This is a genomic window from Rikenella microfusus DSM 15922 (genome assembly GCF_000427365.1).
In the GTDB taxonomy this organism is placed as follows: domain Bacteria; phylum Bacteroidota; class Bacteroidia; order Bacteroidales; family Rikenellaceae; genus Rikenella; species Rikenella microfusus.
Genome location: NZ_ATXW01000001.1, coordinates 1 through 57671 on the forward strand (window position 1 = coordinate 1; position 57671 = coordinate 57671).

Genomic DNA, 57671 nt, shown 5'->3' on the forward strand with positions numbered 1-57671 from the left:
CTAGCACCGGATTCGTTATCTTCGGGGCCATGATAACACAAACTGTTTTCACGCTGCGTCCCCGTTCCCGCGGTTTCCACCTGGTGACGGACGAAATTTCCGCCCGTTTGCCGGAATTGCCCGCGACCGGACTGCTGCATTTGTTTATCCGCCACACCTCGGCGGCACTGACGATCAATGAAAATGCCGATCCGGACGTTCAGAGCGACCTAGAGACGATTTTCAACCGTTTGGTACCCGAAAGGCAACCCTATTACCGCCATACGCTGGAGGGCGACGACGATATGCCCGCCCATGCCAAAACGAGCCTCGCCGGAACATCCGTGACCGTGCCGATCACCGGGGGACGGCTGAATCTGGGCGTATGGCAGGGGATTTACCTGTGCGAATTCCGCGACCGGGCTTCGGGCCGGCAGGTCGTCGCGACGATTATCGGTTGAGTACCCGTTCGTAAGTCTGCCATAAAGTCGGGAACAGAGCCTCTTCCCGGAAATTCAGGGCATATTCGGCTCCTTTCGCCGCCATTTCCCGGCGCAGGCTTTCGGAACCCAGCACCCGTTCGAGAGCGGCCCGCATTTCCGATACCGACTGCGGATCGACATACAGGGCCGCGTCGCCTCCGGTTTCCGGGAATACGCCTCCGGCGCTGGTAATGACCGGCGTACCGCAATTCAGGGCCTCCAGAATCGGAATGCCGAACCCTTCGAAAAGGGATGCGTAAACCAAAACCGAGGCCATGCGGTAGATGGCCGGCAGGTCGGAAAAACGGATGCCGTTGCGGAAATGCAACAAGTGCCCGATTCCTTTCGATGCGGCATACGCCTCGATTTCGTCTTTATAGGAAGTCCAGCGGCCGCAGGCGACCAGCGGGAGACCGAAGTTTCCTTCGGCCATCGCCTGGACGGTCAGCAACAGATTCTTGCGCGGCTCCACCGTACCGACGCTCAGAATGAAAGGCCCGGAGGGCAATGCGTACCGCCTCCGTGCCTCTTCGATCGAGGCGGCGGGTACCGCTTCGTAAAACATCGGGTTGCAGCCCTGGTAAACGATGTCGATTTTTTCAGGGTCGATGTGCCAAAAGCGTACCAGGTCGTCCCGCGTCTGGCGGCTGATAGCGATGATGCGGTCGGCCGCTTCGCAGCTGCGTTTGTATTTGCGCGTGTACAGCGTCCGGTCTGCGGGTTTGTAAAGTTCCGGATAGCGGACGAAAATCAGGTCGTGCATGGTCACCACCGACCTCACGCCGCTGCGTCCGATGTCTGTCGGCAGTTCGTGGCTCAGACCGTGATAGAGATCGCAGCCGGCTTTCCCGGCGTCGCGCCCCAGCAGACAGGTGCGCCAGAGGCTGCGCAAAGGTCCGCGGAGGAACCGGGAGGAGGGATAGTGCGTCTCGGCGTTCGGGGGCAGGACGAATCCCTGCGTATTGCCGGGTTTGGGCGAAAAGAGGGCGATGCGGATTTCGGGACGGAAACGGGCTACCATTTCCACCGTGCTGCGACTGTAATTGCCCAAACCGCTGCCGTTGAAGAACAGCCGTTTGGCATCGTATCCGATTTTCATCGATCTGAAGGGTATAATTGCGTTTGCCGCAAATGTACGCCAATAAATCCGTATTTTAGCAGCTTATGGAGATCGAACTTACACCGGTAACCGGGACGGAATATCCGCGGCTGGTCGAAATCTGGGAGGCGTCCGTGCGGGCCACGCACCATTTCCTGCGCCCCGGCGACACGGAGTTCTACAAGGCGCGGATGCCGGCCTGCCTCCGGTCCGTCCGCCTGACGGCAGCCCGGGACGAGGCAGGACGCATAACGGCTTTTCTGGGAACGTGCGACGGGAATATCGAGATGCTTTTCGTACACCCGGAAGAGCGCGGGCGGGGAATCGGGAAAACTTTAGTGCGTTATGCTGTCGGCAAACTCGGTTGCGGGCGCGTGGATATCAATGAACAGAACGGGCAAGCCGTGGGATTTTACGAAAAGCTGGGATTCCGGAAGACGGGGCGGTCGCCCGTCGATGCCGAAGGCAGACCCTATCTGATCCTGCATCTCGGACTACCGGGCGTAGTTTGCGGCGCAGCGGAATAATCCCTAAATTTGGAGCTTCAAAATCCCTGTCATGGATTTTATCACCCTGTTGCTGTTCGCCGTCGGCCTTTGTTTCGACTCTTTTGCCGTGTCGCTGTCGTGCGGCATGTCTTGTTGCGCCTGCACGCGCCGGCGGATGTTCCGTTTTGCCGCGATATTGGGATTGTGTCAGGGGCTGACGCCGTTGGCGGGATGGGCGGTGGCGACCAATTTCCGGACGGTGATCGAGGCTTACGACCATTGGATCGCTTTCGTGTTGTTGTTGTTCCTGGGCGGGAAAATGATTTGGGAGTCGTGCGGCGAAGAGGACGGAGAACATCTCAAAGGGAACCCGTTCGCGTTGGGCCGCAATGTGATGCTGGGCATCGCGACCAGTATCGACGCGCTGGTGGCGGGGATCGCCATGGCATTGCTGCCGCTGACGATCGTTCCGTCCGACTCGCAGCTGCTCAATATGCTGGCTGCGGTGTTCATCATCGCTCTGGTAACGCTCGTTTCATCTTTGACCGGACTGTACCTGGGGCGTCGGAGCCGGGGAAAATTGGGCGAGCGGGCCGAATTGATCGGGGGGATCATCCTGATCCTGATCGGAATCAAGGTGCTCGCGGAGCATTTGTCCGAAGTATAGCGATTAACCTAAACTACTGAACGATATGATGAAAAAACTGTTTATCCTGGCGGTCGGTCTGCTGTGCACGGCCTGGCAGGGTGCTGCGGCCCGGGAGATCAAAGTCCTGCAACTCAATATCTGGCAGGAAGGGACTTCGGTACCGAACGGGTACGAATCCATGATCGACGAGATCGCTTATGCCGATGCCGACTTCGTAATGCTCAGCGAAGTGCGCAATTACAGCGATACGAGACTGTGCGACCGGATGGTCGAGTCGCTCAAGGCGAAAGGCAAAACGTATTATTCCTTCAAAAGCAAGGATTCGGGGCTGCTCAGCAAATATCCGATTTCGGACAGCGTGACGATTTTCCCGGAAAAGGACGACCACGGAAGTATGTATAAATTGATCGCTACGTTGCCCGAAGGACAAAAGGCGAGCGTCTATACGGCCCATCTGGATTATACCAACTGCGCTTACTATCGGGTACGGGGGTACGACGGGAGCACGTGGGCCGAACTTCCGGAGCCGGATACCGATCTGGAGAGCATTTTAGCGGACAATGTGGCTTCGCAGCGCGACGATGCGATCCGTTTGTTCATCGCGGATGCCGCTAAGGACGCCGCGGCCGGGAATTTGATTTTTCTGGCCGGAGATTTCAACGAACCGTCGCATCTGGACTGGACGGAGGCGACCCGGGACAGCGCCGACCATCGCGGGCTGGTGGTGCCGTGGACGGTGACCACCCTGCTCGAAGAGGCGGGATATGCCGATTCGTACCGGGTGAAATACCCGAATCCCGTGACCCATCCGGGATATACTTATCCGGCGGATTGTCCGGGAGCCAAAATGAGCCAGTTGTTATGGGCGCCCGAGGCGGACGAACGCGAACGGATCGACTTTATCTTTTACCGTCCGGACAAACGGTTGAAACTGAAAGACATCACGATTTTCGGACCGAAAGGGTCGGTTCAGCGGGGCAAGCGGATGGTCGAAACTTCTCAGGATCCTTTCCTGCTGCCCTCGACCGACAACTGGCCGACGGATCACAAAGGCGTGCTGGCGACTTTCCGGGTGAAATAATTTTTGCCGGAAAAATCGCCTGCCGGTTTGCAGGTATGCGGAAAAGCCTTATATTTGCATTCGCAATTCCGGAACGAAAGAATTGCAGACCGGTATGTTGGTGCGGTAGTTCAGCTGGTTAGAATACCTGCCTGTCACGCAGGGGGTCGCGAGTTCGAGTCTCGTCCGCACCGCTTCTTTCGCGAAGGCCTCTTGAAAAAGAGGCTTTTTTTATTGGGGGGGGCCGGCTGCGGGGGGAGCGGTCGATTCTTTTTCATCCGCCGTGCGGTTGCCGCGTCTGTCGTATTTCCGGTTCCATGCACTTCTTTCCGTCGTATCCGTTTCCCGGTCGCATATTCGGAAAATTATCCATTCAATTAGATTTTTTGTCCATTTCGATTGTCTGAGCGAGTCGATACTTTTGTACGTCAGGTAAGCAGAAATATACCTTAAACGTATCGAAATCATGCTCAAATTTTCCTCCCGTTTACTCCTGTTGTCTTTGGCGGTCGGCGGTTCGTTCTCGTGTTCCCCGACCGAAAAACCGTTGACTTTCACCATCGCTTCCGATTTCCATGCCCAGGATGTGCCGGACGGCGGCGCCCGTCTCGAAGCCTTTATCGATTCGGCTGCCGCCCGAAAGGTCGATTTCGTGATCGAATTGGGCGATTTTTGCCGGCTGGACAGTGCCAGCGAACCTTTCCGCCGTATTTGGGCACGTTTCCCCGGCGACAAATACCATGTGATCGGCAATCACGATATGGATGCCTACGATGCCGAAACCTACGTCCGCGGTATGGGGATGCCGAACCGTTACTACTCGTTCGACAAAGGCGACTATCATTTCGTCGTGCTGGACGGCAACAACCTGTTCGACGGCGAAAAATACACCCATTACGCTCATGCCAATTATTACGGGAATGCCAAACAGAGGGCGTTTATCGACCCGGAACAGGTCGAATGGCTTCGGGACGATTTGGCCTCGACCGGGAAACGGTGCGTCATTTTCTCGCATCAGAGCCTCGACCGGGCGGTCGGCAATCGCGAAGAGGTTCGCAAAGTGCTGGAAGAGGAGAACGAACGGGCCGGATTCAAAAAGGTAGTCGCGGCATTCAGCGGGCACAACCACAGCAATTACACGAAGACGATCAATGGCATCACGTACATCCAGATCAACAGCGCCTCTTACGTATGGGTCGATCAGCCTTCCGGTACCGAACGGCGTTATCCTGAAGACATCAACCGAAAATACACCGTCCTGGAGTACTCGATCACTTACGATCGTCCCCTGTTCGGTATCGTCACGCTGACAGGCGACGGCCTTACGTTGGAAGGCGTCGAGGGAGCCTTCCTGCCGCCGCTGCCCAGGGAAGTCGGTCTGGGGGACAGTCTCGGGCCATTCCCGTTGGTACCCTGGATCCGCGATGTCGAACTGCGATTCTGACCGAACCGGAATTTCGGCCGCTGACCCCAACCGGCCGCCCCTGCTCGAACGGCGGCTAATCCAAACTCAAATACCTTGTTTCATATGATAAAACGAATTGCGCTCTTATGGGCAGGATTGCCTGTTTTACTGCTCCTTTTACTGGTTTCTTGCCGGAAATCCTCTCCTTATCTGTCGTTGGCCGGCGAATGGCGTTTCGCGCTCGATCCGGACGACGTCGGTACGGAACAGGAATGGCAGAAGCGGACGCTCGACGGGACAATTTTTCTGCCCGGTTCGCTCCAGGAACAAGGCTATGGAGAGAATATAGGCGTGGAAACGCCGTGGACGGGCCAGATCGTGGACAGCTCCTGGTATGCAGAGCCGCAATATGCGGCATACCGGCAACCGGGAAACATCAAAGTCCCGTTTTGGCTCAATCCCGACAAACATTATGTCGGGGTGGCCTGGTACCAGAAAACGATCCGCATACCGGCCGGATGGGAAAACCGTCCCGTCGTGCTGGAACTGGAACGAGCCCACTGGACGACGACCCTTTACCTGGACGGCGAGCAGGTCGGCGCACAGGAGGCGTTGCAGACTCCGCACCGTTATGTGCTGGATGGGCTGGAGACCGGCGAACATATGCTGACCCTGCGGGTGGACAACCGGCTCCATGTGGACGTGGGAATGAATGCGCACAGCGTGTCGGACCATACGCAGACCAACTGGAACGGCATTATCGGTCGGATCGGGTTGTCGGCCAAGCCCGCCCGGTATATCGAATCGGTACGCATCGACCCCGATATCCGGACGAAACAGGCCCGTGTAACCGTTTCTTTAGCCGGTCGGCCGGACGGGGAGGCCGAATTGATCTTGCAGGCCCTCGCTGCGGACGGGACCCGGCTCGGCGATGCAGTGCAGGTAAAAGCGGGACCGGGCGACACGCTCGCGGAAGCGACCGTCGATTTGGGACCGCAGGCAGAGCTGTGGTCGGAATACACGCCGGTCGTCTATACGATGGAGGTATCGCTGCGCTCCGCCTCGGGGAGCGACAGGTACCGTTCCGATTTCGGCCTGCGCGAATTCAAAGCGGACGGCACGCGCTTCGCGGTGAACGGAAATCCGGTGTTCCTGCGGGGCACGCTGGAGTGCTGCGTATTCCCGCAGACCGGTTACCCGGCCATGGAAGCGGACAGCTGGGCCGGAATTTACCGTAAATGCAAAGAATACGGGCTGAACCACGTGCGGTTCCATTCGTGGTGTCCTCCGGAAGCCGCATTCCGCGCAGCCGACAGCATGGGGATATACTTGCAGGTCGAATGCGGCGGCTGGGCCGAGATCGGCAGTGGCAAGCCGCAGGACGAATGGTTCCGGCGGGAGAGCGACCGCATATTGAAAGAGTACGGCAATCACCCTTCGTTTTGCCTGATGGCCTATGGCAACGAACCCTCCGGCGACGGACAGGGGCGCTACCTGTCGGAACTGATCGAATATTGGCGCGGGAAAGATCCGCGGCGCGTATATACCGGCGCGGCCGGATGGCCCTATCTGGACAATGCCGACTATTGGAACACGCCGGATCCCCGGATTCAGGCATGGGGAGCGGGGACGAACAGCGTCATCAACCGCGAAGTGCCGCGGACGGATTACGATTTTGCGGGAATCATCCGGAAAAACATGCCGACGGTCAGCCATGAAATCGGGCAATGGTGCGTCTACCCGAATTTCGGCGAAATTCCGAAGTATACCGGCGTGCTGAAAGCGAAAAACCTGGAAATTTTCAGCGAAACGCTGGCCGGAAAAAGTATGGGAGATATGGCGGAAACTTTCCTCTATGCTTCCGGTCGGTTACAGACGTTGTGTTACAAGGCTGACATCGAAGCAGCTCTGCGAACGCCGGGTTTCGCCGGTTTCCAGCTGCTCGGACTGAACGACTTCCCCGGCCAGGGAACGGCTCTGGTCGGCGTGCTCGACCCGTTCTGGGAAGAGAAAGGTTATACGGACGGAGCGGAATTCCGGATGTTCTGCAACCGGACGGTACCGCTGGTCCGTTTCCCGAAAATGGTTTGGCAGAACGACGAGGTGCTGGAGGCCCCTGTGGAAGTGGCCCATTTCGGCGAACGCGGACTGACCGGAGCGGAAATCGAGTGGCAGATTACCACGAAGGACGGCAGGGAACTGACCTCGGGGGATTCGATAAGGGATTTACCGTTGGGCAACTGCATTCCGGCCGGTACGATCCGTTGCGATCTGGCGCAACTGAAAAAACCCGCGCAATTGATCGTATCGGTCGGGATCGCCGGAACGGAGATTCGTAACCGGTGGAATATCTGGGTCTATCCGGCCGCGAAGAAGACCGTGAACGAATCTCCGTATATCGCGACCCGGCTGGACGCTGCGGCGCGGGCCGAACTCGAAAGGGGCGGTTCGGTGCTGCTTTTGCCTTACGGGACGCTTACGGCCGAACAGGGAGGCGATATCCCGGTGGGATTTTCCAGTATTTTCTGGAATACGGCCTGGACGCGGGGACAGGCGCCGCATACGCTCGGCATCAGTTGCGATTCGGAGCATCCCGCTTTGGCGGCTTTCCCGAACGAAGGGGTGAGCGACTATCAGTGGTGGGACCTGATGAACCGTTGCCAGGCCCTGGATCTGGACGGTTATCCGGATGAATTCCGGCCGATCGTCCATATTATCGACGACTGGTTTACCAACCGGAAACTGGGCTTGCTTTACGAAGCCCGTATGGGCAACGGGAAACTCGTGGTATGCGGCGCCGATTTGCAGAACGATCTGGATCGACGGCCGGCCGCGGCCCAATTCCGACAAAGTCTGCTGGAATATATGGCCTCGGATGCGTTCGACCCTGTTCAACGGCTGGAACCGGAAATGCTGGAAAGAAAAAAATAAACGTCCCTGAAAATCGTATCTTAGTGCGACGGTTTGCCGGATGCAAGCCGTAGCAGAGATCGTTTCAGTCAAAAATCAGATACGGATGAAAATCAAATTGTGGACGGCCTGTATGGTCGGTATGTTTTGTTTGTCTGCGGAGGCTCAACAGGTACTCCGCCTGTCCGAGACCGATCCGGGCAAGGCCCGGCAGACTTACGGTACGGCTACCGCAGGGCGGGCGGTTACCGGTCGGCCCGCCGCCGTAGCAGGCACGCGGTATGCCGAGGTAATCGGCGTGCATGCGCCTTCCGCGATCAAATGGGATCTGCACCGCGGTGCCGTCCGTTTCCGGGCGCGGATCGGGGTGGCCGACAACGATATCGACTATTCGGCTCCGGGGCTGACCTCCATTGCGTTGGTGGACGGAACCAAACTCTACTATACAGCTGGACAGGACAAGAAGCAATTCGTCGGACTGGAAGGCCGGGACGGAAGAGTGGCTCCCGGTTCGGTCGTTTTCGTACTGAAAGGGGACGGCAAGGAGTTGTATCGCAGCGGAACGGTACGTTCCGGCGAGGCGCCCCGGAACGTGGAGGCGGATTTGAAAGGGGTGTCGTTGCTGGAACTGGTTGTCGAACCGACGGACGACGGCCCCAGCGGCGACCATGCTTTGTGGATCGAACCGCGCATCGAGTATGACGGCGCCGAACCGGTAGCCGTCGATGCCGGTTATGCCGGCGACGGCCCCGTCCAGTCCGCCCCGGTACGGGAAAATCTGATACGTAAGATCGGCGAGCTTCCGATCATGGAATACCCGTATGCCCCCACGCCGTACGACTGGCTGATCGATCCGTCGGCCTCGCACGCCGCTCTGTATGCCACGCCGGACGGGAAAGGGTTGATTTTTGCCAACGGCATGATCGCTCGTGAATTCCGTCTCATACCGAATCTGGCGACCGTTAATATCGTCAATCGGATGACGGGAGAAAGCCTTCTCCGGGCCGTGAGCAGCGAAGGAACGGTAACGATCGACGGAAAAGAGCACCAGCTCGGGGGATTGGAGGGACAGCCCGAACGAGGCTACCTGAATCCGGAGTGGCTGGAGACGATGACCACTCTGCCCGGGTCGTTTCTGGTGGAGGATTTCTCGCTCGACCCGGTCGCCGAAATCCTGCCGTGGAACCGGAACCGCTGGGCGTTGAATACGGAGAATCCGACGGGACAGACCCTGACGTTCACGTTGCGCGGCGAAGGCGAACTGAACGATGTCACTGTCCGGATCAGCTATACGATCTACGACCGTATTCCCGTGATCCGTAAAAATTTCGCCCTGCAAAACGACTCTCCGCTGCCGGTGAATGTGGACCGTTTCCGGCTGGAGTACCTGGCGTTCGCCGAACCGGAATCTCCGGGCGGAGGCGATCCTTCGAAATTCCGCCTGCCGAACATCCATATCGAAAGCGACTATGCGTGCGGCGGCGAGTTTTTCGAGCCGCAGACCGACATCACCGAGCGTTGGGTCGAAGATCCCCGCTATACGTCGCAACGCAATTATATGCTCCAGACTCCCTGTATCCTGGAAGTCGCTCCGCCGATCGGCCCCGACCAGACCGTGCTTCCCGGCGATAGGTTCCGTTCGTTCAGCGTGCTGGAGATGCCTTTCGACAGCGACGACAGGGAACGCAAGGGACTGTTCAAACGGAGGATGTACCGCACCCTGGCGCCGTGGGCGACCCAGAACCCGATTTTCATGCACCTGACCTCGTCCGACCCGGAGGTGATCCGCCGCGCGGTCGATCAGTGCGATTCGACGGGATACGAAATGATTATCATCAGTTTCGGTTCCGGCCTGAACGCCGAGGACACGTCGGCGCAAAACATCGCCAAATGGAAATCGATGGTCGATTACGCTTCCGGCAAGGGGATAGAAATGGGATGTTATTCCCTGCTTTCGAGCCGCTGGATCAGCGACAGCGTGGATGTAATCAACCCGGTGACCGGCAAACGCGGCGGAGCGCGGTTCGGCAGCGCACCCTGTTTGGCCAGCGACTGGGGATACGGATATTTCGACAAAATACGCACGTTCTTCGAACGTACCGGAATGCGTTGTTTCGAGCACGACGGTTCCTATCCGGGCGATGTCTGCGCCTCCACGACCCATGCGCACCACAAGGGGCTGAACGATTCGCAGTGGAATCAGTTCCGTAAGATCACCGACCTTTATCACTGGATGTGCAGTCGGGGCATATACATCAATGTGCCCGACTTCTATTTCCTGAACGGATCGACCAAAACGGGCATCGGCTACCGGGAGGTGAACTGGTCGCTGCCGCGCGAAAGACAGATACTCCATGCCCGGCAGCTCAATTACGACTGCACGTGGGATCGCATGGCCTCGTCCTGTTGGAGTTTCGTACCGCTGGTCGAATACCAGGGAGGTGGCGAGGCGGCCACGCTGGAACCGCTGGGCGAACATCTGTACGAATACAAGACCCACATGATCCAGAATTACGGCGCGGGAGTGCAGGCCTGTTACCGGGGGCCGAGGCTGTACGATACGCCGCAGACCAAGGCGGCCGTTATCGAGGTCATCGACTGGTATAAGAAATACCGCCGGATTCTCAACAGCGATATTATCCACCTGCGCCGTCCGGATGCCCGCGACTGGGACGGGTTGATGCATGTCGATCCGACCGGCAGGGAAAAGGGGCTGGCCATGTTCTTCAATCCCACGGACGAAACGATCACACGGGAAATCCGGTTGCCGCTTTATTATACGGGGCTGACCGACAAGGCTCGTATCCGTGAGGCGGAGGACAGGCCGAAAACGTATCGGTTGGATCGGGATTACTCCGTGCCACTGACCGTCACCATTCCGGCACGGGGATATACCTGGTATGTGATCGAATAAAGACAACCATATACGGCTTTTACACAAGCCTCCCGATAACCCTGTTTCGGTTCCGCGCCGTACGGCATGAGGCGGCGCAAACCCCGGACAAAAGACTTGGAGGTCCGGCATGGGCCACAGAAATAACGCGTGTAGTATATAAATACCGCAGGGCCGTTTCCCGTCCGGAGGAAACGGCCCTGTTCATGTCCGGCCGCATAACGGTTTGTCCCGAATCGCCGGATTCTCCGTTTATTCCGCATTAGCGGGCGAGCGCGCAACGGAGCCTGGTAATGGAAGGTCGCGAACCGAAGCTATGCTACTATACGGATATGGGAAATTTATCTGAACCATAGGGTTAGAACTAAGTCTCCGCGCGAGCGGCACCAGCCCTTCGCCGGGGGGGGCTCCGGGCTGGCCGCTACGCGACAGACGATTAACCGTACGTTTTTCATTCGGGTCGGGCGCCCGGGAGACCGCCCCAAGTGTGCGAGGGTTGCGGGCCTCCCGATGGGGAGGCGTCCGGCCCGCCCGCTGACGCGGGAACTTAGTTTTAACCGTACGATTTTTATTGCTGCGATTCAAAAGAATCGCCGGCCTGCGCGCTCAAGCGAAAGCAGGGCGCGAGATCGAAAAAGCACAACTCTTCACTCTGCCATCGTTATTTGCCGGAAAACACTTTCCGACACACCGTCGGGGCCGTAAGGCCATGGCCGGAAATATTTCCGGTCATGGCCCGGATTCGGGCTTAAAAACAAACATACGTCCCGTATGCAGAGCACCGGAGGAAACCGCCAGCCCCCAACCGATCCAAATCAGCGAACCTCTTCGGCCTTGAATCCCGCCTCGGTAACGATCCGGACGATCGCTTCCGGAGCCAGTTCGCTGTCCACCGTCAGCCATTTTTCCGGAGCCGCCAGGTCCAGCGACCATCCGCCCGCCGGGACGCCATTCTGTTCCAGAGCCGCTCCGATCTTCGCCGAGCAACCGCCGCATTTCGCGTTCGTTCTGAATTTCTTGGTAGCCATAATTCAAGCATATTTAAAAGTTACGATTTACTCCATTTGAGCCTCAGGCTGTTCGTGACCACCGACACCGAGCTGAAAGCCATCGCCGCGCTCGCCAGCATCGGGTTCAGCAGAATCCCGTACGCCGGATACAACGCACCGGCCGCCAGCGGAATGCCGATCAGGTTGTAGATGAATGCCCAGAACAGATTCTGTCGGATCAGGCGTACCGTCCGGCGGGACAACGCGACCGCCCTGGGCAACAGCATCAGGTCCGAAGTCATCAGCGTCACCATCGCCACATCCATGGCAATATCCGTGCCTCCGCCCATCGCCACGCTCACATCCGCCCGTGCCAGCGCCTGCGAATCGTTGATCCCGTCGCCGACCATCGCCACCCGGCGGCCCTGCGCCTGCAACGCCTTCACATACGCCTCCTTATCGTCCGGCATCACCTCCGCCTCGAAACGCCCGATCCCCAATTCCGCCGCCACGGCCGCAGCCGTCTTATGGCCGTCGCCCGTCAGCATGCACACCTCGATGCCCATACGAGCCAGCTCCCGGACCGCACCGGCCGAAGTCGCTTTCACCGGATCCGCGATCGCCGCCAATGCCAGCAGTTCCGTCCCCCGCCCGTACCAGATCACGCTCTTGCCCGCCTCCTGCCATTTTCCGGCCTGTTCCGCCAGAGGCTCCGGAATCCCCGCCAGGCGTTCGCCCGCCAACCCCCGGCTTCCGACCCAATAATCCGTACCATCCACGCGCACTTGTATCCCCCGGCCGGTCAGGCTCACGAATTCCCCGACCTCCGCCGCATCCACACCCGCTTCCTGCAACGATGCGACGACAGCGCCCGCCAGCGGATGTTCCGATTTCATCTCCGCCGCCAGCAACACCGATTTCAAAGCGGCCGTCTCCTCCGCCAGGGCCGTCCAACGCCAGTCCGTCACGGTCGGTTTCCCCTCGGTCAGCGTCCCCGTCTTATCCAGCACCACCGTGTCGATCCGGCATAGGTTCTCCAGCGCGAACGCATCCTTGATTAAAATATGAGATTCCGCCGCCTTGCCGATTCCGACCATCAGGGCGGTCGGCGTAGCCAGCCCCAGAGCGCACGGGCAGGCGATCACCAGCACCGATACCGCCGAAAGCAGGGCATAGGTCAGGTTCGACGCCCCGCCCGCAATCATCCAAACCGCAAAGGTCAATACCGAAAAACCGATCACCGTCGGTACGAAAACGGCGCTCACACGGTCCACGATACGCTGTACCGGAGCCTTGCTTCCCTGCGCCTCCTGTACCATCCGCACGATACGCGCCAACACGGTTCCCGCACCGACCTGCGTAGCTTCCAGCACGAAAGAACCGCGCTGGTTGATCGTCCCCGCCAGCACCTTGTCTCCCGCCCGCTTGCCTACGGGCAGCGGTTCGCCGCTGATCATGCTCTCGTCCACATAGGAACTTCCCCCGATGACCGTACCGTCCACCGGGATGCGCTCGCCGGGACGCACGCCGACCCGGTCTCCCGGCCTGAGCTGCGCGATCGGCACCTCCCGTTCGGCACCGTCCGCCCCGACCAGCCGCGCCGTTTTCGGCTGCAACCCCATCAGTTTGCGTATCGCCGACGAAGTACTTCCCTTGGCCCGTTCCTCCAGCACCTTGCCCAACAACACGAAAGCCACGATCATCGCCGCCGCTTCGTAATAGACGTGCGGTTCCAGTCCCCGGTCGTACCAGAACTGCGGAAACAGGGTATTGAACAGACTGAACAGAAACGCGATCGACGTGCTGAGCGCCACCAGCGTATCCATATTGGCCTTTCCATGCCGCGCCTGCCGCCAACCGGTCGTATAGAAACTCCGGCCGAAGACCAGCAGCACCGGAACGGTCAGCGCCAGCTGCGCCCACGCCGACCAAGGCTCGTGCATCCAGACCATACCCAGCAACATCAGCGGCACGCAGAACACCCATGCCCACAGCGTCCTGCGCCGCAAGGCGAGATAATGCCTCCGCTGCTCCTCTTCCTGCCGTTCGGCGGCATTCTCCTCGTCGATAATCAGATCGTACCCGACGGCCTGCACGGCCTCCCGCATCTGCGTAAGGGTAATTTCGGCAGGATCGTATTCGACGCTCAGGGTGCCCGCCGCGAAATTGACGGATGCCTCCCGGACGCCCTCCAAGGCCCGTACCGTACTCTCGACATTGGCCGCGCAAACGGCGCAACTCATTTCCAGCACGGGTATCGTTCGCTTCTTCATATTTTTTATAACTTCGTAAAGTCTATTATATTGTCCGAAGACAAAATTATGAAAATTCTGCGCAGTTTCGCCCCGGTCGTCACCCCGGAAAGCCGGGTATTGGTACTCGGTACCATGCCGGGCGTCATGTCGCTCGAAAAACAGCAATATTACGGTTTCCCGCACAACGCTTTCTGGCGGATCATGGCCTCGCTGACCGGATACGGCGACGTCCCGGAAGATTACGCCCGGCGGCTCGACATGCTCAGGCGGGGAGGCATCGCCCTTTGGGACGTATGCCGCAGCTGCCGCCGGGAGGGGAGCCTCGACAGCCGTATCTGCGACGAAGAGCCGAACGACATCGCCGGATTGCTGGCAGACCATCCCGCCATCCGGGCGATAGCCTTCAACGGCGGCCCCGCGCACCGGCTGTTCAAAAAACATATCGGCCTGCAAGCAGTCGGAGAGGGCAGGGCAGTGCTCGTGCTGCCATCGACCAGTCCGGCCAACGCCTCGTGGTCGTACGAACGGAAACTCGCCGCCTGGGGCGAACTCAAACACTGGCTCTGAAAAATACATGCCCATGAAAATCCGCCCGATTCCCGTACCGTCCGACACGCTGATCGCCCGATACCTCCCGGCAGATTACGCCGACGCTTTCAGTTGCGACTGCCCGCTGCCCGAAACCATTACGCCGGACGATGTGCACCTTGCATTCTGGACGACGGCGCCGGACTGGGTCGAGACACTGACGAGACTGCGCGACCGGCTGGTACGTCCCCTCGGCCCGGCGGGCAGCGACCGGGAGGCACGTAAGTTATGGGTCCGGCAAAACGTCGTCGACCGATCCGCCACGGAAACCGTCATCGCCAAAGACGACAAGCGCCTGAGGTTCCTCTGTTCGGTACGGATCGACCGGACGGCGGGAAAAGAACCGCGAATCACGTTTTGCACGGTCGTGCACCTGCACAACCGGTCGGGAAAAATCTATTTCGCGCTGATCCGGCCGTTCCACGAACGGATCGTACCGGCAACCCTGAAAAACGCGCTCCGGCGGCTTCAGGAACCGAAACAGCCGTAAAGCACGGACCGGGCGGCAACCGTGCCCGTCCGCCCAAACACCGCGGAAATCAATTCGGAATCGGAAAACCGGCGATCACAACATCCGTACAATCTCGTCCCAAGCAGAGACCCGGATACAATCCGGCAAGGCGAGACCCGCATTATGCGGTTGGGTAAAGACGATTTTTTCACCGGGAAACGAACGGAGATTTTTGGGATGATCGTCGATCATGATATCGCCGCGCACGACATCCTTACGTCCGCAGAACACCATTTGCCTCCAGTCGATGAACGGGAAATGCTCGTTCAGCCAAAACGCTTTTTCGGAAAGGCTCTGCGGGAACTCGGTCGCCGACGACAGGATAACGACCTCGTATCTGCCGTTCAGGTATTCCAACCCCGCCACGCTTCCCGGCATCACCGGGGCGGTACGGAAAAATCCCGGCATCCGGACGTGCTTTTCATAAAACGGGAAAGCTTCCGGTTCAGAAAGCCCGAACGTCACGGCCGGATCCCGGCGGACACCCGTTTCCCGGAACTCGAAATCCAGGAACTGACGGTACACGTCGGCCAACACGCCGTCCATATCCACCAAAACCCGCTTCATACCTCCCTAAAATATCATACCGTCTTCTTACGTTTGATCCGCGGCAATTTCGGAAACAGTTTCCGGAACCGGACAAGATAACTTCCGATCCGCCCTCCGGCGATAATCAGGGTCACGGCCAGAACGATCAGCAGAATACCGCCCACGATCCGCGCGGTGAGAGGCTCACCGAATATCGTCACCCCGAAAAACACGGCCGTGAGCGGTTCGAGCGCCCCCAGAATGGCCGTGGGCGTCGAACCGATAAACTGCACGGCCTTGGTCGTGGAGACGAACGACACGGCGGTGGGCAGCACAGCCAAAGCGACCAGATTCCCCCAATGATACCAATGTCCGGGCAACAGCAACGAGCCGTCGATGCCGATACGCACGAGGAAAACGAACAACCCGAACAACAGGGCGTAGAAAGTCAGTTTGACCGTCGGAATATCCCGCAGCGACGGCCGGTTCACCCAGACCATGTAAATGGCGTAAGACAAAGCCGAAGCCATGACCAGAGCGACCCCGACGGGATCCAGCGTCTCGCCGCCGTCGCCCTGGTACAGCATGGCGATTCCCAGCAGGGCGAGCGCGATGCAGGCCGCTGTCAGGATCGTCACCTTTTCGCGGAAACAGATCGCCATGATCAGAGCCACCAGAATCGGATAGACGAACAACATCGTCGAAGCGATCCCCGCCGCCATATAGTTATAACTCAGGAACAACGTCAGCGACGAACAGGCCATCAGCACCCCGATGGCGGCCAGCGGGAACACCTCCCGTTTCCGTACCCGGAAGTCCCGCCCCCGCCATTTGATCATGCCGCCCAGAATCGCCAGGGCCAGCAGGTACCTGAAAAACAGCACCGAATCGGCGTTCATGCCGTCCGCATAGAGCGGCAGGGCGAAAAGCGGATTCATGCCGTATGTCGCGGCGGCCACCGCGCCGTATAGATAACCTTTCGTTTTATTGTTCATCGGTTCCCTTTTCCCGTGCGCAAAGATAAGCCTTGTCCAGCTAAAATCAGGCTCTCCGCACGGATTCCGCATGTTTTTTCAAAATTTCTTTACCATCCGCGGAGACCTCCCCGGAAAACGGCTTCCGTCCGCCGGCATCCGAAGCGGACAAATCCGACAAAACTGGGATATATATCATCAAATCACTGTTTTTCAATAATTTATATTTTTACTATTTTCAATATCAAGGCCGAGTTAATAAGTATAGATTATACACTACAAGTATTATATTTGCCGTTTAAAATGTAAATTCCGAATACGGATATGAAAAAAGAGTTGCGGATAAAAGGATATTTGCTTATTGTAATAAGCATCGCTGCGGTCCTGCTGTCCGGCTGCCGCAAATCGGACGATGTTTTCGGGCTGAAAGAGAACGGGTTCGTAGACTTCGTCTTCAGCCGGGAGGCTCCGCAAACGCGGGCGGACATCGGCGAAGACGGCAGCGGCTCATTTACCGACGGAGACCGGATCGGGCTCTACATTTACGGCGCCCCCTCACGGCATATCGTCCTGACGCGGCAGAACGGCACGTGGACGCCGCGGCTCAGAAAAAGCGATCTGGGCGAAGGGCTGGTAACCCTCAGTGCCTATTATCCGGCACGCGACGACATACAGGACGAAGTTACGGACAACAGGCACAAACATTCGGTATCGACCGACCAGCAGGCGGAAGGTTACGAGGCTTCGGACTTATTATGGTCGAACCGAACGATCAATACCGCAACGTTGATCGGCAGCCGTATCGAACTGCCGTTCAGCCACGGAATGCACCGCCTGAAAATCAACATCGCTTCCGAAAACGGCACGCTGCCGACCGACTTGTCAGTTAAAGTGTCGAACCGGACGGAGGGTTCTTTTTCGCTTTATACGGGAAAGCCCAACGATCCTTTCAGCAATCAGGAATGGGTCATCCCCCGTGCCGTAACCGAAAACTCAGGGCAGTTCGAGGCTATCCTGTTCCCTTCCAAATTAAACAACTATACCAACGGCTGGGTCGAAATCACTGCCAACGGTAAGACTTCGCTCTATAAGGCGCCGGCCGGGATCGGCGGTTCCGCATCGCTGGAAAGCGGCAAAGAAACGACCCTGAACCTGCGTCTGAAAACGGGCGGAGGAATCGATCCCGGACCGGAACCGGAACCGGAACCGGACGAACCGGATCCCGAATATGCCAATAAAACCTGCTGGGTGTACGGCATCAAAACGCCTGAAACCCCGGATTACCCCCGCGACAATGAAGAATCGGTTCCCGACGGCGGTTATATTCCGGAAAACTTCCCCTCCGGCATATGGTTCCACACTACGGACCGCGAATTTCTCAATTGGCAAAGCACGTACCGTTGGTACGACTGCGACAAAGACAATCCCGAAGTGGGAGCCAGCCGTCCGGGGTACAGCGATTGGAACATGTGCTGGGCGGCTTCGGCTTCGAACCTGCTGCACTGGTGGATGTACCATAACCGAAAATATATCGAGCTGTACGACCGACAGTATAATGCCAATCCCTGGCCGCGATATCCGCGGCCGTCGGCCGAGTTCTCGGACAAGAAGAAAAGCGAAATTTTCAATTTCTTCCGGGAGACCTGCCAGAATCGAGGATCATCATCGCATTTCGGAGTCAATTGGTTCATCAACGGCAATTCAGTGGGAATCGGCGCGCACAATATGGATGTGTACAATAACTTCGGCGGTTATTTCACCGAATTGTTTAAGAATAAAGATGTAGCTAAAAATTACAGACCGCTCAACAAATCCAACTTCAACAGCATTATCAAAGATGCGTTCGAACATAATCAGGCTTTGGGATTCGATATCGGTTACCCCTCCGGCGGAGCGCATGCCATGGTGATTTGGGGAGCCGAGTTCGACGAAAACGGATATATATCGGCCATTTATTACGTGGATAATAACGATTATTACAATTTCGCAGTGAGCGGAGGCAGTAACAATTACCAACATCACCGCCTGATCCGCCGCAAGGTCACTTATCGGGAAACAGACGTATATCTGGGGAACAGCCAGACAGTCATTAATTCATTGAATGTGATCGATCTGGGACTCGACGTATGGCGGGAGGCATTTCCGGCAGTACAGCCTGACGAAGAATAAGAACGGACAATTACGACAAACGAAAGGATATATATGAACAGGAAAACGCGCATTGCAGCTTTGCTCGCAGCAGCCGGCCTGGCGCCGCTGCTGACGGCATGCGAAGGAACGACCCAAAACGGAAAAGGACCGACCGAAATCAATATCGCCACATCTATCGACGCACTCGCGAAAGCGCCGCAACTGGACCAGAACGGGGCGGGAAATTTCGCGCCCGGAGACCGGTTCGCGCTGAATATCGCCGCCGACGGGTTCGAATCCGTACTGAAAGACTATACCGTAGGTTCTACCGAACTGTTCTGGGAGGATCTCGGGCTGCCCGATGCAGCCGGGACGGTGAACTTCTCCGGATGCTATCCCTGGCCCGAAACGGTACGGGAGGGCGCATTCACATTTACCGCGCCTTCGACCGCGGACAAGGATCTCTTGCTGGCAAAAGCGGTACGGACGGACAAAGGGTCCGTAAAACCGGTGAAACTCGCCTTCTCACATGCGCTGCACAAACTGGCGGTACGGTACGTGTCGGACGGTTCCTATTCGGACGAAGAGCTGGCCGGAGTGGTCACTTCCCTGAGGGCTTTGTCCTCCTGCACGGTGGATCTGGAAAAAGGAGAGGTACTGGAAGGAACGCAGACGGCGGAGGCCGAAACGGACGAGGTATCCGGAAAGGAGGTCGCTTTCCTGCTGGTGCCACAACCCAAGGACGGAGTGGTGCTCAACGTCCGCTTCAAGGGTATCGACAAAACGTTCCTGCTGCCGGCCGCAACGACGGAGGGAATACCGCTGACCCGTCTGGAAGGGGGAAAAACGCTGACGGTCGAACTGACGGTCGCCAAAGACGGGATCAGAATCGACGCTTCACAAATCGGGGGATGGAATTCCCAGGGAAATATCGACGGCGAAATTATCATCTGACAACACTCGCCTCAAACCGAAAAGAGCCGGCGCGCACCCGGCTCTGGCTATGCTGAATACGGAGGGCAATGGGCGGCATCAGGATCTTTCCTGACGGACGGCAGGCACCGTATGTTCCGGCACGTAGAACGCCCGGGGCGGCGGAACCCGTTTCCGCGGTTTGGGCCGGTGCCGTTCATGCGGCGGCAGTGGAGGAGGGGCCTCCCTCCTGTGCGGCGGGCGGTGCCGGGGACCGTGCGGCCGATGTACGACGCAGGAAGACAGAAGCATTCCCGACAAAATAACACCCAATAACAAGAATCGTCGGATTTTCATGAGCTGTGCGACATCTAAAACGGTATCCATATTACGACTTTACCTTGATTTCATACGTACTCCGACTCACGGATAATTGCGGACTGCATGTCCCCGTTCGTGGAAAGTCCCGGCCACACTGTCCCGAGCGGTACCGCAGGGTCGGCGGGGGAGATCGTTTCCGATTTCGGTAGAATCATATACTTACCATAAAACTTGGATAAATATAATGAATTTATCCGAAAACGGAGGCAGATTTTACGACCGGTTGCAGGTAGGTCGATGGACGATTCGGCGGATGAGCACGACCGACCATTACCGAAGCGCGGACATCCCCGCCTCTATTTTTAACGAATCCGAGGTTATCTGTAAAAAATTGACAATATTTGCCGAAGCAATTATCAACCCAAACAAATGCAGCAGACAAAAGACGTAGTTATCCGATTCTCAGGCGATTCGGGTGACGGCATGCAACTGACGGGGACGCTTTTCAGCGACACTTCGGCCCTGGGGGGCAACAGCATTGCGACGTTCCCCGATTTTCCGGCCGAAATCCGCGCCCCACAGGGTACCCTGGCCGGAGTTTCCGGATTCCAGGTACATATCGGCAGCGAAAAAGTGCTTACTTCCGGCGATTACTGCGACCTGCTCGTAACGATGAACCCGGTGGCCCTGCGCGCCAACCGCAAATGGCTCAAAAAAGGGGCCACGGTCATCGTGGACGCCGACAGTTTCACGGAAGCCGCCGTGAAAAGAGCCGGTTTCGAAACGCTCGATCCTTTCGCCGAACTCGGGATCTCGGACTACAACATCATACGCGCCCCGATCTCGTCCATGACCAAAGACGCGCTGGCCGAAACGGGACTCGACATGAAAGCGGCGAACAAATGCAAAAACATGTTCGCGTTGGGCATCTGTTTCTGCCTTTACGACATGCCGTTGGATCATACCGAAAGCTACCTCCGGAGAAAATTCGCAAAAAAAGCCGCCGTAGCCGAAGCGAATATCCTCGCGCTGAAAGCGGGATACAATTACGCCTCCAACACCCATATTTTCACGACGACTTACCAGGTGCCGCCCGCCAAACTGCCGAAAGGTACCTACCGGACCATCTCCGGCAACGTGGCCACGGCATGGGGGCTGATGGCGGCGTCCGAGAAATCGGGGCGGCCGCTTTTCTGCGGTTCGTACCCGATCACGCCGGCAACAGCCATCCTCGAAGAATTGGCCAAACGGAAAGACCTTGGAGTGAAGACTTTGCAGGTCGAAGACGAAATCGCAGGCATCTGTACGGCAATCGGCGCCTCGTTCGCCGGCAACATGGGGGTAACGACCACTTCCGGCCCCGGCCTGTCGCTGAAAAGCGAAGCGTTGGGATTGGCCGTCATGACCGAACTGCCGTTAGTCGTGGTCGATGTGCAGCGGGGCGGCCCTTCGACCGGCCTGCCGACCAAAACGGAACAGGCCGACCTCTATCAGGCCCTGTGGGGACGCAACGGCGAATGCCCGCTGGTGGTGATGGCAGCATGCACGCCTTCGGGCTGTTTCGATGCGGCGTTCCGGGCGGCCAAAATCGCCATGGAGCACATGACGCCCGTTATCCTGCTCTCCGACGGCTATATCGCGAACGGTTCGGAGGCATGGAAAATCCCGTCGATGAGCCAATATCCCGAAATCCACCCTCCGGTAGTGACCGAAGTCCCGGACGGCGGATTCATGCCTTATAAGCGCGATGCGGAACGGCTGGCACGCAGTTGGGCACTGCCCGGTTCGCCCGGGTGCGAACACCGGCTGGGCGGTCTCGAAAAACTGGACGTCAAGGGGAGCCTCTCGCACGATCCGCTGAACCACCAGCGGATGGTCGATCTGCGGGCGGAAAAAGTCGCCCGCGTGGCCGAGTTCATTCCCGAGCAGGAAGTTTACGGCGATAAAAGCGGCGACCTGCTGGTCGTCGGGTGGGGCGGTACCTACGGGCAGTTGCGCACGGCCGTGGACATGCTGCGGGCCGACGGCAAAAGCGTTTCGCACTGCCATTTCAGCCACATCAACCCGCTGCCCAAAGGGGTGGAAAAGATCTTTTCGAAATTCGGGAAGATCGTCGTCTGCGAGCTTAATATGGGGCAGTTCGCCGACTACCTGCGGACGAAGTTCCAGCAATTCACCTATCTGCAACATAACAAAGTCCAGGGGTTGCCGTTCACGGTAGTCGAGCTGACCGACCATTTCCGCGCCCTGTTGGAAGACAAAAAATAGAGAGACCGCTATGATACGATATACGCCCAAGGATTTCAAAAGCGACCAGGAGGTCAAGTGGTGCCCCGGGTGCGGCAACCATTTTATTCTGAACGCCGTCACGAAGGCCCTCCCCGAAGTGGCCGAGGCGCTCAATTACCAACATCAGCGCTTCACGTTCGTATCGGGTATCGGCTGTTCGTCGCGTTTCCCGTATTACGTGCACACTTACGGTTTCCACGGTATCCACGGCCGCGCGGCGGCTATCGCCACAGGGGTCAAGGTGGCCAATCCGACCCTGTCGGTGTGGGAAGTGACGGGTGACGGCGATGCGCTGGCGATCGGCGGCAACCATTTCATCCATGCGATACGCCGGAACATCGATATCAATATCATGCTGTTCAACAATCAGATTTACGGTCTGACGAAAGGGCAGTATTCGCCGACCTCGCCGCTCGGCAAGGTGACCAAGACGTCGCCGTACGGAACGGTGGAGCATCCGTTCTCGCCGGGCGAAATCGTACTCGGCGCGCGCGGGACATTTTTCGCCCGGACGATCGACGTGGACGTGAACCTGACGAAGGACTGTCTGGTCGCCGCGGCTAAGAACGACGGGGCTTCGGTCGTGGAGATTCTCCAAAATTGCGTCATCTTCAACGATAAGGCTTACGAGTACTTCCTGAACAAGGAGGTACGCGAAGACATGACGATCGTCCTGAAACACGGCGAGCCGATGATTTTCGGCAAGAATCGGGACAAGGGGCTAATTCTGGACGGACTGAAACTGAAAGTCGTCAAGATCGGGGAAAACGGCATCACGCGGGCGGATATCCTGGTACACGACGCGACGGAGCCTAATCCCGGAATCCATATGATGCTGGTCAATATGAAAGCTCCGGAAATGCCGGTGGCTCTCGGCGTGATCCGGGCGGTCAAAGACCATACTTACGACGATCAGGTGCGCGATCAGTTGATCGAAGTGCGTATGCGGGCCAAGATTTTCAATATGGATCAACTGCTGCACAGCGGGGAAACGTGGGAAGTCAAATAGTTAGACAGGGATTGACGATGCGGTGCAGGTTAAGCGCAAAACCGTGTTTTCCGGATAATAGACGGGGGCGGAAATCCGCCCCCGTTCTTTATAAAACCGATTACACCTCTTGATGGGCGACCGTTTCTCCCTCTTATCGATCCGGCGGTGCGCCGGGCACTCCGGTCGGGAGTTTCTCTGAGGGGGAAAGGAGCGAAGGCGGGATTGCATACATGGCAAATCAGCCGTGCATATAAAATAGGATAAAGTCGCATATACTGGATTCCGAACAAAAAACAGTCCGTAATTACAGGACGGTATGACGAAAAAACAGGGGAATGAAAGGTTACTTTCATCCCCCTGCGCGTTTAATCGAGAATTATGATTAGCGTTTACCGCCGCGTTGTTGCTGCTGCTGTTTCCGCAGCGCTTCCTGCTGGCGTTGCATCTCTTCGAGGCGCATTTGCCATTTCGATTTCTTGACCGGCTTTTTGGTGTTTTCCACCATCTGGGCATGCAGCTTCTTGTCGTCCACCATATACCGGAACGCGAAAGTCTGTCCCATCGTAATGATGTTGGCCAGCAAATAATAGTAGCAAAGACCGGCCGAATAGTTATTGAACCAGACGAGCAGCAATACCGGCATCAGATAGAGCATCATGAACTTCATGCCCGGCATCTGCTGGCTGCTCATGCCCGCCGACTGCGCATAGTTGATTTTGGAAACGATGAACAGCGATACGGCCATCAGCAAGGCGAAAAGGCTCACATGGTCGCCGTAGAACGGGATGCTGAATCCGTCGGGGAAAGTCCAGATACTGTCGTACGACGAGAGGTCGTCGGCCCACAGGAACGATTTTCCGCGAAGCTCGATCGAAGCCGGGAAGAACCGGAACATGGCGATCAGGATCGGAAACTGGATCAGGAGCGGCAGACATCCGCCCATCGGATTGACTCCGGCGGCCTTGTAGAGCTGCATCATCGCCTGCTGCTTCTTCATCGCATCCTCTTTCTTCGGATATTTCTCGTTGAGTTTGTCGATATCCGGTTTCAGGAGCCGCATTTTGGCCGTCGAGAGGTACGATTTGTAGGTCAGCGGGAAGATCAACAACTTGATAAGCACCGTCAGGATCAGGATAACGATACCGAAGCTGGCGATATAACTGCCCAGGAAATCGAATACCGGAATCACGACGTAGCGGTTGATCCAGCCGATGATCCACCAGCCCAGCGGCACCAGTTTCTGGAATTCCAGATCGCCGTATTTCTTCAGTACGGAGAACTTGTTCGGCCCGAAATAGAATTGCAGGTCGTAGCTTTCCGTCGCGGGAGAGTAGGGCAGCGTCAGCAATGCCGAAAAATCCTTGATGTTCGAATCCGTCGGCTTGAAAGTGTTGAATTTCAGATCGGCTGCCGAGAAGTTGTCCTTCGCCACGAGGATCGAAGAGAAGAATTGCTGTTTGAATGCCACCCACTGCACTTTGGTCGTAATGTCCTCCTCTTTGGTTCCGGTGGACATGCCGAGTTCCTCGATGGATGTTTCGCCGGGGTATTTATAGGCGATCGTAGTGTAATTGTTCTCGTTGTCGAACCCTTTTTCCTGTTGCGGCGAGATCATGCTCCACGCGAGGGTTACGTCCGGCTGGTTCGGAACGATCTTGCCCCTGAAATGGGACAGATCGACTTTCATATCCATCAGGTAGTTGTCCGGCCGGACGGTGTAAAGGTACTCCAGGTACGAAGCCGAATCGGCATAGAGGCGGAACGCGATGGAGGTGTCGGAGATCATCCGCGGCGAGAAATAAAAATCGGCCGTATTGATCTGCTCCGGTGCGAAGAGGTTCAGATTGAACCGTCCGCCCTGCATCGTCCGGCCTTCGATCCCGTGCGTCTCGTTCTGGAAAAGCATTAACGGCGAGCCGTCGTATTTTTTATAGTCTTTCAGTTCTACGGCGGCGATTCGACCTCCCTTATTCGAAAAAGTGAGGATAAAGAGGTCGTTTTCGAGCGTATAGAACTTCTCTTCGCCTCTGAGCTGGGAGTCGTAAACCGATCCGAGAACCGAGGGAGCCGGTTCCGTGCCGGTCAGTGCCGCACTGTCGGGGGACAGCTGGCCCTGAGCGAGCGCTTCGCCGCCCGGCAAAGCCGCCGGTTTCGGTGCGCGGGCCATGGCGATCGAATCCTGTCGCTGCTGCTGTTGGAGTCTTTCCGTATATTGCTTGTTGTTGTACCAGCTGAACCCGAACAGGATCACGCCGATCACCAACAAACCGATGAGTGTGTTTTTATTCATCTATGACAATCTATTTCTGCTTGGTTTCCTGATAATTGATGGCCGCTTTCACGAAATCGACGAAAAGCGGATGCGGATTGACGACCGTACTCTTGTACTCCGGGTGGTACTGTACGCCGACGAACCACGGATGGCCCTGTACTTCGACGACTTCCACCAGGTTGGTATCGGGATTGATCCCGGTGGCGATCATGCCGGCCGCTTCCAGAGCGTCTTTGTACTTGTTGTTGAATTCGTACCGGTGGCGGTGGCGTTCGCTGATATTCGCCTTGCCGTAGGCCCGGTAGGCGTGCGATCCTTCGGCCAGCGTACAGGGATAGGCCCCCAGCCGCATCGTTCCGCCCTTTTCGGTGATGCCTTTCTGCTCTTCCATCAGGTCGATCACCGGGTCGGGGGTGGCTCCCGTCTCGGTCGAGTTGGCCTCGGCCAGCCCCAGGACGTTCCGTGCGAATTCGATCACGCTGCATTGCATGCCGAGGCAGATTCCCAGAAACGGAACCAGATTTTCGCGTGCATAACGCACGGCCACGATTTTGCCTTCCAGCCCGCGATGGCCGAATCCCGGCGCAACCAGAATGCCGCTCATCTCGCCGAGGACGGCCGCTACGTTCCCTTCGGTGATTTTTTCCGAATTCACGTACTGCAACCTCACTTTTACGTGATTGGTCGCGCCGGCATGTACGAACGCTTCGCTGATCGATTTATAGGCGTCCGGCAGTTCGGTATATTTTCCGACCAGGGCGATTTTCACTTCGCCTTTGTCGGGATGTTTGACCCGGTCCACGAAATCGCGCCACTTTTCGAGGTCGATCGGACGCTCCGTGTCCAGCCCCAGTTTCCGCAGGGCCACGATATCCAGTTTCTGGTCGAGCATCATCAGAGGCACTTCGTAGATGGTCGGCACGTCGAGCGAGGCGACCACGGCGTCCGGTTCCACGTTGCAGAACAGGGCCACTTTGCGTTTGACCTCTTCCGTCAGCGGCATTTCCGAACGCAGCACCAGAACATCCGGTTGCAAACCGTTTTCCTGCAAGGCTTTCACCGAATGCTGGGTGGGTTTGGTCTTCAGTTCGCCGCTGGCCCGCATGTACGGAATCAGCGTCAGGTGCACCACCAGCGTATTGCGGAATCCCAATTCATAACGGAGCTGGCGCACTGACTCGATATAGGGCAGCGACTCGATATCGCCGACCGTACCGCCGATTTCGGTGATGACCACGTCGTATTTGTGTTTGGTCCCCAACAGCTGGATGCGCCGTTTGATCTCGTCCGTAATATGCGGGATCACCTGTACGGTCTTGCCCAGAAACTCCCCGCGCCGTTCCTTGTTGATGACGCTCTGGTAGATGCGCCCGGTGGTCACGTTGTTGGCCTGCGAGGTGGGCCGCCCCAGGAAACGTTCGTAGTGCCCCAGGTCGAGATCGGTTTCCGCCCCGTCTTCGGTCACGTAACATTCGCCGTGCTCGTAGGGGTTCAGCGTCCCCGGGTCGATGTTGATATACGGGTCGAGCTTTTGTATCGTCACCGAATAACCCCTGGACTGCAACAACTTGGCCAGGGATGCGGCGATGATCCCCTTACCGAGCGAAGAGGCGACGCCGCCGGTCACGAAAATGTATTTGGTCTGTGATTTCATATGGTTTGGTTACTCCTTTTCCGTCGTATTGGTTGCCGCGTTTTCTTGGTCCGGAACTTCCGTCGCCGGGGCGGATTCCGCTTTCGGCGCCGTTCCCGCCTCGGTTTCCGGAGCGGGAGCGGGTTCCGGATGGTCGATCATCCGGATCTTTTCCATCATCGTGGCGATCTGCTCTTTAGCCCGGGCGATTTTGTTCTGCACTTCTCGCATCAGGGCTTCGGCGTTTTTCGATTTGGCGAAGAAACCGATGTTGTTCTCCCAAATCTGGATGTCGCCTTCGATCTGGCGGATCTTGTTGTACAGCCGGTCGCGCTCCTGGTTCAGCCTCCGGCTGCCGCTCTCCTGTATCTTGGATACTTTATCCCTGAAATTGCGGATATGGCGTTCGCGTTCTTCGCCTCGGAGCTGTTCGAAAAGACCGTCCACGATTTTGCGATATTCGGACTGTACGGCCTCTTTTTTCCGGATCGGAACGAAACCGATTTCGGCCCATCTGCGCTGGTAGTCTTTGATGGTGTCGAAGGTGATGTCCACCTTCTCGTGCAGACGGCGGCGCATCTCTTCGAGCATCTCCTGCTTGCGGGCCAGATTTTCGGCATACTGCGAGTCCTGGTTCCCGAAATGTTCCGCCTTGCGGGCGAAAAATTTATCGCTCGCCGCACGGAAACGCTTCCAGACCTGTTCGGAATGTTTGCGGGAAGTCGCTCCGATCTCTTTCCACTTTTTCTGCAAGGCGATCAGAGCGTCGGTCGTCGCCTTCCAATCTTCGCTGTCCTGCAACGCTTCGGCCTGCACGCAAAGATCCAGCTTCGCCTGCAGGTTATCGGCGATTTCGGCCTTCATCCCCTGGTAAAAAGTCCGTTTGGCTTCGAAAAATTTGTCGCAGGCCGTCCGGAAACGTTCGTATATTTTCGTATTATCCTTTTTCGGGGCGAAACCGATGGTTTTCCAAACTTTCTGGATTTCGATGATCTGTTCCGAAGCCGCGTTCCACTCCTTATGCGAAGTGAACGCCGATCCGGCCAGCTCTTCGACCTTTTCGCACAATTCGGTCTTCAGGGCCAGGTTCTGTTTCTGTTCGGCCTTGATCCCTTCGAAATACTCCTGATGGCGTTTGTTGATCTGCGTGCTGGCCGCTTTGAAACGTTCCCAGAGGGCGTCTTTGAACTCCGGCGCCACGGGACCGACTTCGCGCCACTCCTCGTGCAGTTTCTGGAGCTTGTGGAACGCATCGGTGGCCGACGGGTCGAGCATCAGGGCTTCCGCCTCCTCGGCCAGAGCGGTCTTCGCCTCGTAGTTTTTCCTGAGGTCGAGATCGCGCAGTTCCTTGTTGATTTTTATGTAGTTATAGAAATTTTCGACATGATGGTGGTAGGTCTCCCACAGATCCTTGATCTTATCCTGCGGCACGATCCCGGCATCTTTCCAGCGTTGCTGCAATTCCCGGAACGTATTGAACGTCTGGCCCAGCGTTTCGTTGCCGTTCACCAGTTCTTTCAGCTCTTCGATGATTCGGAGCTTGGCCGCATACGCCCGTTCCTTTTCCTGTTCGGCGTGGTTCGTAAAAGCGTCCCGCTTTTCGCGATACCGTACCAGCAGCTCTTTGAAACGGGCCTCGTTGTCGTTTTCGGCCGGCTTGAATGCCTCCGGATCGCCGCCGCCGGCAATGAACTCCGCCCGTTGGGTTTCGATCTCCGCACGGCCGGCTTTGTAAAATGCAATTTTCACCGCTTCCACATCGCCGCGCAAATTCTGTACCGGACGTTCTTCCAGCATTTTCGCCAGCAGGTCGATCAGTTCCGGCTGGGTCTTGTCGGCATAGGGATTGGCGGCCGGAGCGGCGCTCTCCGTTTCGGCCTCGTTTTCCGGGACCTCTGCGGACAGGGTGGTCTCCTGCGTAGTTTCGACAGCCTCGTTTGCCGTAGCGGGAGCGGCGGCAGTCGCCTCTTCCTGTTCCACGGCCGCGGCTTCGAACTGCTCTTGCTGCGTTTCGGGCGCCTGAGCAGAAGTTAAACCTTGACTTTCCATGTTTGTTCAGGTTATTTGGGGTAACACAATCAAAGATGCCCGGTTTTCCGAAGAATCCTGATCGACAGCCCTCCGGAAAACCGGGCATCAAAACTTTCCTACAAAATTAGGAAGATTTTTCGCCATTCTCAAATTTTTTCGCACCCCGGCGGGTAGCCTTCGCCCGGCCCGTTTCCTCCTTATCCAGAATGGGTTTCAGAAACCGGCCCGTATAGCTTTCGGGGCAGTCGGCGACCTGCCGGGGCGTCCCCTGGGCGACGAGCCGGCCACCGGCTCCACCCCCTTCGGGGCCGATGTCGATCAGGTGGTCGGCCACTTTGATCACGTCGAGGTTGTGTTCGATCACGATCACCGTGTTTCCCTTATCGACCAGTTTGTTCAATACGCCGAGCAGCACGCGGATGTCTTCGAAATGGAGTCCCGTAGTCGGTTCGTCCAGGATGTAAAGCGTACTGCCCGTATCCTTGCGCGAGAGTTCCGCCGAGAGCTTGATCCGCTGGCTTTCCCCGCCCGACAGGGTGGTGCAGGGCTGTCCCAGGCGCAGATAACCCAACCCGACGTCCTGAATGGCTTTGAGTTTCTGGTGGATCGTCGGCACGTGCTCGAAGAACTCGACCGCCTGATTGACCGTCATGTTCAGCACGTCGTCGATATTTTTTCCTTTGTATTTCACTTGCAGCGTCTCGCGGTTGTACCGGTGCCCGTTGCAGGCTTTGCAGGTCACATAAACGTCCGGCAGGAAGTTCATTTCGATGGTCTGCACCCCGGCGCCCCGGCACTCTTCGCACCGGCCGCCCTTTACGTTGAACGAGAACCGCCCCGCCTTGTATCCCCGAATCTGGGCGTCAGGCGTCGCTTCGAACAGTTTGCGGATGTCGCCGAACACGTTGGAGTAGGTCGCCGGATTGCTCCGCGGACTGCGTCCGATGGGCGACTGGTCCACGATCACCAGTTTGTCGATGTTTTCGATGCCTTCGATTTTATCATACGGCAGCGGTTGGTCGTATGACCGGTACAGCTCGCGCGAAACCGCCGGGCGCAGGGTTTGATTGACGAGCGTCGATTTCCCGCTGCCGCTCACGCCGGTCACCACGATGAATTTCCCCAACGGGAATTTCACCGTAATATCTTTCAGGTTATTTCCCTTCGCTCCCTTGACGGTCAGGTATTTCCCATTGCCCTTGCGTAACCGGGCGGGAATCTCGATCGCCCGGCGCCCGGTCAGGTAGTCGGTCGTAAACGTGCTGGTTTTCAGAACATCCGACAAGGTACCCGCCGCAGAAATCTCACCCCCTTTGCGGCCCGCCGCAGGTCCCACGTCCACGATCCAGTCGGCCGATTCGATCATCTCCTGGTCGTGCTCCACCACGATCACGCTGTTCCCCGCATCGCGCAGCTGCCTCAGGGAGTTGATCAGCTTGATGTTGTCGCGCTGATGCAGGCCGATGCTCGGCTCGTCCAGAATGTAAAGTACATTCACCAGTTTCGAGCCGATCTGCGTAGCCAAGCGTATCCGCTGGCTCTCCCCGCCGCTGAGCGTGCGCGACGAACGCGACAGGGAGAGGTATCCCAGTCCGACGTCCGTCAGGAACCGCAGCCGTTCGCGGATCTCTTTGAGGATGTCCCGCGCAATGGCCTGTTGCTTCTTTGTGAGCCGTTTTTCGATGTCCCGGAACCACTCCGTCAGCTCTTCGATGCTCATAGCCGACAACTCGGCGATATTCTTACCGTCGATCCTGAAATAGAGCGAATCCTCTTTGAGCCGTGTCCCGTGGCATACGGAACAGGGGCGCCGTTCCACATACTGCTCTTTCCATTTCGCCCCTTTGTCGCCCTCTTCGGCCTGCGCTTCCAGGTAGGCGATCACCCCTTCCCAGGCCGTCATGTAACTGTTTCCCGCGCCCGATTGCGCTTTGATGCGCAGCGGGGCAGCGTCGCCGTAGAGCAGGGCGTTCATCGCCTCCTCGTCCAGCTCGTCCAGCGGCGTGTCGAACGTGAAATCGTACCGGTTCGCCAATGCGGCGATCTTGTTGAACACCATGTTGGTTTTGGGCTTTCCCAACGGTTGTATCCCCCCGCGGGCGATGGATTTGGAACCGTCCGGGATGATGCGCGAAATGTCGAAGACGGTCTCCTCGCCCAGCCCGTTGCAATGCGGACAGGCCCCTTGCGGGGAGTTGAACGAAAAAGTGTGGGGAGCCGGTTCGTTATAAGAGATGCCGGTAGTCGGGCACATCAGGTTGCGGCTGTAGAACCGCGCCTCGCCCGTCTCGTAATCGGCCACCATCATCGTACCTTTTCCCTGGCGCATCGCCTCTTCGAGGCTTTTTTTGATCCGTGCTTCCGCTTCCGGTTCGGCGACCATCCGGTCGATCACCAGCTCGATATGGTGTATCTTATACCTGTCGAGCTGCATGCCCGACCGCAGTTCGACGATTTCGCCGTCCACCCGGGCATAGAGATACCCCTTTTTGATCATCGTGGCGAACAGTTCGCGGTAATGGCCTTTGCGGCCCTTGACGACCGGCGCCAGCAGAGCGATCCGGCGACCACGGAACCGCTCGACGATCAGTTCGGCGATCTTCTGGTCGCTGTAATGCACCATCTCCTCGCCCGTAGCCTTGGAATAGGCGGTCGAGGCCCGTGCGAACAGCAGGCGCATGAAGTCGTTGATCTCCGTAACGGTTCCCACCGTCGAACGGGGATTGCGCCCGGTGGTTTTCTGCTCGATGGCGATCACGGGGCTGAGTCCCGTGATTTTGTCCACGTCGGGACGTTCCAGCGTCCCGAAAAACTGTCGGGCGTAAGCACTCAGCGTCTCCAGATACCGACGCTGCCCCTCGGCGTAGATCGTATCGAAAGCGAGCGACGATTTCCCGGAACCCGATAAACCCGTAATGACGGTCAGTTTGTCGCGCGGAATCGTAACGTCCACGTTTTTGAGGTTGTGCACCCGCGCCCCTTCGACGATGATCTTGTCGTTCTTATTTCCCATTTTCCCTGAATCCTTCCGTCGGCACCGTCACCGTATAGGTCGTGCCCCCCTTGTTGGCGTACTCGTAACTCCGTATCCACGGGTTGAGTATGCGCAGCACTTTGTAATTGGTCCCGTGTTCGGCCGCGAATGCCGACCAGTCTATATCCTGCCCGCTGACGGTTACTTGTCTGTAATTTTCGAATGCCGGCAGATAATCCCGCTTTCGCAGGTAAAAACCGTATTTCTGCGGATGTTCCGTCAATAATTTGAAAGAGAGGATACGGTATACGTACCGCATCGTCTCTTCGGGCAGGAACAAATCGTAATAGGATTTCACGTCCTGTATGCCCATCCGCCTGCTTACGCCCGCCAGTCCGGCATTGTACGAAGCGGCCGCCAGCGTCCAGCTTCCGTACCGTTCGTAAGCGTTCCGCAGGTATTTGCAGGCCGCCTCGGTCGCGATCTCGACGTTGAACCGCAAATCCACGTTGCGTCCCGTTTCGACGCCGTAGTCTTTGGCCGCCGACGGCATAATCTGCCACAGGCCCGACGCGCCGGCCGGCGATACGGTGTTCGGGTCCAGTCCGCTCTCGGCCATGCAGAGGTACTTGAAATCCTCCGGAATGCCGTATTTTTTCAGAATCGGTTCGATCACCGGAAAATAACGGGTCGTCAGCCGCAGAGTACGCAACGTCCGCGAGTGCATGAACATCGTTACGGTCATCTCGCGCTCCAACGCCTCGCGTACCTCGGCATATTGCAGCGGCACCTTTTCGCCGGCGAAATCCAGCTCTTTCGGCAGGTTCGGGATAAAAACCGGAGACGCCTCCTCCGGGATGTCGGCCACCGCCGCCGGGGCCGGCCGGCTTCCCTGCTGCGCGCAGGCTGTCGTAACGCTTCCGGCCGCCCATGCGACGGAAATCAACAAAACGATCTTTTTCATTTCGTCTGCCAGTTTATAATATGTTATCCAACGCATTTTTAATGCTGATTATTTTAAACAGGTCGAGCACGGTCAGGACGATGAATACGACCAGCATCCAGCGCAGGAGCCGGGTATTGATCCGCGTAGCGTATTTCGAGGCGACGTACGCCCCGATCACATTCCCGATGGCGTGCACGAAACCGTATGCGTAGGCCACCTGCCCGTGATACATGAAGACCGCCAGCGTGCACGGGATATAGATCATTACGATGAAACTTTTCAGGGCGTTGGCCCGAATCACGTCGTAGCCCATCCCCATGATGGTCAGCCCCAGTATCACATATCCCATCCCGATCTGGAACGCTCCGCCGTACAGTCCGACCAGCAGGAACCACAGGTAGTCGAGTTTTTTCACTCCCCGCAGCGGCTTCCCGTTTCCCTTGAGTATCCGGTTCGGGCTGAACAGCAACAAAGCGAGCAGCAGGATCAGGACGGTAGCGAGCAACATCACGAACAGTGACGGATCGACCACGGCGGCGAATTCGGCGCCGACCAATGCCCCGACGGCCGTCGGAATGCCTAACTTCAGGCCGATCGAATAGTCCAACAAATGCTGTTTGCGGAAATTGAATGCCGCGGCCCCTACCTGAAAAAGCACCGGCAGCCGGTTCGTTCCGTTGGCAATGCCGATAGGCAGCCCCAGGGCGGTATAAACCGAAATCGACACGGCGGCCGCAGCCCCGGCGAAAGTATTGACCACGCCCACGAAGATTCCCGAACAGATCAGCAGTATGACGACCGGCAGGCTCACGTTCCCTTAATCCTCCGTCAATACGAAATCGTCGGCATCCAGATAGGCCGGGAATTTCTGGCGGAAAGCCTCCAGTTCGTCCATCGAAACGGTCGCCGAGACCATGCATTCCCGCGACGGGACGGCTTCGGCGAGCGGCTGTCCCAGATAGTCCAGGATAACGGAATCGCCCGAATAGACATTCCCCGGCTCCTCTCCGCAGCGATTGACGCCCACCACGTAAGCCAGGTTCTCGATGGCCCTCGCCCGCAGCAGCGAACTCCAGGCGTGCCGCCTCGCCTCCGGCCAACAGGCCACATAAACCAGCACGTCGTAATCCCTCCGGTTACGCGAAAAGACCGGGAACCGCAAATCGTAACAGATCATCGGGCATATCCGAAAACCTTTGTAGTGGACGATCAGGCGGGAAGTCCCCCCCACGTATTTTTCATGTTCGCCGCCCATCCGGAACAGGTGCCTTTTATTATAGGTGAGCCATACGCCGTCGGGCGTAAAGAAAAACAAACGGTTGAAATAACCCGTCTCCGGTTCCGTGCGCCGGACATGGTCCCGGATCGCCACGCTCGTGATAATCGCCTTGCCGGTCTTCACGGCTAAATCGCGCATGAATGTCACCACCTCGCCGTCCGTCTCCTGGGCGATCGAAGCGGGATCCATGCTGAAACCCGTAGCGAACATTTCGGGCAATACCACCAAATCGGCACCGGCAGCCTCGCGTTCGATCCATTCGGCGGCCTTACGGCAGTTCGCCGCCGGGTTTTCCCATACGATGTCCATCTGGAAGATGGCTATTTTCAGTCGTTTGTCCATGTCGGCATGTTCAAAAAGTTCGAATCGCGCAAAGTTACGCAGCCCGAAGGATTCGTGCAACGTTGCGGCGGATTAATTTCCGGTTTGTTCTTTCGCGGAAAATTCTATCTTTGCATATACAAAACAGGGGAGAAGACAAATTTTGATACGAGTTGCGAATTACAACCGGTTATCCGCCGCGCGGAAAACCGACAACGGTCTGTACCTGACCGACGAAGAGGGGAAAGAGGTATTGCTGCCGAACCGTTACGTACCCGAAAAATACGCCATGGGCGACACGATGGAGGTCTTCGTTTACACCGACTCGGAAGACCGGCTGGTGGCCACGACCGAAACCCCGAAAATTACGGAAGGGGGAATCGCCGCCCTCCAGGCCGTGGGATTCAACTATCACGGGACTTTTCTGGACTGGGGGCTGCCCAAAGACCTGTTCGTCCCCAAACGGAACCAGCAGGCGCCGATGCTGGTCGGGGAGTGGTACGTCGTCACGGTCTATGTGGACAATGTAACGGGCCGGGCCGTCGGGACCTCCAAACTGAACAAAATCATCAACAACGACGAAATCACCGTGCGGCCGAAAGAAGAGGTCGATATCCTGATCGCGGTACGGAAACCCAAAGGTTACCGGGTGGTCGTCAACGACCGGCACTGGGGCATGCTGTACGACAACCAGATCTTCACCGACGTAAAACTGGGCATGCGGATGAAAGCCTATGTGCGCAAAATCGCCGAAGACCACCGGATCGACCTGTCGCTCCAGCAGGAAGGATTCGACCAGGTGAAGATCGCCGCGGACGAGATATTGAAAATGATCGACGAAGCGGACGGCACGCTGCCCGTAGGCGACAAATCCGCCCCGGACGAAGTCCGGCTGCTGACCGGCATGAGCAAAAAGATATTCAAACGGGCCGTCGGTTACCTGATGAGCCACGGAGCGGTGGAGAGCGGGGACACTTCGGTCAGGCGTATCGAAAAGAAAAATATTTAAAAAACAGCTGGCGAAGAAAACGTTTTTTTGTACTTTTACCCGCCGGATTTTTCCGGAAACGACACCTTTCCCTTGCGCCTGACGGCTTCGGGAAAGGGTTTTTAATGCGCAGACAATTACCTTACAAAGACAATCATAATGAAAGTTGACGTAGTTCTCGGCCTGCAATGGGGCGACGAGGGGAAAGGAAAAGTCGTGGACGTGCTCACGCCCGATTATCAGGTCATCGCCCGTTTCCAGGGAGGGCCGAACGCAGGGCATTCGCTGCATTTCGCCGACAAAGTCCATGTGCTCCGCTCCATCCCGTCGGGTATTTTCCGCGATAACGCCATCAATATCATCGGCAACGGCGTGGTGCTCGACCCCGTGATGTTCGCTCAGGAAATCGGCGAACTGGAAAAACTGGGCGTCGATGTAACGGCCAAAATCCGGATCGCCAAGAAAGCGCACCTGATTCTGCCTACCCACCGGATGCTCGACGCAGCCAGCGAAGCGGCCAAAGGCAAAGCCAAGATCGGTTCCACCCTCAAAGGAATCGGACCGACCTATATGGACAAGACCGGGAGGAACGGGCTGCGCGTAGGAGACATCCTTTCTCCGTCGTTCATGGAACGTTACGAAAAGCTCAAGCAGAAACACGAGGCTATGCTGGCTCAGTTCGACTTCGAATACGATATCGCCGAATACGAGGCCCAGTGGTTCCAGGGAATCGAAACCCTGCGGCGTTTCGCGATCATCGAAGGAGAGCACGAAGTGAACCGCCTGCTGAACGAAGGGCAGGGCATTCTGGCCGAAGGAGCGCAAGGTTCGCTGCTGGACGTGGACTACGGCACCTATCCGTTCGTGACCTCTTCCAACACTGTCTGCGCCGGAGCCTGCATCGGGCTGGGCGTGGCCCCGAACCGGATCGGCGAAGTTTACGGAATCTTCAAGGCATACTGCACCCGCGTGGGCAGCGGGCCGTTCCCGACCGAACTTTTCGACGAGACCGGCCGAGAATTGCAGCGCATCGGCCATGAATTCGGCGCGGTAACGGGACGCGAACGCCGTTGCGGATGGCTCGATATGGTCGCCCTGAAATACAGTACGATGATCAACGGCGTAACGCAGCTCATCATGATGAAATCGGACGTACTGAATACCTTTCCGACCATCAAGGTGGCCGTCGCTTACGAAATCGGCGGCAAACGCGTAACGGAATTCCCCTACGAAACCAACGAAGAGATCACCCCTGTGTACCAGGAATTCGAAGGGTGGAATTGCGACATCAACAAAATCCGCCGTTACGAAGATTTTCCGCGGCAGTTCAAGGAATATGTCGAATTCATCGAGCGGGAAACGGGCGTTCCGGTCAAAATCATCTCGGTAGGCCCCGACCGCGAAGAGACCATCGTCCGGTAAACCGGAGACGAAATACATCGAGACCCTGAAAAGCTAAAAACAAAACCGATTTTGTTTTTAGCTTTTTATGTATTACTTTCACCTTGTTATGAAAATCGCACTGATAGGCTACGGCAAAATGGGACACGAAATCGAGAAGATACTCGTGTCGAGAGGGCATACGATCCCTTTGATCATCGACTTCGATAATACGGACCAACTTACGGCCGAGAATCTTAACGCATGCGACGTGGCGATCGAGTTCACCACTCCGGCTACGGCTTACGGCAATATCGTCTCCTGCCTCGAAGCCGGCATACCGGTGGTGTGCGGAACCACCGCATGGCTGGACCGCCTGCCCGAAGCGACCGAAATATGCCAACGGAACGGAGGCGCCTTCTTTTACGCCTCCAATTACAGCATCGGCGTCAATATCTTTTTTGCCGTGAACCGTCAGCTGGCCCGGATGATGAACCGGTTTCCGGAATACGACGTCACGCTGAACGAAGTGCACCACGTGCAGAAAAAAGACGCCCCGAGCGGTACGGCCGTGACACTGGCCGAGGACATTCTGACGGGCATAGACCGGAAGACCTCGTGGCAGCTGGGAACGACGACCGACCCGGAAAAACTGGAGGTGACGGCGCAAAGACGTTCCGTAGTGCCGGGCATCCATACGGTGGTCTGGGAATCGGAAGCCGACACGATCACGATCGACCATACGGCCAAAAACCGAAGCGGTTTCGCGATGGGAGCCGTACTGGCGGCCGAGTTTCTGGCCGGCAAACGCGGCGCCGGAAAAGTCTATGGCATGAAAGACCTGCTGGGATTCTAACCGAAACGACACGACATGAAGAAAGCGATCGAAAAGCTGCGGGAAATATGGGGGAACAAGTGGGTCAGGTTTTCGGTAGTGAGCCTGATCTACGTGCTCTGGTTCGTGGTCTGGACACGGAACCTGCTTTGGTTGCTGGGCGTGGCCGTCATCTACGACATCTACATCAGCAAATACATCAACCGACTCTGGCTCGACCGTTACCGGGCCTATAAAAAGGATCACAAAGCATTCCGCAAAGCGATGGAATGGGTCGAAGCTCTGCTATTCGCCGTGGTCGTGGTCGTTCCGCTGAAGATCTACTTTTTCGGGATGTACGTCATTCCCTCTTCGTCGATGGAGCGAACGCTGCTGACCGGCGACTATATTTTCGTGAGCAAACTGCATTACGGGCCTAAGATGCCGAACACGCCGCTTTCGTTCCCCTTCGTTCAGAACACGCTGCCTTTGACCGAAACCACGCCTTCGTACCTGGAGTGGATCCAGTGGCCTTATAAGAGGCTGGCGGGTCGGGATATAGTACGGAACGACGACGTGGTGGTTTTCAACTTTCCGGAAGGCGATACGGTGGCGCTGGGTTCCATTACCGTAAAGGACGAATACGGCCGTTCGACGGACACCGACGTATCGACGACCAGCTACTACGAATTGTTACGCTCGCTGGGGCGCGAAAAAGTGTACAGCGACCTGAAAGTCATGTACCGGCCGGTGGACAAGCGGGAAAATTACATCAAACGCTGCGTGGCGGTGGCCGGAGACACGATCCAAGTGATCGACGGGAACGTATTCGTGAACGGGCGGCAACAGCAAAACATACCGGGCGTACAATACATTTATCTGGTCAGCGTAACCTCGCCTATCGGCAACCGGGCCTTCGAACGACTGGGAATCAACACGGAAGAGGTCGGTTACAGCCCCGAAGCGGGACGATACACGATGCCGCTGACGGCCGAAGGCGTGGAATTGCTGAAGAGCCTGCCGGAAGTGAAAGAGATCGTCAGATATATCAACCGGATTCCCGGCGAGTCGATTTTCCCGCACGATCCGGCACGGTATCCCTGGACCGAAGACATTTTCGGGCCGCTGTGGGTACCGAAAGCCGGGACGACCGTGCCGCTGACGCTGGAGAACCTGCCGCTCTATGAACGGATTATCCGCAATTACGAAGGCAATACGCTGGAGGTGAATCGGACAGACGGTACGATTTATATAAACGGAACTCCCGCAACGGATTATACGTTTAAGATGGACTATTACTTCATGATGGGCGACAACCGGCACAACTCCGCCGACTCCCGTTTTTGGGGCTTCGTTCCGGAGGACCACATCGAAGGAAAAGCATCGTTCGTATGGCTCTCCATCACGCCCGGCAAAAACATCTTCACCGGAATACGGTGGGACCGCATGTTCCGCGGGATTCATTAAGCGACACTTGACACCAAACCTGATAAAAGAAAAATACCCAAACATTTACCATTTATGAACGAAGCATTGAAAATAGTGGTGCTCGCCAAACAGGTTCCGGATACCCGGAACGTGGGCAAGGACGCCATGAAAGCCGACGGTACCGTCAATCGGGCAGCCCTGCCGGCCATCTTCAATCCGGAAGACCTGAATGCCCTGGAACAGGCGTTGCGTATCAAAGACCGCTACCCCCGATCGACGATCACGATCCTGACGATGGGGCCGTTCCGTGCCGCAGAGGTGATCCGGGAAGCCATGTTCCGCGGAGCGGACGGAGGCGTACTGCTGACCGACCGTAAATTCGCCGGGGCCGATACGCTGGCCACGAGCTATACGCTGGCCTGCGCCATCCAGAAAATGAATCCGGATCTGATTATCGCCGGACGTCAGGCCATCGACGGCGATACGGCCCAGGTCGGTCCGCAAGTCGCCGAAAAACTGGGTCTGCCCCAGGTGACCTATGCGGAATCCATCGACGCAATCGACCTGCAATCGGGCGAAATCACCGTCCGCAGGCGGCTGGAACGGGGAATAGAAACCGTCGTCATGAAACTGCCGGGCGTGATCACCGTCAATGCGAGCGCGCCCGAATGCCGGCCGCGTAACGCCAAGATGGTCATGAAGTACAAACATGCCCGCACGGTAAGCGAAGTGCAGCAACAACAGGAGGATTACTACATGGCCCTGCACAAGGAGCGCTGTTACCTCTGCATCCCGGAGTGGGGCGCCGCGGACGTGAATGCGGAAGAAGCCTCGCTCGGTCTGAACGGATCGCCGACCAAAGTGAAAAAAATCGAAAATATCGTATTCCAGACCAAAGAAGCGAAACGCCTGACCGGCACCGATGCCGATATCGAAGGACTCGTCAAAGAGTTGATTTCTTCGCATACGATCGGTTAGCCGCACTTACCTGAACTCATACACCAACAGAAACCATCATGAACAACATATTCGTTTATTGCGAGATAGAAGAGGGGAAAGTAGCCGACGTTTCGCTGGAGCTGCTGACCAAAGCACGCGATCTGGCTTCGACATTGGGATGCCGGGTGGAAGCACTGGCGATCGGACATAACCTGCAAGGCATCGAAAAACAACTGGCCACTTACGGAGCGGAAATCGTCCACGTGGCCGACGGAGAGGAGCTGGCGCCGTTCCGCACGCTTCCCCACGCCGCCGTCGTCTGCGGCGTCTTTAAGGAAGAGAAACCGCAGATAGCCCTCTTCGGAGCCACCTGCACGGGCCGCGACCTCGCCCCGCGCGTATCGTCGGCCCTGCACAGCGGGCTGACAGCGGACTGCACCTCGCTGGAAATCGGCGACCACAAGGAAGCCAAAACCGGGAAAGAATACAAAGACCTGCTGTATCAGATCCGCCCGGCGTTCGGCGGGAATATCATCGCCACCATTATCAACCCCGACTGCCGCCCGCAGATGGCCACGGTACGCGAAGGCGTCATGAAAATGGAACCCGTAGCGAACCCGTCGCCGGCAGAGGTGAAAACCGTCGATTACAAAAAATACCTCGGCGACACGGATTTTGCCGTTAAAATCGTGGCCCGCGAGATGGAAGAACGGAAAATCAACATCAAAGGCGCCCCGATCATCGTCGCCGGAGGCTACGGCATGGGTTCCAAAGAGGGATTCGGCCTGCTGTACCAGCTGGCGGAAGTGTTGGGAGCCGAAGTCGGCGCTTCGCGGGCGGCCGTGGATGCCGGATTCGCCGAACACGAACGCCAGATCGGACAAACGGGAGTTACGGTACGGCCGAAACTCTACATCGCGTGCGGCATCTCGGGACAGATCCAGCACACGGCCGGCATGGACGGCAGTTCGATGGTGATCTCGATCAATACCGATCCGGAAGCGCCGATCGGCAAGATCGCCGATTACGCCATCGTAGGAGACGTGAACACCGTTATCCCGAAGATGATTAAGTACTACAAACAGAACAGCAAGTAAACGGACATGGCTAACTTTTTCTTAGACAACAAAGATATACAGTTTCATCTGGACCATCCCCTGATGAAAAAGATCGTGGACCTCAAGGAACAGGGGTTCCGGGACAAAGGCGAATACGATTACGCGCCGGTGGATTTCGAAGACGCGATGGACAGCTACAAGAAAGTGCTCGAAATCGTGGGCGACGTGGCGGCCAATACGATCGCCGCGAATGCCGAATCGGTGGACAAAGAGGGCCCTAAGGTGGAGAACGACCGGGTCGTTTATGCACGGGGGACACAGGAAAATCACGATATGCTGACGCAGGCCGGCGTGTACGGCATTTCGCTCCCGCGACGTTTCGGCGGCCTCAATTTCCCGCTGGTGCCTTATGTGATGACCTGCGAACTGGTCAGCCGGGCCGATGCCGGTTTCGGAAATATCTGGGGATTGCAGGACTGCGCGGAAACCCTGCATGAATTTGCCAGCGAGGAAATCAATGCCGAATACCTGCCGCAGATCAACAAAGGGGCGACGGCGGCGATGGACCTGACCGAACCGGATGCCGGATCGGACTTGCAGGCCGTGATGCTCAAAGCGACGCCGAATCCGGACAAGCCCGGCGAATGGCTGCTGAACGGCGTCAAACGCTTCATTACCAATGGCGACGGCGATATTTCGCTGGTGCTGGCCCGTTCGGAAGAGGGGACGACCGACGCGCGCGGCCTGTCGCTGTTCGTTTACGACAAGAAACACATGGCGGTCAAGGTACGCCGCATCGAGCACAAGCTGGGGATCATCGGTTCGCCGACCTGCGAACTCGTATTCACCAATGCCCCGGCCAAACTGGTGGGCGACCGTAAAATGGGGCTGATCAAATACGTCATGGCCCTGATGAACTCGGCCCGCCTCGGTATCGGAGCGCAATCGGTCGGCATCATGGAAGCGGCCTACCGCGAAGCGCTGAAATACGCCAACGAACGCGAACAGTTCGGTAAACCGATCATTCAATTCCCGGCGGTTTACGAGCTGCTGACCAATATGAAAGCACGTTTGCAGGCCAGTCGCGCCCTGTTGTACGAAACCGCCCGGTTCGTGGACGTTTACAAAAACTATTTCCACATCGAAAAAGAGCGTAAACTCGAAAAAGAGGAACGCGACGAGATGAAGAAGTACCAGAAACTGGCCGACGCTTACACCCCGTTGTTGAAACTCTTTTCATCGGAATACAGCAACAGCGTGGCTTACGACGCGCTCCAGATCCACGGCGGGTCGGGCTTCATGAAAGATTACGCCATCGAACGTATCTACCGCGACGCACGCATCACCACGATCTACGAAGGGACGTCGCAGTTACAGGTAGTCGCGGCTATCCGGGGCGTGACCACCGGCGTATTGCTGAGCCAGATGCAAGGCTACGAAGCGATCAGACCGGTTCCGGAACTGGACAACCAGTACCGTACCCTGGTAACGATGCGCGAACAGTACGAAGAGGCGGTGAAAACCGTCCATGAAGCCGCCACGAAAGAGGGCAACGACGCCGACCTGCTCGATTTCCATGCCCGCAGGCTGGTGGAAATGGGAGGCTATATCATCATGGGCCACCTGCTGCTCCAACAGGCGAGCCACCCGACTGCCGGGGAAGAGTACCGCATTTCGGCCATCGCCTTCATCAAAGAAGGACAGGCGAAGTGCAACGCCCACCTGAGCTATGTCAAGGAGTTCGACCCCGACAGCTTAGGCTATTTCAAAATGGTACTCGAAGAGAAAGCCGAAGCGTAAGCACTGCGACGGATGTGCAAGCGTCCGGTAGGAAATATTTCTCCTGCCGGACGCTTTTTCAATGAAACAGAGCGTTTTATTTGAGGCGGCTATTACAATTTTTACACAAACTTCCCGATAACTCCGTTTCGGCTCCGTACCGGACGGCATGAAGCGGTGCAAACCCGGGCAAAAGACCCCGAGAGTCCGGCGCAAGCCGAAAAATCAGGCAGTGCAAAGTAGTATATAATTACCTTATTTGATTCCTTTATCGCCCTGATGCCAGTCGATCGGGCAAGCCTCGCCGTATTCCTCGAAATGCTGCAACGCGTCGATCATCCGCAAAGTCTCTTCCGTACTGCGGCTGAGCGGCAGATCGTTCACCACCTGATGCCGCACCGTTCCCTCTTTGTCGATCAGGAAGCTGCCCCGATAGGCCATCGCCGGCCCTCGGAAAGCCACTTCCCCGTTGTCGGAATAGAGGTAATCTCCGGCCAGTACATCGTAATTCTGCATGATCGTTTTCGACGGATCGGCCACCAGCGGATATTGCACCCCTTCGATGCCGCCTTCCTTTACCGGCGTCGAAAGCCATTTCTGATGGACGAACTGCGAATCGCCGGAACAACCGACGACCGCGACATTCCTTTTTTCAAACTCTTCCGACAAACGCTGGAAAGCAAGCAGCTCGGTCGGACAAACCGCCGAAAAATCGGCCGGATAGAAAAAGAAAAGGACATATTTTTTACCCAGATATTGTTCCAATGAAAATTCCGGAACGATCTCGCCGCCGTTTATCACTGCGGCAGCCTTGAAAACAGGGGCTTTCTGCCCCACAAGTACTGACATGGTTTTTGTATTAGGTTCGTAATGCACGCTATAGCAGCATAAACTATGCCACAAGCACAAATCAACGATACGATTCTATCCGAAATCCCGGCCGGCCCGGCGGTGCCGACTGAATAAAACATTTCCAAGCCCGACAAGAAGCTCCCGCCGGAATCAATAGGGTGGATACGGATAAAATACACTGAAAATCAGACTTACACGAAGACAGGATAAAGTCGCATAATCCTATCGCATATGCCCGACCTTAGCGATAAGGCACGATCTGAGGCTGGCCGGCCGCAAAGTTGGCCTCCCGGAAATCCTGTTCGTTCGAAACGGAAAAATAACTGTATCCCACCTCCGGCGGCCGGTTGAAGGCATAGCCGAGCCGTATCTGGATATTATTGAAGATCAACCGTTCGTTTTTGATCCGGACGCCGGCCCCGATAGCACCGGTAAAGCGATTCCGGAACAGGTTGTTGTCGTACCCCATCCACCCGGCATCGCCGAACAGGAAAAAGGCGAACCGAAAATGATAGAGGAAGAGGGGAGTGAACAGAACCGTCTCGGAACTTAACGTCAGCCGGTTATAGCCCGCCAGCCAGGAGTTGGCCGACATGCCCCGGATGCCTGTCCCGTAACGGTTTTCGTAACGGAGCGCCTCGCGTTCCCCTTTCAGGCGGTTGAATCCCATCGTAGCAGACAATACGCCGAACTGCCGGATATAACTCGTCCGCACACGCAGCAACGGAGTGAAATATTTGATCCGGCCAGTAATAACAGACTGCTGCAACCGGTAGTCCGGCGTGAAAAAAGAGCCCAAAGACACTCCCGCTTCCACATAATGGTCACCGACCAGGTTTCCCCAATAACCCCGAAACCCCCAATAATCCCGCGGGCCGAGTTTTTCTTCCCACTGGCGTCCGCCGACCAGTTCCACTCGAAAGCCGTAAGGAATGTCTTCCGTCCTTCCGTAACCGTAAATCATATTTCCCTGGAAATAATTGCGCCGGGCGAAACCGAGGCTGAACAGCAGCAGTTCGCTGTTATGATAATAGGGATTCAGGGTTTCCGTTACCTGCGGACGGTTGCTGTATTGTTCCTTGCTCAGCGATGCCGCGACATAGACACTCGTTCCGTTGCGCCAGTTCAGACACCATGATTTGCCGAACCAGCCGCTTACCCGGAAGCGGTTGATATAATAGGACGTATCGGTCAGCGTCAGTTCTTCCCGTCTGTAAGCCCTTTCCACATCCGCGCCGAAAGCCCAGTCGGAAGGCAATATGAAAGGATGGTCTACCGTAAACTGCCCGATATTGCGATTGGCGCCGACTCCCATTCTGACCGTCACGTCGGTGAAGCTGCCGAGCAGATTCCGGGCCGTATAATCTATTTCCGTCCCGATATTCTTCAACCCTCGTTCGCTGCTGAAAATCAGTTTCAGTTCATCGCCCGTACCCAGAAAGTTACGGTCGAAAACGGAAAGTTCCTTCTCGGTGCTTCCCCAACGGGCGTCGCCGCTGATCGACCAGTTGTCGCGCGCGAAAATATGGACCGTTACGCCCGTCGAATCGCTCGGATCGGGCATAACGACAAAGTAGGCGGTGGCCAGATTGGGCAGGCTTCGGAGCAGCTCCTCGTTGATTCCCATGACATAAGGGTTGAGCCTGTCGCCGGCTTTGAACAGCAGATTCTGGACGAGTTGTTCGCGACGGGTGCGGATGTGTATCTTGTCGATGACCCGTTGCGCCCAACCGACTTTTTCGGAAGTATCGCGCGGCGAAAAGACATTGGCCTGCGTGATATGGATCGCCGTTATCCGTTTCCCGGCATATTGTTCGAAATAGAGGCGGTTACGTTTGAAATCCAGCATCGGAGGCCCCTCGTCGCTGGCATTCCGGCTGCAGATCAGAGACCGGACCAGAAAACGGGTAACCGGGTTTTTGTACCGACGACGGCGGAGCGTATCGTAAAACGCGTCGGCCTGTTCGCTCTGTTCCCGGTAATTGATCGGCACGACGATGGTATCGCTGTGCATCTGATCGTCGTAATTGGCCGGCGGCACGGCCCCGGACGGAGGAGGCGTCTGCCCGTTAGCGAACGCGACAGAACAAAAGCAAAAGAGTAGAGCAGCGATATGTTCGCATCTACACATCGTCCGAACGGAACTGATACCCCAGCCGCTTGCCGGTCTGAAGTTTCGAGTTCTCGATTTTGGTATTCATCTGGTCCACCGTCACCAGTTTGACCGTATCGTACGGGGGGACGAGCAGGTCGAAGTCCAGCGTGTAGGCCATCGTGTTTTCGATGATCTCGGTCAGCGCTTCCGGCGTAATGGCCCCCTGTCCGAAATTATCGTGCCGGAAAGTCACCTGCCGTTTCCCTTCGACCATATACTGGAAATCGCGGTTGATGAAAATCCGCGCCACCAGGTACCCTTCGTCCGCCGACCGGTTGTACTTGAACGAATCGGCCAGGAAGTTGTAGATATTGATGACGCCGCAATAGGCGTTCTGCTTGTCCTGCTTCACATAGGAATTCTGCCAGATGATATTTTCCCGTTCGAACTGGAAGACGTTCGTGTGCATGCTGAAGATCAGAATGTCGCCGGCCATCTGGAGCTGGGCCTCGAATTTCCCGCGGTCGCGGTACTCCATTTTGACCCGCTTGTCGGTAGTCCCCTCCAACCGGTCGTTCACCTCCACCGCATACTCCTGCAATATCTCCTTGAGCTGCCCGAAAACCTGCTGCGTATTGTCGAAGATATGCTGCAACAGGGCCGACTTCGTTTTGAGCGTTTCGATGATCTGTTCCCGCTTGCCGCCTCCGGCGGCAGGTGTATTGTTGCCTTCCATATCGAAGTTTAGGTAAGAATCTCTGAATCTAAAACGATTGTACGGTTTTCCGCAGCGCCACCAGCCGCTCCAACATGTTTTCCATACGGTCGAGCGGCAGCATGTTGGCTCCGTCGGACAGGGCGCAGGCCGGATTCGGATGCGTCTCCACGAACAGGCCGTCCACACCTACTGCGATGGCGGCGCGCGCGACGGTTTCGATCATCTCCGGATGCCCGCCCGTCACGCCGCTACTTTGGTTCGGCTGCTGGAGCGAATGGGTGATGTCCATCACCACCGGAAAACCGGTCCGCTGCATGATGGGAATACCCCGGTAATCCACGATCAGGTCGTAATAACCGAACGACGTCCCGCGGTCGGTCAGCATGACGTTCCGGTTCCCGCATTCGGTCACCTTTTCGGCCGCGAACGCCATCGACTCCGGCGCCAGGAACTGCCCCTTCTTGATATTCACCCATTTGCCGGTTTCCGCCGCAGCGGTGATCAGGTCGGTCTGCCGGCACAGGAACGCCGGAATCTGCAACACATCGACATACTCGGCGGCCATGGCCGCTTCGTCGGGATTGTGGATGTCGGTCACTACCGGCACGCCGAATTCCCGCCGCACTTTCGCCAGCAGATTGAGGGCGTTGATATCCCCGATTCCGGTGAAAGAGTCGGCCCGGCTGCGGTTCGCCTTACGATACGACGCCTTGAAAATATAGGGAATCCCCAAGCGGGAAGTGATTTCGACCATCCGGGCCGCCGTGCCCATCACGACCTCCTCGCTCTCCACCACGCACGGCCCCGCCATCAGGAAAAAGGGGCCTTTTTTATCGTCGTCGGTAAATCCGGGTATCACGACACGGATATCTTTGTTCTTCGCCCCTGTGTGGCTGCACTTCATCGTCATAAAAATCGCTTTTTCGTGTAAATCTAATCATTTTCCGGGGAAACCCAAGCACGGTCTAATATTTTCCCCTCCACAGCTCGTCCATGCGGGCTTTCAGTTTGTTTTCGGCCGGATTGTCGGCCGGTTCCCAGAACCGTTTGCCGCTCAGCCCTTCGGGCATGAACTCCAGCTCGGCGAAATGACCCGGAAAATCGTGCGCATACTTGTATCCCGTACCGTATCCCGCCTGTTCCATGAGTGGGGTAGGAGCATTCCGCAAGTGGAGCGGCACCGGACGGTATCCCTCTTTCTCGACCTGCGCCAACGCCTTGTTGATCGCCGCATAGGCCGAATTGCTTTTCGGGGAGGTCGCCAGATAAATGGTCGTCTGGGCCAGGGTGATCCGCGCTTCCGGCATCCCGATGTTGTGCACCGTATGGAAGCAGGCATCCGCCAGCAGCAGGGCGTTCGGATTGGCCAGCCCGATGTCCTCGGAAGCCAGTATGCAGAGCCGCCGCGCAATGAAACGCGGCTCTTCGCCTCCGGCCAGCATACGCGCCAGGTAATAGATCGCAGCGTTGGGATCGCTTCCCCGGACGCTTTTGATGAACGCCGAAATCACATCGTAGTGTTCCTCGCCGTTCTTGTCGTATCGGGCGACGTTCTGTTGCAGGGCCGCGCGTACGGTCGCGTCGTCGATGACCACCGTTTCCCCGCCGGCCGTGCCGCAGATCATTTCGACGATGTTCAGCAGTTTGCGGGCGTCGCCTCCGCTGAAACCGAGCAACGCACCGGTCTCCTCGATACGAATATCCATCTGTTTCAGCTGCGTGTCTTCCGAAACGGCCCGGTCGAGCAACTTCAGCAGGTCTTCTTCGCCCAGCGGTTGCAGGATATAGACCTGGCAACGCGACAAGAGCGGCCGGATCACCTCGAACGACGGATTCTCGGTCGTCGCCCCGATCAGGGTCACGGCTCCCTGCTCCACGGCCCCCAACAGCGAATCCTGCTGCGCTTTGTTGAAACGGTGGATTTCGTCAATGAACAGCACCGGAGGAGCGGAATCGAAAAAACGGCTCGATTTGGCTTTTTCCAACACTTCGCGCACTTCTTTTACTCCCGCATTGATCGCGCTGAGCGTAAAAAACTGACGATCCAGCGACCGGGCCATGATTCGGGCCAGCGTCGTCTTGCCCACACCGGGAGGCCCCCACAAAATGAAAGAAGAGAGGTTGCGCGAAGCCACGAACTTGCGCAGCACGCCGTCCGGTCCAACCAGATGCGTCTGGCCGATATATTGATCCAGCGTCGCGGGACGCATCCGCTCCGCCAAAGGTATGTTGCTCGTCATATATACAAAGGTAATCTTTTCTCAAATTATTATAACTTTGGTCCGGAATAGCCGTTACACGATGACGAAAATAGGCCTGATTTCCGACACGCACGGAACATTCGACGATAAAATCAAACATTTCCTCGATCCGGTGGAACAAATCTGGCACGCGGGCGACATCGGATCGCTGGAGCTGGCCGATCGGATTGACGCGTTCCGTCCGCTGACGGCGGTTTACGGCAATATCGACGACCACCGGGTACGTTCCGTATACCCGAAATTCAGGCATATCGTCTGCGAAGAACTGAGCGTAGTGATGACCCATATCGGCGGCTACCCGGGACGGTACGAACCGGAAGCCCGCATGTGGATCGAAAAGGTGCGCCCGAACCTGTTCATCAGCGGCCATTCGCATATCCTCAAAGTCATCAACGACAAAAAGTACGGTCTGTTGCATATGAATCCGGGAGCGGCCGGTTACGGTTATCAGGGCGTGCGGACGGCGTTGCGCTTCACCGTCGAAGGCGACCGGGTCGCCGAGCTGGAAGTAGGGGAGTTCTGAGCCATGAAGCATGCTATTCTTTTTTTAGTCTCAATCTTCTGTTTCAACAGCATTAACGCCTCCCTACCCGAACCGACGCTTTCAGCGGCGGCAACCAAAACCGAACAGCAGGCCATCCTGAAGAAACTGGGCCGCCGCCCCGACTTTTTTCTTCCCTGGAGGTGCGAATCCATACGGAGCGTGATACTGGAACGGGTGCAGCTGAGTTCCGACCGTAAGACCCTCAAACTTTATTGCAATGTCGGCCTGGCGCAAATCGCCATCCGGCAGGAGCTGCTCGACCGGTGGGCGGATGCCGTGCGGGAAAAATTGGGAGAGGCTTACCGGAACTGCGCCGTGCGGTTCTATGCCTACAACATTCCGGCAGAACGTTTCATTCCCAACTATTTTCGGGAGAAAAACGCCCGCGATCCCCGCCGGGAAAGCACCCCGTCGGACCGCAGGCCTCTGGTCAGACGCACCGACAGGCCGCTCTATGGACGCGGACTGGCCGGACGGCACATCGCGCTGTGGGGCGGCCACGGCCGGTATTACCACGAAGAAGAGGATTCGGTCTGGAAATGGCAGCGTCCCGCCCTGTTCTGTACCATCGAAGACCTGAATACCCAGGAATTTACGAGCCGGTACCTCGCCCCCATGCTCGAAAACGCCGGAGCGGCGGTAGTCATGGCCCGCGAGCGCGATCCGCAGCCGGAAGAGATCGTCATCGACAACGACCGCTCGACCGGAAACGCCCGGATGGAAACGACAGGAAACTGGACGGAACATCCCGGCGGATTCCTCTGGCAAGATACCATACACACCGAAAATCCATTTCGAGAAGGCACTGTCTTACAGGCCGGAATAGCCTCCGGCATAAAGCCGGAGATCACCTATCGGCCCCGGCTCGAAAGGCCGGGCGAATACGGCGTTTACGTCAGTTGGAAAGCATCGCCCGGCAACCTGACGAACGCCCGATACACGGTTTATCACGCCGGAGGCAAAGCCGAATTCGAAGTCAATCAGCGTATCGGCGGTTCCATGTGGGTGTGGCTGGGGCATTTCGCCCTGGACAGCACCTCGAAAATCGTCCTGTCCGCTCCCGATAACGCGAACGCCGGAACCCTGAGCGCCGATGCCGTCAAGATAGGCGGAGGCATGGGCAATATCGCAAGGGCGGGAGCCGTCAGCGGCGTTTCGCGGTATGAAGAGGCCGCACGTTACTGGATGCAATACGGCGGAGTGCCGGACTCGGTCTATGCCCAGGAAACATTGTCGCCCGACAACAAAGACCGCAAACAACTCGATTACATCGACAATTTCAAAGGCAACGGCGACTGGTGCAACTATATCCGCAAACAGAAACGCATCCCGCTGGACCTGGCCTTGGGCCTGCATACGGACGCGGGCATCTGCGATTCGATCGTGGGCACGCTGACGATACACTACACCGACCGCTGCCGCACGAATTACACGAACGGCAAAAGCAAACTGGCCGGCCGCGACCTGGCCGACCTGGTACAGACCCAGATCGTGCACGACCTGCGGGCCAAATACGACCCGGCATGGACGCGCCGGTCGATGTACGATAAAAGCTATGCGGAAATCTCGCGCCCCGATATGCCGGCCATACTGGTCGAAATGTTCTCGCACCAGAACGCGAACGATATGGCGATCGCTCTGGATCCGGCCTTCCGTTTCGATATGGCCCGTGCGATATACAAAGGCATACTGCGTTTCCTGGCCGACCGTTACGGCCGGAATTACACCGTGCAGCCGCTGCCGCCGTCGGCGCTGAAAGCCGAATTGGTCGGGGGCGATTCGGTACGTTTGAGCTGGGAAGCGACGAAAGACCCGCTGGAACCGACGGCCGCTCCGAACCGATACCGGGTGTACAGACGTATCGGTACGGACGGTGCGTTCGACGAGGGCAGGGAAGTGCGTTTCCCTGAAATCCGAATGCCGCTGAAGCGGGACGGCAAGCCGTACAGCTATCGGGTAACCGCGCTTAACGAAGGGGGCGAGAGCTTCCCGAGCGAAATCGTCAGCGCCGGGCTGGCCGTGGACGAAAAGGGCAGGGCATTGGTTGTAAACGGTTTCACGCGTGTCGGCCCGCCGGCATTGAAAAAAGACGGAAACGGGAAAATACTGGGACTCGATCTGGAAGCCGATCCCGGCGTGCCCTATATCCGGGACCGGGCGATCGTCGGCCCTCAGCAGGATTTCAACCCCCTGTCCCCGTTCGAGGATAACGACCGGCCCGGTTGGGGAGCTTCGTCCACGGAATCGGCCGGACGAGGTATCGCCGGCAATACATTCGACTACGCAGTGCGGCACGGCGCAGCCCTGCTGGCGAACGGCCTGTCGTTCGAAAGCAGTTCGTGCACAGCATTCGAACAGACGCTCCCGGTCCCTTCGAAGTACCGGCTGATCGATATCATCATGGGGGCGCAATGCAGTTATCCGTCCCGGTATTCGATTTACAACCAATCTTTGATCAACCGGTTGGAAGAGTTGCTTGAAGCACAAGTTCCGGTCGTGATTTCCGGCAGTTATATCGGCAGCGATCCCGACATACCGGCAGACGCGAAGAAACTGTTGGGATATAGATGCGCCGAACGGATTCCGACCCCATACGACACAAGGGACGACTTGTACCGTACACCCGCGTTCGACCGTTTGCAGCCGACACAGGACGGCTGTGTCGTCGCGGCGGATTACCTGCCGACGACAGGCGTGCGCCACGGCCGCTCCTTCTTATTCGGATTCCCTTTGGAAATATTGAACGACAATTCCTTGCAGGATTTATTCAAACAAATACTTTCATCGCTATGAAATTGACGCACGTAGCCCTGTGGACCACGCGATTAGAGGAATCGCGCGTTTTTTACGAAACTTATTTCGGCGGAACGAGCGGCGAAAAATACACCAATCCGGCCAAAGGTTTCGAGTCGTATTTCGTCCGGTTCGGAGACGGCACGGCGCTGGAAATCATGCGCAGTACCGCGGTAACGGACCGGCCCGACCGGGTTTATACGGGATGGTGCCACGTCGCTTTCGACGCGAAAGACCGGCAAGAAGTGGAAAAACTGACCGAACGCCTGCGTGCGGACGGTTACCGTATCGTCTCCGAACCCCGCGTAACCGGCGACGGTTATTACGAAAGCGTCGTGGCCGATCCCGACGGCAATCCGGTGGAAATCGTCGCCTGACACCGAATGCTGACAAGTCGGAAAAAAAGCCTAATTTTACGATCGCTTAGCTGAAAACATCGAATGGGTATCAAATACAAGATCCGTTTAGGATTCATCACGATCGGCATCCTCCTGTTCCTCTCCGGAATCATATCGTCGCTCGAACTGGCGCGGTTCAACCGCGCGACGCACAACCTGCTGGCCAAAAGCCAGGGAAGCATCGAAATATCCAAACAGATGCTCGACGCCATACAGGAACAAAATACGGCCCTGCTCCTGTCGATCACCGATACCGGCCGCAACGCCGTTTACGATTCGCTGATCGCCCAGAGCAACCTCGCTTTCGACCAGGCGTTCCGGACAGCTCAGGCCGAACTGCGCGACCCGATACGGCTGGATGCGATCCGTACCGCCTCCCGATATTACAACAACATCGTTTCCCAGGTTACCGACAGCACCGATATAGCGTGGTTCACAGACGTCTACAAAACCTCCTACTATAACCTGACCTACGCGATCAAAGAATTCATGGTGCAGATCCAGCACCGGACGATAGACTACACGGCCCAGCTGGAAAGAAACGCCTACCGGGCTTCGATGGTCGGTATCATCGCGCTCGGGGCCGGCATTCTGTTGCTGCTGGTTTTCTATTTCATGCTGAGCAATTACTTCACCGGCCCGGTGCTCCAGATCACCAAGTCGCTGAAAGGATACGTCAATTCCAGGCTCCCGTTCGAAGTCGCCGTCAGCACGCGGGACGAAATCAATACGCTGAAAGAGTATATCGCCGCGCTAGTATCGGCCAACAAAAAAACGAGACAATAAGCATGAAGTTCGGACTGGTCATACGGTACGTCGGGCTGATCATGCTGCTCAACGCGGCATTCATGCTGATTTCGGCCGTCATATCCCTGTTCAACGGGTTCGATACCGGATTCTATCCGCTGCTGCTCAGTTTTCTTATCACTTCGATCATCGGGGCTTTCCCGCTGATTTTCGTACCGAACGACACGAACCTCTCCAACAAGGAAAGCTATGTGGTCGTCATCATGGCATGGATCATGTCGTGCCTGCTGGGCATGCTGCCGTACCTGATATGGGGCGGGGAATTCACCATCGCCAACGCTTGGTTCGAAAGCACTTCCGGGTTCACGACGACCGGATCGACCGTTCTGAACGATGTCGAAGCCCTGCCCAAAGGACTGCTGTTCTGGCGGGCCTCGACGCACTGGATCGGCGGGGTCGGCGTCGTGCTTTTCGCCATCGTGATCCTGCCGTCGATGGGACGTCTGAAAACGAGCCTGACGAGCGCGGAAATGTCGATGATGGCCAAAGACAATTTCCGGTATACCACGAAGAAAATCCTGCAAATCATCATCGTCGTATACGTCGGGCTGACCCTGTGCGAAACGGTCGCGCTGATCGCCGTCGGAATGGACTGGTTCGATGCCCTGACCCATTCGTTTTCGACCGTCGCCACCGGAGGATTCTCTACCAAGAACCTCAGTATCATGTATTACGACAGTCTGGCCATCGAAATGACCACCGCTTTTTTCATGATCGTTTCGGGGCTTCACATGGGGCTGGTCTATGCGACGATCCGCGGCAAACGCAACAACCTGTTCCGTTCGGAAGTCGCCCGGTTCTATATCCTGTCGCTGGCCATCTGTACGGTCATCGTATCGGCCAGTCTGTTGCTGAACCACAACTATTCGACCGTCGGGGAAGCGTTGCGCTACGGGGTATTCCAAGTCGCCTCCTATACCACCACGACCGGTTTCGCGTCCGCCAACGATGCGTTCTGGCCCCCGCTGGCCATGATCGTACTGATATATTGCACCATGCAATGCGCCATGGCCGGTTCGTCGGCCGGGGGGATCAAAGCCGACCGCGTACTGTTGATTTTCAAAGCGATCAAAGCACGTGTGCTGAAACTCCAGCATCCCAACGCCGTCATACGGATCAAACAGAACGGCATTACGCAGGACGACGGCATGGTCAATGCCGCGATCCTGCTCGTAGTGATCTACCTGCTCAGCGCCCTGGCCGGCACCGTCATTCTGGCGGCCATGAACATCGACCTGCTGACCGGCTTCACCGCCTCCATCACCAGCCTGAGCAACGTGGGTCCGGGATTCGGCAAAGTCAGTAACCTGGACAATTACGGTTGGATGCCCGACACGGCCAAATGGCTGCTTTCGGGTCTGATGCTTTTCGGACGCCTCGAATTCTTCGGGTTCATCCATATTTTCATGCTCCGCAGTTGGAAGTAAAACAGATATTGCCTATCTTCGTTCATACCTACGACTATGCGCAACCTTTCACGAATCATATTAGCGTCCGCCCTGCTGGGTACCGCTGTGCCGTCCGCCGAAGCCCAGCAGGCACGGATCGCGGGCCTGGAGCGGGACGAAAACTATATGCAGCTGCTGTCCCGGCAGTCGCAGCTCAAGGCCGAAGAAGATTCCACCGTAACGCTGATCAACAACAACCGGAAACTGTTCGAAAGCGGAACGGAACGGAGCAAACTGAGCGAAGAGATCGTACGTCTCGAAGGCGAACTGTTCGAAATCCGGAACCGGATAGGCAAGATCACGGCGCAAGTGGCAGCCATCGAACAGGAATATATCATCAAACACATGGACGATCCGGCGACCGGCCCGGAAGAGACGGAACCGAGTGCGGCGGGCGCACGAAACCTCTTCGCCAACCCGTTTTTCACCGAAAACCTTTCCGGGAAAGATATCGCCCTGTTTTCCGCTGTGCCGTCGATCGAACCGGAAGCGGCAAAAATCAACAAACGCATCTCCAACCTTTACGGACAACTGACGACCGTCAAACGGCAATACGACGCGGCGGACGATCAGGATACGATCGACAGCCTGCTGACACGGTCGGGGGAACTGAAAGAACAGATCGAACAGGTGGACGCCCTGATGGAAAGGTTATGGTTGGAAACATACGACCGGAAACTAGACAATTACCTCGTCCTGCTGGACAAAATAGGCACCATAGACCGGTTACGTCTGGAACAGCTGGATCAGGAGAGCAGACAGGTGCGCCGGGCCGAAAGTCTCGCAGGCGAGCAGCTCGCGCCGCTGGCAGCCATCTATCCGTTGCAGAAAAAGCTGACCCTGGATTACGAAATCGCCTTGGCCCAAGCCCTCGGCCTGCGCCTCGCCGAAGATTCGCTGAACACGGAATCGAAGCGACTTTCCGCTGCCGCGGCGGCACAGGCCGCAACCTATCCCGATATACCTTTCGCCCCCAGAAATCTGGTCACATACGGCCCCATCGTCAAAACCGAGGATGCTGCCCTGCGCAACTACTCGACCGTGGACGACATACCGGTGTTGCATATCCCGAAGAAAGGCATCTATTACACCGTCCAGCTCGCCCTTTACAATACGCGTCCCGGCAATATCAGCGCATTCAAGGGGATGACTCCGGTCATGTACCAGAAGTTGAATAACGGACAGACCCGCTACGTGGCGGGCGGCTTTACGTCCTATGCCGAGGCGCAGGCGGCCGTAACGCAAATGACGCGTGCCGGATTCCGAGCATCCGTCGTAGCTTTCGCGGACGGGGAAGCCACCACCGCCGTAAAAGCGAAAGCTCAGGAAGCAGCCGCACGGCAAGCCGCAGAAAACGCTCATACGAACGGGTATAACGTGGCGATCATTCCGGCGGCGCTGCGGTTGCCGACAGCCATGCGCGAAACCATTGCGGCACGCGCCCCCGGCAAAACGATCGTCCGGAGTTCTTCGGGATCCGAAGTAATCTATTCCGTAGGCGCATTCGCCACCCAGGCAGAAGCCGAAAGACTGGCGGAGGCCCTGCGCAGCCAACCGAATGTAAAAATAAAGGTCGTTGCATTATGACACTGTGGATTACCCTGCTGATCCTTCTGGGAGTGTTGCTGTTCATTGCGGAACTCGTGCTGCTGCCGGGTCTCACCCTCGCGGCTTTGGGCTCGTTCTGTTGCCTGGTCGGAGCGGTGACATGGGCTTTCGTCGAAGGCGGCACCGCCGCAGGTTTCATCACACTGGGTATCGTCGTCGTCCTGCTTCTCATCCTGACCGCTTTATTCCTGCGGCCGCGGACGTGGAACCGTTTCACGCTCAAGACCAATATCGAGTCCCGGGTACAACCCCTCGAAATCGAAACACAGGTCGAGGTCGGCGTACAGGGTACCACGCTCACCCGTCTGGCCCCGATGGGGAAGGTGCAAATAGGCGGCCGGACTTTCGAAGCGAAGTCCCTCGACAGTTATATCGATCCCCGGCGGCAAGTTACGGTCATCGGATACGATAACGCCAGCATCGTCGTGCGCCCGGTAACCGAAGCATAGGAAGGCACGGCCCGCTTACGATTTTCCACCAAACTCTCGATAAAACATGGAATTCTCGACCACGGCAATCATCATCTCGGCAGTCGCCATCGTACTGCTATGGATCATTCTGTATTTCATTCCGATCGGACTGTGGTTCTCGGCTATGGTTTCCGGCGTGCGGATGAGCCTGTTGCAGCTCGTACTCATGCGCTGGAGAAAAGTGCCGCCCGGAACGATCGTTTCGGCCATGATCGAAGGTACCAAAGCCGGGCTTCACCTGAATCCCAACGAACTGGAGGCCCACTATCTGGCCGGCGGGCATGTCGCCAACGTCGTCCACGCGTTGGTCTCCGCCCAGAAAGCGAACATCACGCTGGACTTCAAAATGGCCACGGCCATCGACCTGGCGGGCCGTGACGTG

45 protein-coding genes and 1 tRNA gene (1 of these 46 running past the window's edge) are annotated in these 57671 nt (G+C 57.0%); 29 read left to right on the forward strand and 17 right to left on the reverse strand.

What is annotated here, in order from left to right:
* Positions 1-29: 29 nt before the first annotated feature.
* Positions 30-440 carry a secondary thiamine-phosphate synthase enzyme YjbQ gene (locus RIKMI_RS0100005; RefSeq protein WP_027289953.1) on the forward strand — a complete coding sequence of 137 codons (411 nt, stop codon included), beginning with the start codon at positions 30-32 and terminating at the stop codon, positions 438-440.
* Here RIKMI_RS0100005 and RIKMI_RS0100010 read toward each other — a convergent pair.
* A complete protein-coding gene (locus tag RIKMI_RS0100010; protein WP_027289954.1) occupies positions 430-1560 on the reverse strand; it encodes a glycosyltransferase family 4 protein in 1131 nt (376 codons plus the stop codon). The two genes, RIKMI_RS0100005 and RIKMI_RS0100010, sit on opposite strands and share 11 nt — an antisense overlap.
* A 65-nt stretch (positions 1561-1625) precedes the next feature.
* Here RIKMI_RS0100010 and RIKMI_RS0100015 point away from each other — a divergent pair, with 65 nt between their 5' ends.
* The 7 genes from RIKMI_RS0100015 to RIKMI_RS0100050 all read left to right on the forward strand — a co-directional run bounded on the left by RIKMI_RS0100015 (position 1626) and on the right by RIKMI_RS0100050 (position 10986).
* A complete protein-coding gene (locus RIKMI_RS0100015) occupies positions 1626-2087 on the forward strand; it encodes a GNAT family N-acetyltransferase (protein ID WP_027289955.1) in 462 nt (153 codons plus the stop codon).
* 31 nt (positions 2088-2118) lie between these two features.
* Positions 2119-2715: a manganese efflux pump MntP gene (locus RIKMI_RS0100020; protein WP_027289956.1), complete on the forward strand. Its 597-nt coding sequence runs from the start codon at positions 2119-2121 to the stop codon at positions 2713-2715.
* Positions 2716-2743: 28 nt separating this feature from the next.
* Entirely contained in the window at positions 2744-3778 is a 1035-nt protein-coding gene (locus RIKMI_RS0100025; protein WP_027289957.1) for an endonuclease/exonuclease/phosphatase family protein, read from the forward strand.
* Between the two features lie 99 nt (positions 3779-3877).
* Positions 3878-3951, forward strand: a tRNA-Asp gene (locus RIKMI_RS0100030).
* Positions 3952-4223: 272 nt separating this feature from the next.
* Positions 4224-5201, forward strand: a complete 978-nt coding sequence (locus RIKMI_RS0100040) for a metallophosphoesterase family protein (protein WP_027289958.1) — start codon at positions 4224-4226, stop codon at positions 5199-5201.
* Positions 5202-5285: 84 nt separating this feature from the next.
* On the forward strand, positions 5286-8093 hold the full coding sequence (locus tag RIKMI_RS0100045; protein WP_037291167.1) for a sugar-binding domain-containing protein: 2808 nt from the start codon (positions 5286-5288) through the stop codon (positions 8091-8093).
* An 85-nt stretch (positions 8094-8178) separates the two neighbouring features.
* A complete protein-coding gene (locus RIKMI_RS0100050) occupies positions 8179-10986 on the forward strand; it encodes an NPCBM/NEW2 domain-containing protein (RefSeq protein ID WP_027289960.1) in 2808 nt (935 codons plus the stop codon).
* Positions 10987-11780: 794 nt separating this feature from the next.
* Here the strand turns inward: RIKMI_RS0100050 and RIKMI_RS0100055 are convergent.
* Positions 11781-11993 carry a heavy-metal-associated domain-containing protein gene (locus RIKMI_RS0100055; protein ID WP_027289961.1) on the reverse strand — a complete coding sequence of 71 codons (213 nt, stop codon included), beginning with the start codon at positions 11991-11993 and terminating at the stop codon, positions 11781-11783.
* A gap of 20 nt (positions 11994-12013) precedes the next feature.
* Positions 12014-14236, reverse strand: coding sequence for a heavy metal translocating P-type ATPase (locus tag RIKMI_RS0100060; RefSeq protein ID WP_027289962.1), 2223 nt, complete (start codon positions 14234-14236; stop codon positions 12014-12016).
* A gap of 39 nt (positions 14237-14275) precedes the next feature.
* Here RIKMI_RS0100060 and RIKMI_RS0100065 point away from each other — a divergent pair, with 39 nt between their 5' ends.
* Together RIKMI_RS0100065 and RIKMI_RS0100070 are read left to right on the forward strand one after the other, a co-directional pair.
* Positions 14276-14776 (forward strand): DNA-deoxyinosine glycosylase, encoded by a 501-nt coding sequence (locus RIKMI_RS0100065; protein ID WP_027290091.1) that lies wholly within the window; start codon positions 14276-14278, stop codon positions 14774-14776.
* A gap of 13 nt (positions 14777-14789) precedes the next feature.
* The gene (locus RIKMI_RS0100070; protein WP_027289963.1) at positions 14790-15287 is read left to right on the forward strand and encodes a DUF2867 domain-containing protein; all 498 of its coding nucleotides are present in this window, start codon (positions 14790-14792) and stop codon (positions 15285-15287) included.
* Between the two features lie 75 nt (positions 15288-15362).
* Here RIKMI_RS0100070 and RIKMI_RS0100075 read toward each other — a convergent pair whose 3' ends face one another.
* Together RIKMI_RS0100075 and RIKMI_RS0100080 are read right to left on the reverse strand one after the other, a co-directional pair.
* Positions 15363-15875 carry a 5' nucleotidase, NT5C type gene (locus RIKMI_RS0100075; RefSeq protein ID WP_027289964.1) on the reverse strand — a complete coding sequence of 171 codons (513 nt, stop codon included), beginning with the start codon at positions 15873-15875 and terminating at the stop codon, positions 15363-15365.
* Between the two features lie 14 nt (positions 15876-15889).
* Positions 15890-16831: a DMT family transporter gene (locus RIKMI_RS0100080; RefSeq protein ID WP_027289965.1), complete on the reverse strand. Its 942-nt coding sequence runs from the start codon at positions 16829-16831 to the stop codon at positions 15890-15892.
* A 303-nt stretch (positions 16832-17134) separates the two neighbouring features.
* On the opposite strand from RIKMI_RS0100080, the gene RIKMI_RS0100085 reads away from it, so the two are divergent.
* The 4 genes from RIKMI_RS0100085 to RIKMI_RS0100100 all read left to right on the forward strand — a co-directional run bounded on the left by RIKMI_RS0100085 (position 17135) and on the right by RIKMI_RS0100100 (position 23471).
* Positions 17135-18979: a fimbrillin family protein gene (locus RIKMI_RS0100085; RefSeq protein WP_037291171.1), complete on the forward strand. Its 1845-nt coding sequence runs from the start codon at positions 17135-17137 to the stop codon at positions 18977-18979.
* Between the two features lie 33 nt (positions 18980-19012).
* Positions 19013-19894 (forward strand): fimbrillin family protein, encoded by an 882-nt coding sequence (locus RIKMI_RS0100090; RefSeq protein WP_037291174.1) that lies wholly within the window; start codon positions 19013-19015, stop codon positions 19892-19894.
* Between the two features lie 708 nt (positions 19895-20602).
* Complete coding sequence (locus tag RIKMI_RS0100095; protein ID WP_027289968.1) at positions 20603-22441, forward strand: 2-oxoacid:acceptor oxidoreductase subunit alpha; 1839 nt, start codon at positions 20603-20605, stop codon at positions 22439-22441.
* Between the two features lie 10 nt (positions 22442-22451).
* On the forward strand, positions 22452-23471 hold the full coding sequence (locus RIKMI_RS0100100; RefSeq protein WP_027289969.1) for a 2-oxoacid:ferredoxin oxidoreductase subunit beta: 1020 nt from the start codon (positions 22452-22454) through the stop codon (positions 23469-23471).
* Positions 23472-23835: 364 nt separating this feature from the next.
* On the opposite strand, the gene yidC is transcribed toward RIKMI_RS0100100, so the two are convergent.
* The 7 genes from yidC to RIKMI_RS0100135 form a co-directional block, all read right to left on the reverse strand.
* Complete coding sequence (gene yidC, locus RIKMI_RS0100105) at positions 23836-25743, reverse strand: membrane protein insertase YidC (RefSeq protein ID WP_027289970.1); 1908 nt, start codon at positions 25741-25743, stop codon at positions 23836-23838.
* A gap of 10 nt (positions 25744-25753) precedes the next feature.
* Complete coding sequence (locus RIKMI_RS0100110; RefSeq protein WP_027289971.1) at positions 25754-27379, reverse strand: CTP synthase; 1626 nt, start codon at positions 27377-27379, stop codon at positions 25754-25756.
* A gap of 9 nt (positions 27380-27388) precedes the next feature.
* Positions 27389-29407, reverse strand: a complete 2019-nt coding sequence (locus RIKMI_RS12370; RefSeq protein WP_051214147.1) for a DUF349 domain-containing protein — start codon at positions 29405-29407, stop codon at positions 27389-27391.
* A 106-nt stretch (positions 29408-29513) separates the two neighbouring features.
* Positions 29514-32402, reverse strand: coding sequence for an excinuclease ABC subunit UvrA (uvrA, locus tag RIKMI_RS12375; protein WP_084135108.1), 2889 nt, complete (start codon positions 32400-32402; stop codon positions 29514-29516).
* The gene (locus RIKMI_RS0100125) at positions 32392-33327 is read right to left on the reverse strand and encodes a lytic transglycosylase domain-containing protein (protein ID WP_027289972.1); all 936 of its coding nucleotides are present in this window, start codon (positions 33325-33327) and stop codon (positions 32392-32394) included. The genes uvrA and RIKMI_RS0100125 overlap by 11 nt, the downstream gene beginning before the upstream one ends.
* 13 nt (positions 33328-33340) lie before the next feature.
* The gene (locus tag RIKMI_RS0100130; protein WP_027289973.1) at positions 33341-34120 is read right to left on the reverse strand and encodes a sulfite exporter TauE/SafE family protein; all 780 of its coding nucleotides are present in this window, start codon (positions 34118-34120) and stop codon (positions 33341-33343) included.
* Between the two features lie 6 nt (positions 34121-34126).
* Positions 34127-34930 carry an amidohydrolase gene (locus RIKMI_RS0100135; protein ID WP_051214173.1) on the reverse strand — a complete coding sequence of 268 codons (804 nt, stop codon included), beginning with the start codon at positions 34928-34930 and terminating at the stop codon, positions 34127-34129.
* A gap of 142 nt (positions 34931-35072) precedes the next feature.
* On the opposite strand from RIKMI_RS0100135, the gene RIKMI_RS12380 reads away from it, so the two are divergent.
* The 7 genes from RIKMI_RS12380 (at position 35073) to RIKMI_RS0100170 (ending at position 43316) form a co-directional block, all read left to right on the forward strand.
* A complete protein-coding gene (locus RIKMI_RS12380) occupies positions 35073-35918 on the forward strand; it encodes a CvfB family protein (RefSeq protein WP_037291177.1) in 846 nt (281 codons plus the stop codon).
* A gap of 138 nt (positions 35919-36056) precedes the next feature.
* Positions 36057-37319, forward strand: a complete 1263-nt coding sequence (locus RIKMI_RS0100145; protein ID WP_211224104.1) for an adenylosuccinate synthase — start codon at positions 36057-36059, stop codon at positions 37317-37319.
* 88 nt (positions 37320-37407) lie between these two features.
* Positions 37408-38133, forward strand: a complete 726-nt coding sequence (gene dapB, locus RIKMI_RS0100150) for a 4-hydroxy-tetrahydrodipicolinate reductase (protein WP_027289976.1) — start codon at positions 37408-37410, stop codon at positions 38131-38133.
* Positions 38134-38148: 15 nt separating this feature from the next.
* On the forward strand, positions 38149-39558 hold the full coding sequence (gene lepB / locus RIKMI_RS0100155) for a signal peptidase I (RefSeq protein ID WP_336433343.1): 1410 nt from the start codon (positions 38149-38151) through the stop codon (positions 39556-39558).
* A gap of 54 nt (positions 39559-39612) precedes the next feature.
* Complete coding sequence (locus tag RIKMI_RS0100160) at positions 39613-40497, forward strand: electron transfer flavoprotein subunit beta/FixA family protein (RefSeq protein WP_027289978.1); 885 nt, start codon at positions 39613-39615, stop codon at positions 40495-40497.
* 38 nt (positions 40498-40535) lie between these two features.
* Positions 40536-41555 (forward strand): electron transfer flavoprotein subunit alpha/FixB family protein, encoded by a 1020-nt coding sequence (locus RIKMI_RS0100165; protein WP_027289979.1) that lies wholly within the window; start codon positions 40536-40538, stop codon positions 41553-41555.
* Between the two features lie 6 nt (positions 41556-41561).
* Positions 41562-43316: an acyl-CoA dehydrogenase family protein gene (locus RIKMI_RS0100170; protein WP_027289980.1), complete on the forward strand. Its 1755-nt coding sequence runs from the start codon at positions 41562-41564 to the stop codon at positions 43314-43316.
* Between the two features lie 234 nt (positions 43317-43550).
* Here RIKMI_RS0100170 and RIKMI_RS12385 read toward each other — a convergent pair whose 3' ends face one another.
* From RIKMI_RS12385 to RIKMI_RS0100195, 5 genes are all read right to left on the reverse strand, one after another.
* Positions 43551-44144, reverse strand: coding sequence for a peroxiredoxin (locus tag RIKMI_RS12385; protein WP_037291178.1), 594 nt, complete (start codon positions 44142-44144; stop codon positions 43551-43553).
* A gap of 244 nt (positions 44145-44388) precedes the next feature.
* On the reverse strand, positions 44389-46161 hold the full coding sequence (locus tag RIKMI_RS0100180; protein WP_147288468.1) for a BamA/TamA family outer membrane protein: 1773 nt from the start codon (positions 46159-46161) through the stop codon (positions 44389-44391).
* Positions 46162-46270: 109 nt separating this feature from the next.
* The gene (locus tag RIKMI_RS0100185; protein WP_027289982.1) at positions 46271-46978 is read right to left on the reverse strand and encodes a hypothetical protein; all 708 of its coding nucleotides are present in this window, start codon (positions 46976-46978) and stop codon (positions 46271-46273) included.
* 28 nt (positions 46979-47006) lie between these two features.
* Positions 47007-47870, reverse strand: coding sequence for a 3-deoxy-8-phosphooctulonate synthase (kdsA, locus tag RIKMI_RS0100190; protein WP_256620804.1), 864 nt, complete (start codon positions 47868-47870; stop codon positions 47007-47009).
* 55 nt (positions 47871-47925) lie between these two features.
* Positions 47926-49200, reverse strand: coding sequence for a replication-associated recombination protein A (locus tag RIKMI_RS0100195; protein WP_027289984.1), 1275 nt, complete (start codon positions 49198-49200; stop codon positions 47926-47928).
* A gap of 61 nt (positions 49201-49261) precedes the next feature.
* Between RIKMI_RS0100195 and RIKMI_RS0100200 the strand changes: the two genes are divergently transcribed.
* The 8 genes from RIKMI_RS0100200 to floA all read left to right on the forward strand — a co-directional run.
* Entirely contained in the window at positions 49262-49744 is a 483-nt protein-coding gene (locus tag RIKMI_RS0100200; RefSeq protein ID WP_027289985.1) for a metallophosphoesterase family protein, read from the forward strand.
* Between the two features lie 3 nt (positions 49745-49747).
* Positions 49748-52558 (forward strand): golvesin C-terminal-like domain-containing protein, encoded by a 2811-nt coding sequence (locus tag RIKMI_RS12390; RefSeq protein ID WP_051214149.1) that lies wholly within the window; start codon positions 49748-49750, stop codon positions 52556-52558.
* Complete coding sequence (locus tag RIKMI_RS0100210; RefSeq protein WP_027289986.1) at positions 52555-52935, forward strand: VOC family protein; 381 nt, start codon at positions 52555-52557, stop codon at positions 52933-52935. Before RIKMI_RS12390 ends, RIKMI_RS0100210 begins: the two co-directional genes overlap by 4 nt.
* A 63-nt stretch (positions 52936-52998) precedes the next feature.
* Positions 52999-53742, forward strand: a complete 744-nt coding sequence (locus tag RIKMI_RS0100215; RefSeq protein ID WP_027289987.1) for a hypothetical protein — start codon at positions 52999-53001, stop codon at positions 53740-53742.
* Positions 53743-53744: 2 nt separating this feature from the next.
* Positions 53745-55190, forward strand: a complete 1446-nt coding sequence (locus RIKMI_RS0100220; protein WP_027289988.1) for a TrkH family potassium uptake protein — start codon at positions 53745-53747, stop codon at positions 55188-55190.
* A 36-nt stretch (positions 55191-55226) separates the two neighbouring features.
* Positions 55227-56798 carry an SPOR domain-containing protein gene (locus tag RIKMI_RS0100225; RefSeq protein ID WP_027289989.1) on the forward strand — a complete coding sequence of 524 codons (1572 nt, stop codon included), beginning with the start codon at positions 55227-55229 and terminating at the stop codon, positions 56796-56798.
* Positions 56795-57268 carry an NfeD family protein gene (locus RIKMI_RS0100230; RefSeq protein ID WP_037291181.1) on the forward strand — a complete coding sequence of 158 codons (474 nt, stop codon included), beginning with the start codon at positions 56795-56797 and terminating at the stop codon, positions 57266-57268. Before RIKMI_RS0100225 ends, RIKMI_RS0100230 begins: the two co-directional genes overlap by 4 nt.
* A 46-nt stretch (positions 57269-57314) precedes the next feature.
* On the forward strand, positions 57315-57671 hold the beginning of the coding sequence (floA, locus tag RIKMI_RS0100235) for a flotillin-like protein FloA (RefSeq protein WP_027289991.1). Its footprint extends 621 nt past the window's final position; 357 of the gene's 978 nt are visible here — the first part of the coding sequence; the start codon lies at positions 57315-57317; the stop codon falls past the right edge of the window.

Bases quoted from the DNA above. Each gene is read 5' to 3' on its own strand.
- RIKMI_RS0100005 (WP_027289953.1), top strand. From the start codon at position 30: ATGATAACACAAACTGTTTTCACGCTGCGTCCCCGTTCCCGCGGTTTC.
- RIKMI_RS0100010 (WP_027289954.1), bottom strand. From the start codon at position 1,560: ATGAAAATCGGATACGATGCCAAACGGCTGTTCTTCAACGGCAGCGGT.
- RIKMI_RS0100015 (WP_027289955.1), top strand. From the start codon at position 1,626: ATGGAGATCGAACTTACACCGGTAACCGGGACGGAATATCCGCGGCTG.
- RIKMI_RS0100020 (WP_027289956.1), top strand. From the start codon at position 2,119: ATGGATTTTATCACCCTGTTGCTGTTCGCCGTCGGCCTTTGTTTCGAC.
- RIKMI_RS0100025 (WP_027289957.1), top strand. From the start codon at position 2,744: ATGAAAAAACTGTTTATCCTGGCGGTCGGTCTGCTGTGCACGGCCTGG.
- RIKMI_RS0100040 (WP_027289958.1), top strand. From the start codon at position 4,224: ATGCTCAAATTTTCCTCCCGTTTACTCCTGTTGTCTTTGGCGGTCGGC.
- RIKMI_RS0100045 (WP_037291167.1), top strand. From the start codon at position 5,286: ATGATAAAACGAATTGCGCTCTTATGGGCAGGATTGCCTGTTTTACTG.
- RIKMI_RS0100050 (WP_027289960.1), top strand. From the start codon at position 8,179: ATGAAAATCAAATTGTGGACGGCCTGTATGGTCGGTATGTTTTGTTTG.
- RIKMI_RS0100055 (WP_027289961.1), bottom strand. From the start codon at position 11,993: ATGGCTACCAAGAAATTCAGAACGAACGCGAAATGCGGCGGTTGCTCG.
- RIKMI_RS0100065 (WP_027290091.1), top strand. From the start codon at position 14,276: ATGAAAATTCTGCGCAGTTTCGCCCCGGTCGTCACCCCGGAAAGCCGG.
- RIKMI_RS0100070 (WP_027289963.1), top strand. From the start codon at position 14,790: ATGAAAATCCGCCCGATTCCCGTACCGTCCGACACGCTGATCGCCCGA.
- RIKMI_RS0100075 (WP_027289964.1), bottom strand. From the start codon at position 15,875: ATGAAGCGGGTTTTGGTGGATATGGACGGCGTGTTGGCCGACGTGTAC.
- RIKMI_RS0100080 (WP_027289965.1), bottom strand. From the start codon at position 16,831: ATGAACAATAAAACGAAAGGTTATCTATACGGCGCGGTGGCCGCCGCG.
- RIKMI_RS0100085 (WP_037291171.1), top strand. From the start codon at position 17,135: ATGAAAAAAGAGTTGCGGATAAAAGGATATTTGCTTATTGTAATAAGC.
- RIKMI_RS0100090 (WP_037291174.1), top strand. From the start codon at position 19,013: ATGAACAGGAAAACGCGCATTGCAGCTTTGCTCGCAGCAGCCGGCCTG.
- RIKMI_RS0100095 (WP_027289968.1), top strand. From the start codon at position 20,603: ATGCAGCAGACAAAAGACGTAGTTATCCGATTCTCAGGCGATTCGGGT.
- RIKMI_RS0100100 (WP_027289969.1), top strand. From the start codon at position 22,452: ATGATACGATATACGCCCAAGGATTTCAAAAGCGACCAGGAGGTCAAG.
- yidC (WP_027289970.1), bottom strand. From the start codon at position 25,743: ATGAATAAAAACACACTCATCGGTTTGTTGGTGATCGGCGTGATCCTG.
- RIKMI_RS0100110 (WP_027289971.1), bottom strand. From the start codon at position 27,379: ATGAAATCACAGACCAAATACATTTTCGTGACCGGCGGCGTCGCCTCT.
- RIKMI_RS12370 (WP_051214147.1), bottom strand. From the start codon at position 29,407: ATGGAAAGTCAAGGTTTAACTTCTGCTCAGGCGCCCGAAACGCAGCAA.
- uvrA (WP_084135108.1), bottom strand. From the start codon at position 32,402: ATGGGAAATAAGAACGACAAGATCATCGTCGAAGGGGCGCGGGTGCAC.
- RIKMI_RS0100125 (WP_027289972.1), bottom strand. From the start codon at position 33,327: ATGAAAAAGATCGTTTTGTTGATTTCCGTCGCATGGGCGGCCGGAAGC.
- RIKMI_RS0100135 (WP_051214173.1), bottom strand. From the start codon at position 34,930: ATGGACAAACGACTGAAAATAGCCATCTTCCAGATGGACATCGTATGG.
- RIKMI_RS0100145 (WP_211224104.1), top strand. From the start codon at position 36,057: ATGAAAGTTGACGTAGTTCTCGGCCTGCAATGGGGCGACGAGGGGAAA.
- dapB (WP_027289976.1), top strand. From the start codon at position 37,408: ATGAAAATCGCACTGATAGGCTACGGCAAAATGGGACACGAAATCGAG.
- lepB (WP_336433343.1), top strand. From the start codon at position 38,149: ATGAAGAAAGCGATCGAAAAGCTGCGGGAAATATGGGGGAACAAGTGG.
- RIKMI_RS0100160 (WP_027289978.1), top strand. From the start codon at position 39,613: ATGAACGAAGCATTGAAAATAGTGGTGCTCGCCAAACAGGTTCCGGAT.
- RIKMI_RS0100165 (WP_027289979.1), top strand. From the start codon at position 40,536: ATGAACAACATATTCGTTTATTGCGAGATAGAAGAGGGGAAAGTAGCC.
- RIKMI_RS0100170 (WP_027289980.1), top strand. From the start codon at position 41,562: ATGGCTAACTTTTTCTTAGACAACAAAGATATACAGTTTCATCTGGAC.
- RIKMI_RS12385 (WP_037291178.1), bottom strand. From the start codon at position 44,144: ATGTCAGTACTTGTGGGGCAGAAAGCCCCTGTTTTCAAGGCTGCCGCA.
- RIKMI_RS0100180 (WP_147288468.1), bottom strand. From the start codon at position 46,161: ATGCACAGCGATACCATCGTCGTGCCGATCAATTACCGGGAACAGAGC.
- RIKMI_RS0100185 (WP_027289982.1), bottom strand. From the start codon at position 46,978: ATGGAAGGCAACAATACACCTGCCGCCGGAGGCGGCAAGCGGGAACAG.
- kdsA (WP_256620804.1), bottom strand. From the start codon at position 47,870: ATGACGATGAAGTGCAGCCACACAGGGGCGAAGAACAAAGATATCCGT.
- RIKMI_RS0100195 (WP_027289984.1), bottom strand. From the start codon at position 49,200: ATGACGAGCAACATACCTTTGGCGGAGCGGATGCGTCCCGCGACGCTG.
- RIKMI_RS0100200 (WP_027289985.1), top strand. From the start codon at position 49,262: ATGACGAAAATAGGCCTGATTTCCGACACGCACGGAACATTCGACGAT.
- RIKMI_RS12390 (WP_051214149.1), top strand. From the start codon at position 49,748: ATGAAGCATGCTATTCTTTTTTTAGTCTCAATCTTCTGTTTCAACAGC.
- RIKMI_RS0100210 (WP_027289986.1), top strand. From the start codon at position 52,555: ATGAAATTGACGCACGTAGCCCTGTGGACCACGCGATTAGAGGAATCG.
- RIKMI_RS0100215 (WP_027289987.1), top strand. From the start codon at position 52,999: ATGGGTATCAAATACAAGATCCGTTTAGGATTCATCACGATCGGCATC.
- RIKMI_RS0100220 (WP_027289988.1), top strand. From the start codon at position 53,745: ATGAAGTTCGGACTGGTCATACGGTACGTCGGGCTGATCATGCTGCTC.
- RIKMI_RS0100225 (WP_027289989.1), top strand. From the start codon at position 55,227: ATGCGCAACCTTTCACGAATCATATTAGCGTCCGCCCTGCTGGGTACC.
- RIKMI_RS0100230 (WP_037291181.1), top strand. From the start codon at position 56,795: ATGACACTGTGGATTACCCTGCTGATCCTTCTGGGAGTGTTGCTGTTC.